This is a genomic window from Cupriavidus sp. IK-TO18, from assembly GCF_015549295.1.
Lineage (GTDB): Bacteria > Pseudomonadota > Gammaproteobacteria > Burkholderiales > Burkholderiaceae > Cupriavidus > Cupriavidus oxalaticus_A.
The window spans coordinates 225,312-280,119 of record NZ_JADGMP010000035.1 but is presented as its reverse complement, the minus strand read 5'-3'; the positions used below and the strand labels follow the sequence as shown (position 1 = coordinate 280,119).

General features: G+C 66.2%; 57 protein-coding genes and 2 pseudogenes (2 of these 59 only partly in view). 33 read left to right on the top strand and 26 right to left on the bottom strand.

The features are described from left to right. The 3 genes from IPF36_RS28345 to IPF36_RS28335 all read right to left on the bottom strand — a co-directional run. Positions 1-1,451, bottom strand: partial view of an ATP-binding protein gene (locus IPF36_RS28345; protein ID WP_195431612.1) — the 5' end (the start) only. Its footprint begins 1,465 nt before the window's first position; the window shows 1,451 of its 2,916 coding nt (coding positions 1-1,451); its start codon is at positions 1,449-1,451; its stop codon lies off the left edge, out of view. Further along, on the bottom strand, positions 1,451-2,101 hold the full coding sequence (locus tag IPF36_RS28340) for a response regulator transcription factor (RefSeq protein ID WP_133095159.1): 651 nt from the start codon (positions 2,099-2,101) through the stop codon (positions 1,451-1,453). The genes IPF36_RS28345 and IPF36_RS28340 overlap by 1 nt, the downstream gene beginning before the upstream one ends. A 132-nt stretch (positions 2,102-2,233) precedes the next feature. Beyond that, positions 2,234-3,160: a LysR substrate-binding domain-containing protein gene (locus tag IPF36_RS28335; RefSeq protein WP_135703826.1), complete on the bottom strand. Its 927-nt coding sequence runs from the start codon at positions 3,158-3,160 to the stop codon at positions 2,234-2,236. 99 nt (positions 3,161-3,259) lie between these two features. Between IPF36_RS28335 and IPF36_RS28330 the strand changes: the two genes are divergently transcribed. The 3 genes from IPF36_RS28330 (at position 3,260) to IPF36_RS28320 (ending at position 6,730) form a co-directional block, all read left to right on the top strand. Then, positions 3,260-4,246 carry a tripartite tricarboxylate transporter substrate binding protein gene (locus IPF36_RS28330; RefSeq protein ID WP_195431610.1) on the top strand — a complete coding sequence of 329 codons (987 nt, stop codon included), beginning with the start codon at positions 3,260-3,262 and terminating at the stop codon, positions 4,244-4,246. A 2-nt stretch (positions 4,247-4,248) separates the two neighbouring features. Next, entirely contained in the window at positions 4,249-5,439 is a 1,191-nt protein-coding gene (locus tag IPF36_RS28325) for a M20 aminoacylase family protein (RefSeq protein WP_195431602.1), read from the top strand. 913 nt (positions 5,440-6,352) lie between these two features. Beyond that, positions 6,353-6,730, top strand: a complete 378-nt coding sequence (locus IPF36_RS28320; protein WP_195431601.1) for a RidA family protein — start codon at positions 6,353-6,355, stop codon at positions 6,728-6,730. On the opposite strand, the gene IPF36_RS28315 is transcribed toward IPF36_RS28320, so the two are convergent. The 3 genes from IPF36_RS28315 to IPF36_RS28305 form a co-directional block, all read right to left on the bottom strand. Continuing rightward, positions 6,727-7,329, bottom strand: coding sequence for an isochorismatase family cysteine hydrolase (locus tag IPF36_RS28315; RefSeq protein WP_195431647.1), 603 nt, complete (start codon positions 7,327-7,329; stop codon positions 6,727-6,729). The two genes, IPF36_RS28320 and IPF36_RS28315, sit on opposite strands and share 4 nt — an antisense overlap. Positions 7,330-7,477: 148 nt before the next feature. Continuing rightward, the gene (locus tag IPF36_RS28310) at positions 7,478-7,975 is read right to left on the bottom strand and encodes a hypothetical protein (RefSeq protein WP_133095163.1); all 498 of its coding nucleotides are present in this window, start codon (positions 7,973-7,975) and stop codon (positions 7,478-7,480) included. Between the two features lie 118 nt (positions 7,976-8,093). Further along, complete coding sequence (locus IPF36_RS28305) at positions 8,094-9,056, bottom strand: AraC family transcriptional regulator (RefSeq protein WP_133095386.1); 963 nt, start codon at positions 9,054-9,056, stop codon at positions 8,094-8,096. A gap of 311 nt (positions 9,057-9,367) precedes the next feature. On the opposite strand from IPF36_RS28305, the gene IPF36_RS28300 reads away from it, so the two are divergent. The 5 genes and pseudogenes from IPF36_RS28300 (at position 9,368) to IPF36_RS28280 (ending at position 13,575) form a co-directional block, all read left to right on the top strand. Beyond that, positions 9,368-9,712, top strand: coding sequence for a hypothetical protein (locus IPF36_RS28300; protein WP_133095387.1), 345 nt, complete (start codon positions 9,368-9,370; stop codon positions 9,710-9,712). Continuing rightward, the gene (locus IPF36_RS28295; protein ID WP_255519923.1) at positions 9,702-10,280 is read left to right on the top strand and encodes a Dabb family protein; all 579 of its coding nucleotides are present in this window, start codon (positions 9,702-9,704) and stop codon (positions 10,278-10,280) included. Before IPF36_RS28300 ends, IPF36_RS28295 begins: the two co-directional genes overlap by 11 nt. Continuing rightward, positions 10,247-11,115: pseudogene (locus tag IPF36_RS28290) on the top strand (SDR family NAD(P)-dependent oxidoreductase). The gene IPF36_RS28295 and the pseudogene IPF36_RS28290 overlap by 34 nt, the downstream one beginning before the upstream one ends. 15 nt (positions 11,116-11,130) lie before the next feature. Beyond that, positions 11,131-12,114: an NADP-dependent oxidoreductase gene (locus tag IPF36_RS28285; RefSeq protein WP_195431600.1), complete on the top strand. Its 984-nt coding sequence runs from the start codon at positions 11,131-11,133 to the stop codon at positions 12,112-12,114. A 78-nt stretch (positions 12,115-12,192) separates the two neighbouring features. Beyond that, entirely contained in the window at positions 12,193-13,575 is a 1,383-nt protein-coding gene (locus IPF36_RS28280) for a DUF1329 domain-containing protein (protein ID WP_135704029.1), read from the top strand. 31 nt (positions 13,576-13,606) lie between these two features. Here the strand turns inward: IPF36_RS28280 and IPF36_RS28275 are convergent, their stop codons facing one another. Beyond that, entirely contained in the window at positions 13,607-14,893 is a 1,287-nt protein-coding gene (locus tag IPF36_RS28275) for an MFS transporter (RefSeq protein WP_135704028.1), read from the bottom strand. Positions 14,894-15,373: 480 nt separating this feature from the next. On the opposite strand from IPF36_RS28275, the gene IPF36_RS28270 reads away from it, so the two are divergent. Beyond that, on the top strand, positions 15,374-15,814 hold the full coding sequence (locus tag IPF36_RS28270; RefSeq protein WP_135703820.1) for a GNAT family N-acetyltransferase: 441 nt from the start codon (positions 15,374-15,376) through the stop codon (positions 15,812-15,814). Between the two features lie 301 nt (positions 15,815-16,115). On the opposite strand, the gene IPF36_RS28265 is transcribed toward IPF36_RS28270, so the two are convergent. Beyond that, positions 16,116-17,309, bottom strand: a complete 1,194-nt coding sequence (locus IPF36_RS28265) for an acyl-CoA dehydrogenase family protein (RefSeq protein ID WP_195431599.1) — start codon at positions 17,307-17,309, stop codon at positions 16,116-16,118. 13 nt (positions 17,310-17,322) lie between these two features. Then, on the bottom strand, positions 17,323-18,075 hold the full coding sequence (locus IPF36_RS28260) for an SDR family NAD(P)-dependent oxidoreductase (protein ID WP_133095169.1): 753 nt from the start codon (positions 18,073-18,075) through the stop codon (positions 17,323-17,325). A 92-nt stretch (positions 18,076-18,167) separates the two neighbouring features. On the opposite strand from IPF36_RS28260, the gene IPF36_RS28255 reads away from it, so the two are divergent. Both IPF36_RS28255 and IPF36_RS28250 read left to right on the top strand, forming a co-directional pair. Continuing rightward, a complete protein-coding gene (locus IPF36_RS28255) occupies positions 18,168-18,854 on the top strand; it encodes a GntR family transcriptional regulator (protein WP_195431598.1) in 687 nt (228 codons plus the stop codon). A gap of 244 nt (positions 18,855-19,098) precedes the next feature. Beyond that, positions 19,099-20,637, top strand: a complete 1,539-nt coding sequence (locus IPF36_RS28250; protein ID WP_195431597.1) for a CYTH and CHAD domain-containing protein — start codon at positions 19,099-19,101, stop codon at positions 20,635-20,637. Between the two features lie 23 nt (positions 20,638-20,660). On the opposite strand, the gene IPF36_RS28245 is transcribed toward IPF36_RS28250, so the two are convergent. Both IPF36_RS28245 and IPF36_RS28240 read right to left on the bottom strand, forming a co-directional pair. Continuing rightward, positions 20,661-20,891, bottom strand: a complete 231-nt coding sequence (locus IPF36_RS28245; protein WP_133095172.1) for a hypothetical protein — start codon at positions 20,889-20,891, stop codon at positions 20,661-20,663. Between the two features lie 165 nt (positions 20,892-21,056). Next, positions 21,057-21,314 carry a hypothetical protein gene (locus IPF36_RS28240; RefSeq protein WP_195431596.1) on the bottom strand — a complete coding sequence of 86 codons (258 nt, stop codon included), beginning with the start codon at positions 21,312-21,314 and terminating at the stop codon, positions 21,057-21,059. Positions 21,315-21,820: 506 nt separating this feature from the next. Here IPF36_RS28240 and IPF36_RS35180 point away from each other — a divergent pair. After that, positions 21,821-21,985: pseudogene (locus IPF36_RS35180) on the top strand (DUF3562 domain-containing protein); the annotation flags it as partial. A 123-nt stretch (positions 21,986-22,108) separates the two neighbouring features. Here IPF36_RS35180 and IPF36_RS28235 read toward each other — a convergent pair. The 5 genes from IPF36_RS28235 to IPF36_RS28215 all read right to left on the bottom strand — a co-directional run bounded on the left by IPF36_RS28235 (position 22,109) and on the right by IPF36_RS28215 (position 28,797). After that, the gene (locus tag IPF36_RS28235; protein WP_135704027.1) at positions 22,109-22,873 is read right to left on the bottom strand and encodes a fumarylacetoacetate hydrolase family protein; all 765 of its coding nucleotides are present in this window, start codon (positions 22,871-22,873) and stop codon (positions 22,109-22,111) included. A gap of 94 nt (positions 22,874-22,967) precedes the next feature. Continuing rightward, positions 22,968-24,416 carry an MFS transporter gene (locus IPF36_RS28230; protein WP_133095175.1) on the bottom strand — a complete coding sequence of 483 codons (1,449 nt, stop codon included), beginning with the start codon at positions 24,414-24,416 and terminating at the stop codon, positions 22,968-22,970. Between the two features lie 114 nt (positions 24,417-24,530). Beyond that, a complete protein-coding gene (locus tag IPF36_RS28225; RefSeq protein WP_195431594.1) occupies positions 24,531-26,057 on the bottom strand; it encodes an amidase family protein in 1,527 nt (508 codons plus the stop codon). A gap of 93 nt (positions 26,058-26,150) precedes the next feature. Further along, complete coding sequence (locus tag IPF36_RS28220) at positions 26,151-27,455, bottom strand: MFS transporter (protein ID WP_133095177.1); 1,305 nt, start codon at positions 27,453-27,455, stop codon at positions 26,151-26,153. Between the two features lie 121 nt (positions 27,456-27,576). Further along, complete coding sequence (locus IPF36_RS28215) at positions 27,577-28,797, bottom strand: alanine--glyoxylate aminotransferase family protein (protein ID WP_195431592.1); 1,221 nt, start codon at positions 28,795-28,797, stop codon at positions 27,577-27,579. Between the two features lie 192 nt (positions 28,798-28,989). Between IPF36_RS28215 and IPF36_RS28210 the strand changes: the two genes are divergently transcribed. Beyond that, the gene (locus tag IPF36_RS28210) at positions 28,990-29,709 is read left to right on the top strand and encodes a GntR family transcriptional regulator (RefSeq protein WP_133095179.1); all 720 of its coding nucleotides are present in this window, start codon (positions 28,990-28,992) and stop codon (positions 29,707-29,709) included. A 108-nt stretch (positions 29,710-29,817) separates the two neighbouring features. Further along, positions 29,818-30,510, top strand: a complete 693-nt coding sequence (locus tag IPF36_RS28205) for an aspartate/glutamate racemase family protein (RefSeq protein WP_133095180.1) — start codon at positions 29,818-29,820, stop codon at positions 30,508-30,510. A gap of 6 nt (positions 30,511-30,516) precedes the next feature. Here IPF36_RS28205 and IPF36_RS28200 read toward each other — a convergent pair whose 3' ends face one another. Further along, positions 30,517-30,798, bottom strand: coding sequence for a hypothetical protein (locus IPF36_RS28200; protein ID WP_133095181.1), 282 nt, complete (start codon positions 30,796-30,798; stop codon positions 30,517-30,519). Positions 30,799-31,088: 290 nt separating this feature from the next. On the opposite strand from IPF36_RS28200, the gene IPF36_RS28195 reads away from it, so the two are divergent. The 3 genes from IPF36_RS28195 to IPF36_RS28185 all read left to right on the top strand — a co-directional run bounded on the left by IPF36_RS28195 (position 31,089) and on the right by IPF36_RS28185 (position 33,382). Continuing rightward, positions 31,089-31,382 carry a hypothetical protein gene (locus tag IPF36_RS28195; protein WP_133095182.1) on the top strand — a complete coding sequence of 98 codons (294 nt, stop codon included), beginning with the start codon at positions 31,089-31,091 and terminating at the stop codon, positions 31,380-31,382. 163 nt (positions 31,383-31,545) lie between these two features. Continuing rightward, positions 31,546-32,454, top strand: a complete 909-nt coding sequence (locus tag IPF36_RS28190) for a 2-hydroxy-3-oxopropionate reductase (protein WP_133095183.1) — start codon at positions 31,546-31,548, stop codon at positions 32,452-32,454. Between the two features lie 43 nt (positions 32,455-32,497). Then, entirely contained in the window at positions 32,498-33,382 is an 885-nt protein-coding gene (locus IPF36_RS28185) for a DMT family transporter (RefSeq protein WP_133095184.1), read from the top strand. 6 nt (positions 33,383-33,388) lie between these two features. Here the strand turns inward: IPF36_RS28185 and IPF36_RS28180 are convergent, their stop codons facing one another. Both IPF36_RS28180 and IPF36_RS28175 read right to left on the bottom strand, forming a co-directional pair. Continuing rightward, positions 33,389-33,982: a flavin reductase family protein gene (locus IPF36_RS28180; protein WP_133095185.1), complete on the bottom strand. Its 594-nt coding sequence runs from the start codon at positions 33,980-33,982 to the stop codon at positions 33,389-33,391. Next, a complete protein-coding gene (locus IPF36_RS28175) occupies positions 33,979-35,157 on the bottom strand; it encodes an acyl-CoA dehydrogenase family protein (RefSeq protein WP_135703813.1) in 1,179 nt (392 codons plus the stop codon). The genes IPF36_RS28180 and IPF36_RS28175 overlap by 4 nt, the downstream gene beginning before the upstream one ends. Before the next feature lie 147 nt (positions 35,158-35,304). Here IPF36_RS28175 and IPF36_RS28170 point away from each other — a divergent pair, with 147 nt between their 5' ends. Next, positions 35,305-36,309, top strand: a complete 1,005-nt coding sequence (locus tag IPF36_RS28170; RefSeq protein ID WP_133095187.1) for an AraC family transcriptional regulator — start codon at positions 35,305-35,307, stop codon at positions 36,307-36,309. 86 nt (positions 36,310-36,395) lie between these two features. Here IPF36_RS28170 and IPF36_RS28165 read toward each other — a convergent pair whose 3' ends face one another. Then, positions 36,396-36,539 (bottom strand): entericidin A/B family lipoprotein, encoded by a 144-nt coding sequence (locus IPF36_RS28165; RefSeq protein ID WP_010809655.1) that lies wholly within the window; start codon positions 36,537-36,539, stop codon positions 36,396-36,398. A 262-nt stretch (positions 36,540-36,801) separates the two neighbouring features. Between IPF36_RS28165 and IPF36_RS28160 the strand changes: the two genes are divergently transcribed. From IPF36_RS28160 to IPF36_RS28145, 4 genes are all read left to right on the top strand, one after another. After that, positions 36,802-37,101 carry a DUF2188 domain-containing protein gene (locus IPF36_RS28160; RefSeq protein ID WP_195431590.1) on the top strand — a complete coding sequence of 100 codons (300 nt, stop codon included), beginning with the start codon at positions 36,802-36,804 and terminating at the stop codon, positions 37,099-37,101. Positions 37,102-37,286: 185 nt separating this feature from the next. Further along, positions 37,287-37,484 carry a hypothetical protein gene (locus IPF36_RS28155; protein WP_133095189.1) on the top strand — a complete coding sequence of 66 codons (198 nt, stop codon included), beginning with the start codon at positions 37,287-37,289 and terminating at the stop codon, positions 37,482-37,484. Between the two features lie 187 nt (positions 37,485-37,671). Next, positions 37,672-37,974 (top strand): hypothetical protein, encoded by a 303-nt coding sequence (locus tag IPF36_RS28150; protein ID WP_133095391.1) that lies wholly within the window; start codon positions 37,672-37,674, stop codon positions 37,972-37,974. Positions 37,975-38,361: 387 nt separating this feature from the next. Next, a complete protein-coding gene (locus IPF36_RS28145; RefSeq protein WP_255519921.1) occupies positions 38,362-40,581 on the top strand; it encodes a VTT domain-containing protein in 2,220 nt (739 codons plus the stop codon). Positions 40,582-40,602: 21 nt separating this feature from the next. On the opposite strand, the gene IPF36_RS28140 is transcribed toward IPF36_RS28145, so the two are convergent. Together IPF36_RS28140 and IPF36_RS28135 are read right to left on the bottom strand one after the other, a co-directional pair. Further along, positions 40,603-41,085 (bottom strand): DUF1579 domain-containing protein, encoded by a 483-nt coding sequence (locus IPF36_RS28140; RefSeq protein WP_195431587.1) that lies wholly within the window; start codon positions 41,083-41,085, stop codon positions 40,603-40,605. Between the two features lie 147 nt (positions 41,086-41,232). Further along, on the bottom strand, positions 41,233-41,607 hold the full coding sequence (locus IPF36_RS28135) for a DUF2880 domain-containing protein (protein WP_133095192.1): 375 nt from the start codon (positions 41,605-41,607) through the stop codon (positions 41,233-41,235). 160 nt (positions 41,608-41,767) lie between these two features. Here IPF36_RS28135 and IPF36_RS28130 point away from each other — a divergent pair, with 160 nt between their 5' ends. The 3 genes from IPF36_RS28130 to IPF36_RS28120 all read left to right on the top strand — a co-directional run bounded on the left by IPF36_RS28130 (position 41,768) and on the right by IPF36_RS28120 (position 43,589). Continuing rightward, positions 41,768-42,259, top strand: coding sequence for a flavodoxin family protein (locus tag IPF36_RS28130; RefSeq protein WP_195431586.1), 492 nt, complete (start codon positions 41,768-41,770; stop codon positions 42,257-42,259). A gap of 56 nt (positions 42,260-42,315) precedes the next feature. Continuing rightward, positions 42,316-42,627 (top strand): hypothetical protein, encoded by a 312-nt coding sequence (locus IPF36_RS28125; RefSeq protein ID WP_255519920.1) that lies wholly within the window; start codon positions 42,316-42,318, stop codon positions 42,625-42,627. Positions 42,628-42,713: 86 nt separating this feature from the next. After that, a complete protein-coding gene (locus tag IPF36_RS28120; RefSeq protein WP_240745771.1) occupies positions 42,714-43,589 on the top strand; it encodes an SDR family oxidoreductase in 876 nt (291 codons plus the stop codon). Positions 43,590-43,658: 69 nt separating this feature from the next. On the opposite strand, the gene IPF36_RS28115 is transcribed toward IPF36_RS28120, so the two are convergent. After that, positions 43,659-44,552 (bottom strand): BON domain-containing protein, encoded by an 894-nt coding sequence (locus tag IPF36_RS28115; RefSeq protein WP_195431585.1) that lies wholly within the window; start codon positions 44,550-44,552, stop codon positions 43,659-43,661. 272 nt (positions 44,553-44,824) lie between these two features. Further along, a complete protein-coding gene (locus tag IPF36_RS28110) occupies positions 44,825-45,037 on the bottom strand; it encodes a hypothetical protein (RefSeq protein WP_135703806.1) in 213 nt (70 codons plus the stop codon). Between the two features lie 198 nt (positions 45,038-45,235). Between IPF36_RS28110 and flhC the strand changes: the two genes are divergently transcribed. The 3 genes from flhC (at position 45,236) to IPF36_RS28095 (ending at position 47,575) form a co-directional block, all read left to right on the top strand. After that, positions 45,236-45,802, top strand: coding sequence for a flagellar transcriptional regulator FlhC (flhC, locus tag IPF36_RS28105; protein WP_133095196.1), 567 nt, complete (start codon positions 45,236-45,238; stop codon positions 45,800-45,802). A 133-nt stretch (positions 45,803-45,935) separates the two neighbouring features. Continuing rightward, the gene (locus IPF36_RS28100; RefSeq protein ID WP_135703805.1) at positions 45,936-46,331 is read left to right on the top strand and encodes a hypothetical protein; all 396 of its coding nucleotides are present in this window, start codon (positions 45,936-45,938) and stop codon (positions 46,329-46,331) included. Between the two features lie 365 nt (positions 46,332-46,696). After that, entirely contained in the window at positions 46,697-47,575 is an 879-nt protein-coding gene (locus tag IPF36_RS28095; protein WP_133095198.1) for a lipid A biosynthesis lauroyl acyltransferase, read from the top strand. A 7-nt stretch (positions 47,576-47,582) separates the two neighbouring features. Here the strand turns inward: IPF36_RS28095 and IPF36_RS28090 are convergent, their stop codons facing one another. Continuing rightward, on the bottom strand, positions 47,583-48,431 hold the full coding sequence (locus tag IPF36_RS28090; RefSeq protein WP_133095199.1) for an IclR family transcriptional regulator: 849 nt from the start codon (positions 48,429-48,431) through the stop codon (positions 47,583-47,585). Positions 48,432-48,544: 113 nt separating this feature from the next. Between IPF36_RS28090 and IPF36_RS28085 the strand changes: the two genes are divergently transcribed. The 4 genes from IPF36_RS28085 (at position 48,545) to IPF36_RS28070 (ending at position 52,771) form a co-directional block, all read left to right on the top strand. Beyond that, positions 48,545-49,315, top strand: coding sequence for an enoyl-CoA hydratase/isomerase family protein (locus IPF36_RS28085; protein ID WP_195431584.1), 771 nt, complete (start codon positions 48,545-48,547; stop codon positions 49,313-49,315). A 10-nt stretch (positions 49,316-49,325) separates the two neighbouring features. After that, a complete protein-coding gene (locus IPF36_RS28080) occupies positions 49,326-50,540 on the top strand; it encodes a CoA transferase (protein ID WP_195431583.1) in 1,215 nt (404 codons plus the stop codon). A 13-nt stretch (positions 50,541-50,553) separates the two neighbouring features. After that, positions 50,554-51,720 carry an acyl-CoA dehydrogenase family protein gene (locus tag IPF36_RS28075; RefSeq protein WP_135703802.1) on the top strand — a complete coding sequence of 389 codons (1,167 nt, stop codon included), beginning with the start codon at positions 50,554-50,556 and terminating at the stop codon, positions 51,718-51,720. Between the two features lie 61 nt (positions 51,721-51,781). Further along, complete coding sequence (locus IPF36_RS28070) at positions 51,782-52,771, top strand: tripartite tricarboxylate transporter substrate binding protein (protein WP_195431582.1); 990 nt, start codon at positions 51,782-51,784, stop codon at positions 52,769-52,771. Between the two features lie 12 nt (positions 52,772-52,783). Here IPF36_RS28070 and IPF36_RS28065 read toward each other — a convergent pair whose 3' ends face one another. Next, entirely contained in the window at positions 52,784-53,668 is an 885-nt protein-coding gene (locus IPF36_RS28065; RefSeq protein ID WP_195431581.1) for a LysR family transcriptional regulator, read from the bottom strand. Between the two features lie 119 nt (positions 53,669-53,787). On the opposite strand from IPF36_RS28065, the gene IPF36_RS28060 reads away from it, so the two are divergent. Next, positions 53,788-54,808, top strand: the 5' portion of a protein-coding gene (locus IPF36_RS28060; RefSeq protein WP_133095205.1) for an AMP-binding protein. Its footprint extends 533 nt past the window's final position; only the first 1,021 of its 1,554 coding nucleotides appear in the window; it begins with the start codon at positions 53,788-53,790; its stop codon lies beyond the right edge, outside the window.

Genomic DNA, 54,808 nt, shown 5'->3' with positions numbered 1-54,808 from the left:
TGCGAGGGAATATTGCTGCCGTACACCGCGTGGAAGCTCAGGCTGCGCTGCGCGGCAAGCGGCGCATGGGCGATCGCGATGCGGCCGAGCAGCTCCGTGACGGATACGGGCTGCACCTCGATGCGCAATGCGCCCACATCGATCCTGGAGAAGTCGAGCACTTCATCGACGATCTGCAGCAGCCCTCCGGCCGACACCTGCATCGCATCCACCCTCCTCCGCTGCTCCGGATCCAGCGGCCCCATCGCCACGAGCTCCATGTTCCCCAGCAGCGAGGCAAGCGGCGTGCGTATCTCGTGGCTCATCGACGCGAAGAACGCCACCCGGGCCCTGGCGGCCGCTTCGGTCGCGAGCCGGGCTTCGTGCAGCAGCCGCTGCGCACGCGCTGCTTCCGCATAGGTGCCGGTCAGGAAGCGATAGTTCCAGTAGCGGTACATCGCGAACAGCAAAGCAAGCAGCACCGCGGTGATGGCGCCGATGACAACCAGGTCCTCCATCATCGCCCGCCCCTGATGGCCGATCGGCAGCGCGAAAATCAGGTGCCCGAAATCCGCCACGAGTGGCGGGCGGCGCAGTGCCCAGCCATAGTCCGGGACCCAATGGAACATCCCGTCCTGCCGCGCTTCCAGCCTGGCATCCAGGCGTTGCGCGTTGGACCGTGCGCCGGCCGCGAGCAGCGGCGTGCCGAGCCTGTCGAACACGATCGGTTCGGGGATCGACAGGTTTGGCCCGGCAGGCCGCAGCAGATCGTATAGCGGGATGCGCGTCAGCACCACCGCGTAGAGCGTGTCGCCCTTTGCCACCAGCGATGCGCCAACCATCTCCGGACCGGCGCCTGCGGCGCTGCCCGGGACGCCGAGCCATTCGACGCGTTTCTCCCTCGCGGCCTGCAGGACGTCGATATCGCGACTCCGGAAGCGCTCCAGGATCATGCTGGTGATGAGCGTCGGCGGCATTGGCGGCGGCAGCGGCCGCGCCCCCGATCCCGACGCATCGGGCGATTCATAGCGATACGTCGCACCGCTGGCGATCGAGATCATTTCGATCGACGGCCGCTGGCTGGCGGCAATCAGCGTGCGGACCGACTGGTCGCAACTCTGGTGCAGAACGTCGTCGGCGGGCGCGGACGGAAACACCTGCGTGCAGAGGCCGCCCCTACGGTCCTGTGAGAGCGGAAGCGTGCCATTGGCACGCAACTCCAGGAGCAGGTTGCTGGCGGCCAGGGTGCTCCGGCGTTCGAGGACGGCATCGACGACACCCTGCTCATACAGGCGGGCCACCTGCTCCTGGGCGCGCAGCGAGCCATTGAGCCGGACCCACGCGCCCGTGGCGGCGATCGCGACGGCGACCAGCCCCAGCAACGCAATCACCATCGAGAAAACCCGGCGTTCCCGCTTCAGGTTCCGTTCAACGGTGCGCAGGTCGGGCGACGGCTCGAACGTGCCCGCCATCAGGTCAGGCCGTTGTCGCGCGCGTACGCGACAAGATCCGCGTTGCTGGTGATGTTCAGCTTGCGCATGGCCGAGCGCTTCTGTGTCGCCACGGTTGCCAGCGTGCGGCGCAGGTATCCGGCGATTTCGGTGACGGTGCTGCCCGCGGCGAACATCCGCACGACTTCGATCTCTTTCGGAGACAGCGCGCTCGCGCTTGCGCCGGCCAGCGCGCCGGCGCTCGACATCCTGGCCGATACTCCCGGCGACAGGCGCAGGCCCTGACCGGAGACCGCATCCATGCAGATCTGCCGCAGGATGCGTGGATCCTCGTTCTTCCCCACGATGCCGGCGATACCTGTCTCCTGGATACGCGTGAGCAGGCCGCCGTTGGTCAGCATCGTGAAGACGACGATCGGCGTACAGGGGCTGGCCTGCCTGAGTCGCTGGAGCAGGCGAAGGCCGTCATCGCTCTCTTCGGAATGTCCCATTGTGAAATCCGTAACAATGAGATCCGGCCGGTGCGCCTCCAGCGCAGCGAAAAGCTCCCGTCCGGAAGAACACATTGCGGATACGTGGACATTCGGGATCTCGCTCAGGGTGGTCTTGACGGCGAGTTGAATCACCGGGTGATCGTCCGCGATCACGGCGGAGAGGGTACGTGGTGGCATGCGAGACCGGGCTGCATAGGGCTCGCGATTGTACCAACCGGCCCTCACGTCCGTTTTGCAGATCGGGACAGTTGCTTGGCTGATCGTCCCACGGCCCGCACGGGGCAAACAACCAACGAAGGCGCCGCGGCGTCAGCGCCGCTGCCCCGGTACGACGGCGTCAGCCGGCTCGATGCGATGCGCCTCGGCCAGGATCCAGTCCAGAAATGCGTTCTGTGCCGCGCTGCGCGGCCGCTGTGCGTCCACGCAGATGAAATAGCCGCGCCCGGTGTCTACCGGCATGTCAAAAGGTTTCACCAGTTCACCGGCTGCCAGTTCGCGCTCGATCAGGCAGGATTGCGTCAGCGCGATACCCAGTCCGGCCTTGGCCGCGAAGATCAGGTTGATGCTCAGGTCATAGCCAGGGCCCAGCTTCGGCGCGGCCCTGAGTCCGGCCGCCTTGGCCCAGAGCGCCCAGTTCTCCGGGAAGTTCGTATGGTGCAGCAGCACCTCTTTGAGCAAGTCGCCGGGGCGTTTCAGGCGCGGCAGCAGCGATGGCGCGCAGGCGGGAACGAGCTCGCGGCCGAGCAGGTATTGCACCTGCATCCTGGCCGGCCAACGTCGCTTGGGTCGCTTCACCTCGATCCAGATGTCTACGTCGTCGCGGCTGAAGTCCTCGTCATGGCGAAACTGCCGCATCTCGACGTCCACTTCAGGATGCGTCGTCCTGAAGCGCGCGAGGCGTGGAAGCAGCCATTGGGTACCAAGCGTAGGAATCACACTCAGCCGTAGTTTCCCGTCGGCGCGCGGCCCCTGCAGCCGGTTCGCGGCCGCCTCCAGTGCCAGCACATGGCGCTCCGTCAACTTGCGCAACTGGCGGCCTTGCTCGGTCAGTGCCACGCCTTGCGAGGACCGTTCGAACAACAGGCAATCGCCCAGGTGCTGCTCGAGGCGTTGCACCGCCCGGCTGACAGCAGCCTGGGTGACGCAGAGTTCCTCGGCCGCCAGGCGGAAGCTGCGCAGCCGACAAACCGCCAGGAAGGCGTGCAGTTCCACCAGTGAAGGAGAGCGAATCTTCATGCTCAATTACATTTTGTTATCGTGATCAATGGTTTTGTCGTTTGCCTGCGGGTCTGCGTCTGCTTAACCTTGGGACATACTCTAACTCGCACGCCGGCAATGACCATCAATCGTCGCACCTTTCTCAAAGCAGCCGCCCTCAGCAGCCTGAGCGGGCTGGAGCTGCCCGCCTTCGCCGCTGACAAGTATCCTGCCCGTCCAATCTCGCTGGTGGTGCCGTTTCCCCCGGGCGGCTCGGTTGACGTGTCCGGCCGCCTGATCGCCGAGAGGTTGGGCAAGGCGCTTGGCCAGCCCGTGGTGGTCGACAACCGGCCCGGCGCCGGGGGCGCTATCGGCTCGACATACGTATCGAAAGCACAGCCCGACGGCTACACCCTCATTGTCACCTCGCAGAGCACGCATGTCGTGAATCCCGCGATGAACCCCAAGCTGCCCTATGACGCGGTGAAGGGCTTCTCGAATATCACGCTCATCAGCCGGCTGTCAAACGTGCTGCTGTGCAATGCATCGCTGCCGGTTCGCAACTTCGCCGAGCTGGTCAAGTATGCGCGCGCCCATCCGACCGCCCTGAATTATGCAAGTGCCGGAACGGGTTCGGTGTCACACGTCAGCATGGAACTTCTCAAGAACCAGGCGGGTATCCCGATGACGCATGTTCCCTATCGGGGCGCCGGGGCGGCGCTGACCGACCTGCTGGGCGGACAGGTGCACCTGACCTGGAATAACCTGTCCTCCAACCTGGACCACATCCTCCAGGGCAAGCTGCGTGCGCTGGCGGTAGCCGCACCCGCGCGCGTGCCGCAACTGCCGGATGTGCCGACCTTTGCCGAACTCAAGCTGCCTGACCTGAATGAGACTTCATGGAACGGCCTTGCCGCCCCGGCCGGGACACCGCATGCGATCGTGCAGCAACTCTATCTGGCGGTACGCAAGATTCTCGCGGAACCTTCGACCCGCTCGACCTGGGTCGCGAAGGGCATGATCGTGCCGGAAGACATTACGCCAGAGGCCTATACCAGGGAAACGGAGCAGCGTATCAGGTTCTACCAGCGCATCGCCAAAGACAATCGCATTACCCTGGACTGACGATGACCATCGATTCCAAGGCTGGTACAGCGCTTCCCGACCTGCTCCCGCTACACGACGAACTTGCTGCCCTGCGGCAGCATATCCACCGGCACCCGGAACTGGCTTTCGAGGAGCACGACACCGCGGATCTGGTTGCCGGCAAGTTGCAGGAATGGGGCTACCAGGTGACCCGCGGCATCGGAAAGACGGGGCTGGTCGGCCAGTTGCGCGTAGGAAAGGGGGACAAGCGGCTTGGCCTGCGCGCCGACATGGATGCCCTGCCCATCCAGGAAGAGACCGGGCTTCCATACGCCAGCAGCCGGCCCGGCCTCATGCATGCCTGCGGGCACGACGGCCATACTGCCATGCTCCTTGGCGCGGCAAAGCACCTCGCGGCCACGCGCAACTTCTCCGGCACGCTGAACCTGGTTTTTCAGCCAGCGGAGGAGCGCGGGTTCGACAGCGGCGCCAAGTCCATGGTGGCGGACGGCCTGTTCGAGCGCTTTCCTTGCGACATGGTATTTGCCATGCACAACCATCCCGGTGCCCCCCAGGGCCGGTTCCTGATGCGTCCGGGACCGTTTCTCGCCGCGGGCGACCGGGTGTTTATCAAGGTCGTGGGCCTGGGCGGCCACGCCGCGCGCCCTCACCTGGCGGTTGACCCGCTTGTGGCAGCGGCTGCCATCGTGATGGCGCTGCAGACCGTGGTCTCGCGCAACGTCCCCCCCAACGAGTCGGCAGTGCTCACTGTTGGCCGGCTACGGTCCGGGGACGCACTGAACGTCATTCCGGCCGATGCCGAAATCGGCATCAGCGTGCGCTCGTTCAGTCCGGAAGTGCGCGCACTACTGAAGGACCGCATCACAACGCTGGTCCACATGACCGCCGAATCGTACGCCGCGAAAGCGGAAATCCGCTATGTGGAGGGCTACCCGGTCGTCGATAACGCCGCCGACGCGGTAGCCCTGGCGGCCGAAGTTGCCACGGAGCTTGTTGGCCAGGAGGACGTAGACCGCGACTATCCCAGGATGATGGGCAGCGAAGACTTCGCGTACATGCTGCAGGAATGCCCGGGCGCCCTCGTCCGTATCGGCAACGGCCCGTCGGACGGTGGGCGTGGCTTGCATAACCCCCGCTACGACTTCGATGACAGGAACCTGGCCTTGGGAGCAGCGTTCTGGTGCCGGCTGGCGGAGACATTCCTGGTCTGATGCCTGCGCGCGAGGGATCGCTTTGCGGCGATGCCATCCCGTAAGAAGAAGCATTCAGAATTGGAGCATTGCGCCGTTCTCGTCAGTGGACGATGCGGGGAGACGTTTTGGTATTTCTGAACTGATGTCTCACAGCACGAAAACGGCAAGCGCCCATCCAACCAAGGCCATTCCGGCAAGGCAAGCGGCAAGCGCCACGGGATCTAAAGCCGGATGGTAGTGCATGTAAAGGAGCCTCTTCAATTGATCTGGTAATCATCAGCAAGGCGCCGCATCTTTATTCCGTGCCTGCAGCGCGTCCCTGATGTCGATTTTCGTTCGGATTGACGTCGCGAACTCATAATCAAGGTAGGCCACCGGAGGCTGGCACGCTTTGCCTGGTCCGCCGACGGCTTTGCAGTTCATGCCATGTGCGAGGGGAGTCCTCTGCTGGATGTCGCTGCGGCCCCTAACCATCAGGCCTTGATCGGCGCGTACCATAGTCGTTCGCTTCGGCCCGCGCGGGCGTCACATCGCTGGTTGGCGGCGTATAGTGCCTACCGGAAGCCCCGCTTGCGCCGGGCTATGCCCAGACCTGCCATGGAGCGCCTTGCAATATGCGCCTCAGATCCGTGCAAGTCCTCGCCGCCCTGGTCCTGCTGGGCGCCTGCGCCGCGAACGACGGCAGGCAGCCCGGCAAGACGGCCGCGGGCGAGCGGCCTGGCATGCCAGCCGGCCCCCCGCGCGACTGCCAGGCAGAGGCCGACGCGCTTCTCGGGGCCGCGCCTCTGTCCGTTGTGCGGGCCGCGTTCTATTCCTGCATGACGGGAAACCAGGGGAGCGAGCCGGGAAAGTGAGGCCGTGGCGTATTCGCCCCGAAAACGCGCGCATGATGGAGCAAGGACGGGACAGTGGAATCCGGGAGGTGACCCAAATGACGATCGAGCAGTTTGCAGAGAGCAATCCGGGTACAAGAACCTTGCCACGCTCCATGGCGGTGAAGGCTGGCGACTTTGTCTTTGTGTCCGGTCAGGTAGCCAGGAATGAAGACGGCAGCATCGTCATTGGCGGGATAGAAGCTCACACACGCCAGACGCTGAAGAACGTCGCCAATGTACTCGCTCTCGCGGGTTGTACCCTCGAGGACGTCGTGAAGACAACAGTCTGGCTTGAAGACGCAGGCGACTTCGATGCATTCAATCGCATTTACGAAGAGTTCTTCCGCGCAAACAAGCCATCACGGTCGACGTTGCAGGGGAAGAATATGGCAGGCACCAAAGTGGAAATCGAGGCCGTTGCTTATAAGCCTTAGGCAAGCAACTGCAAGGCATCGGCGAGCGACAGCACCGTTGTGCGCGAATCGAACGCCGTTGAAAAGAGATGATCGTGCACGACCTGATCCGGGTCGTAGCAGCAATCCTTGACCGCAAATAAACGGAAGTCCGCATCGCTCGCGTACGCAACCGACGACAGCACCACGCCGGTCGACGCAATGCCCACCATGACCAGGGTATCGATACCCTGCGCGGACAGCCGCACCTGCAGGTCGGTACCAAAGAACACGCTGGCGCGATGCGCGATGATGAGCGGTTCAGTGGCCTGCTGCCCAAGCTCGGGCGAGATCTTGTCGTCGACGAAAAGGCCGAGTTGCTTGATGCCCTGCCCGTTCCTGTTCAACGGACTGACTTCCGGATAGCCTGGGCGAAAGTGGATCTTGGCGAAATAGACACTGATGCCCTTGGCTCGCGCAGCATCGCACAGCTTGCGGGTATTGGAGAGCAAAGTGGGCGCAACCGATGGAAATAACTCCAGTATGTCGGTCTGATAATGCATGACCACTAAAGCGGTTTGCGCCGGAACAATTGCCGGAACCTGCACGGTCAGACTTTGCGCATCCCCCGGGCTTTCCATGCCCTGTTGGCGGTATGCTGGATCGACGGACCCACGTTCAACGGGTGGCGACATAGGGCTATGCGACAAAGAATGATGATCGACTCTACCACGAACAATCGGATGGGCGCTCTGGGCTCGGGTGCCCTTGTCTCTATCGCGTGCGACGTCAGCGGATCTTGCAAAAGCCATCAGCCGCCCAGCGGGCGGCGCTATCCCGCGTCAGGCGAAAATCTGGCGGCACCTTGACGGTCGCGATCACGTCCCCGAAGGGATCCACTGCCGTAAGCGTGCCGAAAGGCTCGAACTCATCCGGCGTAACAACGAGCTTGACGGTCACGGTTCCGGATTCGGTCTCGAAGCTGGTCTGCTTGTTGAGTTGGGCGTGCAGTTGCTGCTCATGCCGCCGAATGACTTCGGCGGCGGTCTTGACCAGCGTCTGGTGAGCCGTGGCATCGAGCGGCTTCGGATCGACCTTGTTGCGCCCCATGGTCCAGGGACCGACAAGCGCCGGCTCTGCGCTGCCATCCCGGATCATTTCGACGGCCCAGCCGTCGCCATCCTCGTTCTTGATCACTCGGGCAGTCCAGCCCTTGTCTCGCCACAGTCGGGGTTCGTGGATGGCTGCCGGTTCTTGCTCCGAAAGTGATTCGTCGGTGCGGTGCATATTCTCTTGTACTGATCGCAAAACCAACATTCTATGCCTCGGGGGCCATGTTCTGAGGCCTCGGGCACCGGGGCCGGCTTTTTGCGGCGCCTCCCGGAGCGCTGCCCCCCCCAGCGCCTCACCTTCTCCCCTCGCGCCTGAACCACGTCGGCGCATGCCCGGTCCAGCGCTGAAACGCCCGGCGAAACGCCTCCTCGCTGGCAAAGCCAAGCTGCTCCGCAATCCTGCCGATCGGCCAGTTGGTCGTGCACAGGCATTGTTCGGCGTACTCCTGCAGGTTGTGCTCGCGCAGTATCCGGTAACTGCTGCCGTCGGCTGCGAGGCGGCGGCGCAGCGTCGGCTCGCTCACATCGAAGCGCACGGCAAGTTCAGCGAGCGTGGGCAGTCGCGCGCCATGTACCAGCGCTGCATGCAGGATGCCACGCACCTGCTGGCTCAGTGATACGACCTCGACCGGCGCACCGATCAGCCGGTAAGGAAAGTCTTCCAGGAAGGCATCGAGCTCCGCTGCCTGGCGCACGACCGGCCGGTCGAGCAAGGCTTCATCGAACTCGAATCCGTAGGTCTGGGCGCCTGAGGTCACAGCGGCATGGAACAGGCCAAGGAACGGCATGGCGTCCTCACGCCGGGGATGCGCCAGGTAAACGTGGGTCGGACGTATCGGCTGGCCGATCAGCCAGCCGAACAGGAGCATGTAGAAGAAGAGCCCGGTCAGGTCCACCAGGCAAGCCGCAGAGCTTTTTGCGCGCCGCAGTGAATCCATGCGGAACACCGCCTGGCCCGCGCTTTGCCCGAGGCTGAGTGAACCGGCGCGCGGGTACAGCATCACGCAGAAGTCGGCCGCGCAGCGGATCGCTTCCCTTAGCGTCTGGCTGCTCAACACGCAACGGCACAGCAAGTCCACTTCCTGCTTGCGCATCGGAGGGTGGCCGTTGCCTTTGGCGACCAGGGCTTCCAGCTGCTCGATCGCGGCGCGATAGAGCGCGGTGAACTGCGCGGGCGGCGCATGCGCCGATGCGCCGGCGGCAGGCGGCACCTCGACGCCCTGCCGCTTCAACTCGTCCAGCAAGCGCAGCACCATGCCATCCGGAACAGGTACGGGATTCCCCGGTATGTAGGCATTCATGGTTGCTTGTCCTGATTGCTTCGGTAGCGGTTGTTGATCGTCCGGGTAGGGATCCCGTGCGGCGGGGCCTTCCATAATCATCCCGGCACTTCCACCCGCGCGACAGGTTGCGCACGGCCATGGGCCATGGAGGTTGCCACGCCATGAACGCCATGCCCATACGGGACAACCCACGGGAAACCCATGACCGCGCATTCCGCCCGCAAGTCACCGGCGCCGACATCGCAGCCTCGCTGCACCCTGCCTGCGCCGCGCGAGACACAACCATGATCCACATACTCGATGAAATCGTGCTCGCGCCCCGGCACCTGGCCACTGTGCTGAGCCTGCTGGAGAGCCAGTACCTGCCCGGCAGCGCCGCCAGGGGCCTGGCGCTGCTGCAGCGCTGGGTTTCGCCACCGGTGGCGCTGGAAGATGCACCCAATACGCTGTGGCTGCTGTGGCAAGTGGCTGATGCGCCAGCCTATTACGCCATGCGCGCCAGCATCGACGCTCCGGCCCTCGCCTTCTGGTCAACAGTCAGCACGCTGTGCGATACCCGCCGCCGCCATGTGATGGCCGATGCGGCATGTGGCCTGCCCCAGCGCAAGGAGCCATGCGATGCGGCATGAGACAGCGCAGATAAGAATTCACCCCGGCATCTGCACCGGGGCGAATACACAGGAGCAGGCACTGCTTGCCAGGATCGAAACCCTGCCAGGCCTGCGCCAGGTTGCGATTGGCCGGAACCTGGCGGGAAGCTGGGGCGCTGGCGACTACACGCTCGACCTGCAGTTCGACCCGGTGGCGTCCTGCCCGCCCGGCCACGACCCCGGCCTGGCTGCCGCGCTGGACGGCCTGGCAGAGGTGGATCGCGTGGCCTACAGCCCGATCTCGGACGGACTGCGGGCGCCCCTGTTGCGCCAGGGGATCTGGCGCACGCTGATGTTCCGGGTCAGGCCCGAAGCACCTGACTGGCAGGTCCGCGGCCTTGAGCAGGACCTGCTGCGCATGCCTGGGTACATGCCCGGCATCCTCAACTGGCGGCTTGCCCGCGTCCTGTCGCCCGGCACATGGACCCACGTCTGGCAGCAGGAGTTCGCCAGCGCAGAGGACCTCCTGGGCGAATACCTGATGCACCCCTTCCATTGGGGCCGCGTCGACCGGTGGTTCGACCCCGAGTTTCCCGGGCGCTGGTGACCGGCGCCAGCCGCGGCATCGGCCGCGCCATCGCGCAGCGCTTCGCGGCGAGGGCGCGCTGGTAGTTGCCACGGCCCGCCGCGCAGGCCAGTCAGAGGACGAAACCGATACGCTGGCCGAGACAGTTGGCCGGATCAGGCAGCAAGGGGGCCGTGCCATGGCACTGGCGGCAGACCTGGAGGACCCCGAGCAGCGCGACAACCTCGTGGCACGAGCAGCAAGCGCGGCGGGCGGCCTCGATATCCTGGTCAACAATGCTGGCATGGCGGAATACAGCCGCGTCGAAGCTATGCCGCTGGAAGTATTCGACAAGACGGTTGAGCACTACCTGCGCATTCCCTTCATGCTCAGCCGTGCAGCGATCCCGCTGATGCGCACGCGCGGCGCCGGTTGGATCCTCAACCTCGGCTCGGTCACCGCCCTGTCGCCCTCACGCCCGTATTCAGACTTTGACCGCGCCGGCGGCGTAACGGTGTACGCCGCGGTCAAGGCCGCCATCAACCGGTTCACCGGGGGCCTTGCCGCGGAACTGGAGGGCGAGAATATCGCCGTCCACGCCGTAGCCCCAAGCACGGCGATCCGCACGCCTGGCAGCGCGCGCTATATCCCGGACGGCTATCCAACCGAGCCGGTGGAGTACCTGGCGGAAACAGCGCTTGCACTCTGCAGCGTTCCAGCCCGCCTGCGCACCGGCCACATCGCCCATAGCCTGCACTTTCCCCTGGCGCACGGGTTGAACGTTCGCACGCTTGATGGCCAGGGCACGCTGCCACCGCCCGTGATCCCGCCGTGGGCACACCCTGGTTTGAACCACGAAGACCTGTCCGCAAGATAAGCGATGGAGAAAAGCATGCGCGCTGTCGTCATTGACCGTACCGGCGGACCCGACGTACTCAGGTTTGCAGACGTCCCGAGGCCGGAACCCGCTGCCGGCGAAATCCTGATCCGCGTCGCTTGCGCCGGCGTGAATCCAGCCGACTGGAAATGCCGTGAAGGCTATCTGAGCCGCTTCATGCCATACCGCTTCCCGTTCGTGCTCGGCTTCGATGCCAGCGGCGTCGTGGCGGCCGCGGGAACAGGCGTCAAGGATTTCGTCCCGGGCCAGCGCGTGTTCGCGCAAACGGAGGTTGGCGCAGGCAAATGGGGCTCCTATGCAGAGTACGTTTCGGTCTCTCGGGATTGCGTGGTCCCGATCCCCGACAACCTGGGATTTGCCGAAGCCGCCGCCGTCCCGACACCGGCGCTGGCGGCCTGGACGGGACTCTTCGACGAAGGCGGACTCAAGCCAGGCCAGACGGTGCTGGTGCATGGCGGTGCCGGTGCGGTCGGCACGTTTGCTGTGCAACTGGCAACCGCAGCCGGTGCCACTGCCGCTGCCACCTGCAGTGCGGCTCGCCGCGACGAACTGAGAGCGCTCGGCTGCGACCTGGCGATCGACTATCGCGGCGACATCGCTGCCGCCATGCAGGCATGGGCGCCCGCTGGTGTCGACCTGGTTCTGGACACCGTTGGCTGCGGCACCCTGCCGAACGGCATGGACTTGCTCAGGCCCGGCGGCATCCTTGTCGCCATCCTGACACTGGTCAATGGCGACAACGGCCCGGATCCGGCCGACGCCGCTCGGCGCGGCATGCGCACCGCAGTGGCCTACAGCAAGATGCCAAGCGGCGCGCGGCTGCGCGAGATCGCGTCGCTGATCTCAAGCGAGCGCTTGCGGCCGCCTCGCATCGCATGCCTGCCGCTGGGACAGGCGGGACGCGCACTCGACCTGGTCCAGTCGGGCAAGGCGCCAGGCAAGCTGGTGCTGCGTATCGCCGAGCTGAGCAATGCCTGATCGCAGGCCGTCCCGCGCCAGCCCGTCAGCCCGATGCCGGCGCACGACCATCACGCCATTGAAATCGGAGGAGAGATAATGAAAAGCAAGACCTTAGTGCTGTGCACGATAGCCGGTGCGGTGCTAGCGGCCTCACAGTTGAACGCACCTTCCCTTGCCGCGATGACGCCCGACGAAGTCAGGCGCCTGGACGGCCCGCTCACGCCGATGGGTGCCGAACGGTCCGCCAACAAGGACGGCAGCATCCCCGCGTGGAGCGGAAAATGGCAGGCCGCGCCCGCGGGCCTGACTTTCCGGCCAGGCGACACCTACCCTGACCCCTACGCGTCGGAACAACCGCTGGCGGTGATCACGGCCCAGAACGTGGAGCAATACCGTGCTCACCTGAGCGACGGGCAGCTCGCCATGTTCAGGCTGTACCCGACGACATTCAGGATGGCGATCTACCCCAGCCATCGTGACTTCCGCTATGGCGATGCCGTCTACAAGGCGATCCAGCACCACGCCGCCAGGACGCAGCTGACGACGGACGCGAACGGCCTCAAGGACTATCCGCCCACCGCGCCGTTTCCTGTGCCCAAGAGCGGGCTGGAGCTGATGTGGAATCTCCGCTTCTCTTCCGCCATTGCCGAAGAATCAGCCGTCTACGACCAGGCAGTGGTGTATCGCGACGGCAAGATCGCATGGGGCAAGTGGAAATATGACATCTGGTCACCCGTCAACGGCGCCGCGTTTGAAAAAGGCTCGCCGCTGATCAACCGGACCTTCGCCCGCGTGGAAACCGAACTGCCTTTGCGCGAGCGCGGCAATATCATCGTCTCCCACAACTTCTGGGATCGCGAAGGCTCGGATACGGCCAGGACCTGGCAATACAATCCCGGCACGCGCCGGGTGCGGCAGGCACCCGAGTTCGGCTTTGACCAGCCGCTGGGGCCGGGCGGCTTCCGTACGGTGGACGACGATCGCCTGTTCAACGGCTCCGGCGAGCGCTATGAGTGGAAGATTATCGGCAAGCGGGAAATCTATATTCCGTACCACAACTACAAGCTGGTCGATCCTGGCGTCAGGTACGCCGAACTGCTGGGCCCCAACCATGCGACCCCGGAACTGGTCCGCTACGAACTGCACCGTGTCTGGGTGCTCGAAGCCAGACTGAAGCCAGGCTTCCGGCATCAGTATGCAAAGCGTGTGCTGTACCTGGATGAAGACACCTGGATGGCAGTGCTTGCCGACAACTACGATGCCCGCGGCCAGCTGTGGCGAACCAATATGCAATCGTCGCTTTACGCCTACGATGCGCGGCGCTACTACCCGGCGGTGGCGTTCTACCATGACCTTACGGCCGGCTCCTATCTGGCGGATCGGCTGACCAATGAAGGGAAGCCGGTACGCCTGAACAGCAGCCCGCAGTTTGGCGAAGCGTATTTTTCCCCGGATTCGATCCGGGGGGCGGGACACTGACGCCCCGGTCAGAAAGCCCTGCCGGTTGCGGCTAGCCATTGGCGTCGGCCGCAGCCTCCGGATTGGCTTCGCCGTCCCGGGTAGCGATCAATGCCTTCGGCGCCAGCGGGATCAAGGGGAGGATCAGTGCGTACACGACCGTAGTCGCGATCACGCACCACGTAAAGCCGTGCGCTGCGCCGGTGTTATAGATCCATGAGCCCAACAGGTCGCCGGCGCGCGCCGAGAGCGCGAGAACACCATCGACCAGCATCATCAGGGTCCCTTGCAGGCCCGGTGGACACGACCGCATCGCAAGATCGAAGTATGCCGCCGTGGCTAGCCCGCCCATCAGCCCTATTGGTGCCGCCAATACCAGCGCGAGATCGGCTGACCGAATAAATGCCAACGGAATCATCTGCGGCACCGCGACGATCGTCCCCCACCACAGCAGCTTGTTCAGCGATACCTTCTTGCATAGCACGCCATACAGCAGGAATGTCGGGATAAACGCGGCAGCGAAGATCCCGTTGTAGTACGAGTAGACGGAATCCGATGCATGCAGTTCATTGGCCAGGTAGAACTGCAGCGGTGTGGCCGCCCCTGGCGCGAAGTTCCACAGAAAGCAGATAAGCAGCGCCGGATAGACGGCCTTATGCTTCACCAGCCGCCTGACATTCCCGACGAAATCCGCGCGCCTGGCTTGCGGCTTGTCGTACGTATTACCGAAGACGGTGGCGGGATTCCAGAGCCCGAACACCGCAATCAGCAAAGTGACCATCGCCACCAGCAAGAAGGCCTCTTGCGGCGCAAGATGATCGGACACGTACCCGGAAGCGAACGCACCCGCCACGACGGGAACGGAGCTGACCACGTTCGACAGCGCACTCAGGCGCCCGGACATGAGCTTTTCCTGGCCCACCAGCGCGATCAACCCCTGGTAGGCGGCGGCGGTAAACCGGGACGACAGCATTGCCAGCAGCATCCCGACGAGCAGTCCAGTGTATGAGATGCCCGCAAACGCCATCCAGACGAATGCCGCCGCGGTGATGGGAGCGAAAATCAGGAAGAAGCCACGGTCGCGCAAACCCAGCGGATTCCAGTGATCGCGCGCGAGGCCAAAGGCAAATGCGATGTACACGGGGATTCCGGTAACCAGCCGGAATGTCGAGATCTCCGTCGCCGTCGCGTGCAACTCATTCTTGAGCAGGTACGACGCCTGGATATCAATCAGGTAGCCGGCCGGCGTTGCCAGATGGACAATCAACGTCAGCCAGCCGAAGTACAGCAGGGTCCGGCTATTGTCCTCGGGGCCATCGTGATCGGAAGCGGCCGGCATCATCGGAGCGCAGCGAAAGACTGGAAATTCGATCCTTGCCGGATTGCCGGCGAGAACTGCCCGCAAAGCCACATCTTTAGTCCGGCGTCGGCCGGGTCCTCGCCATCAGCGTGGACAACAGCTCCCGGCCAATAGCTCCCGGATCTGGGGTGGCGTCGTCCTTGCAAGGATAGTGCGCTAGCCAGGCCCGAACGCCCGACGCTGCGCGACCTAATCGCCACCGAGCGCGGCCTTCCGCACACCACGGCCGATGGTGTGCTTATTTCGACTCCAAAGTCGGAGGTGCCACGGGCTTGCCAACAAGGCTTCGAGAGGCGAACAAATCGCCTTAAATGTATCCCTTTTAGGGAATTACCCTCGCTTTCTTGTTTGCGAATTTCGGACACGTAGGCAAAACAGCTACGCGACGGTATTGTGGAACCGATGTCTATTAAGTAAGCGCATTACGAAGAAAACGCTTCGACGGGCGCTGGTGCAGCAATGATTAGAGCCTTACAGATCCGATCCGCCACCACTGCGGACCTGCCTGGAATTACCACGGTGCTAGACAAATGTGGATTGACGCAGAACGCATCGTGGTCTCCGGATATGTTCCACATTGCGTTAATGGACGGGCGCATTGTCGCCTGCGCCGGAGCGGAGCGGCACGCGAAAGTCATAGTCGTCTGTTCAGTTGCGGTACTGCCCGGATATAGGGATCGCGGTATTGCCAAGCACCTGGTGTCTGCCGTTCTGGTGCGGGCACGTGCAGAGGGCTGCGAACGCGCAGTCCTTGCTACCGCAAAGTGCCCCGGCTTCTTTTCTCGTTACGGCTTTTCCCTCGTCGCTACGACCTCCCTGCCCGTCAGTGTACGGAATTCGCATACCCTGACGTCGCCGGGGATGCCAGCGGGAGTCTGCATGCAATGCGAATTGAAATAGACTTGCGCGCAGGCAGATCAATTGTCCCGGCCCTGTTCCGGATTTCCAGTGTCGCGGTTCGCGACAGGCCGGCGAACATAATCGGCGACACTCCCCGCCTGGCCGCCTCAGGTTGCTGCGTTGGCCAAACGAATGGCACATTTCTCGCTCTCTTTCGCAGCATCCCACTGCGGGAAAAAGGTGATGGCACCTCATTGAAGGATTTTTTCGGCTCGGCCGGCGCGCTACGGGATATCGCGCTACCAGGGCGTCGATTGCCTGGGTCGACGACTACCGCATCGCGCGCCGCCGGCGTAGCCGGTCAGCCAGCTTGCGACGCACCCAGGGTTTCGCGTTTGATCTTCCTGGCCAGCGACCATTTGTGGACTTCGGTCGGGCCGTCGTAGATCCGGAACCCTCGTACTTCGCGGAAGATCTGCTCGACGATAGTGTCGCGTGACACGCCCACCCCCCCCAGGATCTGCACGCAACGGTCCGCCACACGGAACAGCGCTTCCGAGACGGCCACCTTGGCCATCGAGCTTTCCGCGGTCCCCGACGAACCGCCGTCGAGCACGCCCGCGCACCAGTCGATCATCAGGGCGGCCTGCTGAAGGTCGATCAGGTTATCGGCCAGCATGAAGCCGACGCCTTCATGGTCGATCAGCAGCTTGCCGAAAGCCTTGCGTGTGGTCGCGTACGCGCGTGCGATCTCGTCCGCCCGCGCGGCGCCGCCGAACCAGCGCATGCAATGCGAAAGCCGCGCCGGCGACAGGCGAACCTGCGCATAGCGGAAGCCCTCGTTCGCCTGGCCCAGCACCTGGCTGTGCGGCACGCGCAGGTCATCGATCATGACCAGCGCATGTCCGCCGGGCATGGAACTATCGATGGTGTCGATCAGGCGCTCGATGCGGATGGCCGGGTGTGGCAGATCGACCAGGAACATCGTGGCCTGCGCACGCTCGCCATCTCCCGTACGCGCCATCACGATGCCCACGGCTGCGCCTTCGGCACCGGTGATGAATTTCTTGCGGCCGCGAATCACCCATTCGTCGCCATCCCTCACCGCCGTGGTCTGCAGCATCGACGGGTCCGAACCGGCGCCGCCGTCCTCCGCGGGCTCGGTCATGAAGAACGCGGAACGCGCCTCGCCGCTGACCAGCGGCGCCAGGAATCGTTGCTGCTGCGCCGGGGTGGCCACCTTTCCCAGCAAGAACATGTTGCCTTCGTCGGGCGCCATCGTATTGACGGCAACCGGCCCGAGCGGCGACAAGCCCGAGCGCATGAGCACCGCGGCGGTCTCCCGCTGGCTCAGGTGCGAGCCGTCGGGGAGGATATGCGGCGTCATGACGCCGGCGGCGCGCGCCTTGTCACGCAGTTCGGCAACCAGTTCCGGCGATGGGCCATGGGATTCACAACGCGGGTCACGCTCGTAGGGCACGACCACATCGCGGACAAAGCGCTCGACGCGCTCGCCGATGCTGCGGCTTCTTTCGGTGGGATAGTCGGTGAGCAAGATGTCGGTCTCCTTACAGCGTATTGACCAGATGGCCGCCGTCGACGGCGATCACGGTGCCCGTCATGTACCGGGACGCATCCGAGGCCAGCAGCAGCAACGGCCCGTCGAGGTCCTCCTGTTGCCCGAGCCGGCGCTGCGGGATGCGCAGGATCAGCGCCTTGCCGGCATCGGTCTGCCAGAAGTCCCGGTTGATGTCGGTGTCGATATAGCCGGGGGCCAGGGCATTCACGCGGATGCCGTAGCGCGCCCATTCCAGCGCAAGCGTCTTGGTGAGCTGCACCACGCCGGCCTTGGAGACAGCATAGGACACTACGCCGCCCGCCTGTCGCAGCCCCAGGATCGAGGCGATATTGACGATGCTGCCACCGCCGCGTTCGCGCATGCCGGGGACCAGCGCCTGCGCGAGAAAGAACATCCCCTTGAGATTGGTGTCCATCACCACATCCCAATCGTCCTCGGCGTGCCCGAGCGCCGCGCCCTCGCGCACCAGGCCGGCATTGTTGATCAGGATGTCAACGGGCTCGATATCGCGCACGAGTGCCGCGCGCGAAGCGCCGTCGGTGACGTCGAGCGCCACGCACTGCAGGCGCGCATCCGTTCCGATCTTTTCCGCGACGGCTTTCAGCGCGTCAGTACGGCGCGCGGCAAGCACCACCTCGGCACCGCGCGATGCCAGGACCTGCGCACAATGCGCGCCCAATCCGCCCGACGCGCCTGTCACCAGCGCGCGCTTGCCCCGAAGATCCAGCAATGTGTCCTGCACGGTTGTCTCCCGATCCATTGGATATGAGGATCAGATTGTAGGATGATTTCATCCCATGTCAACGTCCGACAGCTTGCTGTTAGAATGCCCGCGTGACGCCTGCGACATCTTTCCCTCCTTCTTCCCCGCCTGCCGACACCGGCGAGCCTGACCGGAGCGCCTCCGCCACCGTCTTTTTCGGCATCATTGGCGGGCTGGAGCTCGGCAGCTTCGTGCCCGGCCAACGGCTGGTCGAAACCGATCTGGTGACGCAATTCGGCGTTGGCCGCAATTCCGTGCGGGAAGCCTTGCAGCGGCTTGCCGCCGAGGGCATCGTCGAATTGCCCCGCCATCGCGGCGCGGTCATCCGGCGGCTGACCATGCAGGACACCCTGGATGTTCTCGACGTGGCGGAGCGCATGATGGGACTGCTGGCACGCGCGGCAACCCGCGGTTGCACCGATCGCAACCATGCCCAGGCTCTGCGCGCCACGGTTCAGCAGTTGGCTGCCGCGGAAAAAGCGCACGCTACCGCGGCATTTGCGGGCGCGAGGCGGCAGTTCTACCGGACGCTGCTGGAAATGGGCGGCAACCGCGAGCTGATTCGCCTGTTTCCCACCATCCAGATGCCGATCGTCCACGCCCAGCATCGGCTCGCGTCGCTCCAGCAGATGCGGCTGGCGGACTACCGGCGCATCGCGACGGCCGTGCTGGCAGGCGAGCCGGACGAGGCCGAAGCCACCGGGGTGGCGCATGTCAGGAACGTGCGGCAGGCGATACTGGCCGAACTTTCCGCGTAGCCGGGCATCCGCCAATCGCCCGCCGGATTCCCGCTTACTTGCCGTAGTTCGTCCTGGTTCGCTGCGAAGCGCCGCGTGCCGCCTGACGGCACGATTTTTGCGCCGACCAACTGATCACAGTACGGCCATGAGGCCAAGGGAACCGGCATTTCGCGGACAAGAACGCGCAGATCGGGCAATCCGATGCAGGACCCGGACGGCCGCCCACTCAGTAATGGAAGCGTCCTGTACAAGGAGCAATACCATGGAGAAGGAACTGAAATTCGAACTGGCGGCAAATCAGGGCGCTGCCATGCGCGAATTACCTGCGCTCCTGGATGTGGAACCGGATTCGCAACAGGAACAGGCTCTGGAGAGCGAATACTTCGACACTCCGGACTTCCTCCTGCGGCGAAACGGAGCCGATCTGCGTGTCCGCCGCAATGGCGACCAGCTCACGCAGACCCTCAAGTCGTCCGGCGAGCGGCGCGGCGGATTCTTCGAGCGCGAAGAGTACGAGTCCGCGCTGAAAGAGACGAAGCCCGATCTCAAGGCCTTGCGGGCTGCAGTGCCGAAGTCTTCAGCACTCTCTCATCTCTTAAAGAACGGCTCGCTGCCGGATCAGCTGGTTCCGATTTTCCGAAGCACGGTCACACGGAAGTTGTGGACGCTGAAGCTGGAAAGCGGCGAGGAGATAGAACTCGCGCTGGACAGCGGGAAAATCACAGCGGCGGCGCAGGCCCGCACCTTCTCCGAGCTTGAACTGGAACTCAAGCAGGGCGAGCCCCGGCGCCTTAGCGAACTCGGGCTGCGACTCATCGACAAGCTACCGATGAGCCTGAGCATGCAGAGCAAGAGCGACCGCGGCTACGACTTGCTGGTATCTGGCGACCGCTCGGCGGTCAAGGCACGGCCGATCGCACTGAAAAGGAATGACACGGTAGAGGAGGCCATCTGCAAGATACTGCAGAGCTGTCTGGACCAGGTACATGCCAATGCCCCGCTGGTAGCCACGGGACATTCACCCGAAGGCGTGCATCAGATGCGGGTGGGACTGCGCCGCTTCCGTTCCGCGCTCGACATGTTCGACGATGTGATCACGCTGCCGGCAGCGCTCGCCGATGAAGTGAAGTGGATTGCCGACGAACTCGGTGAATCCCGGGATTGGTATGTGCTGGCGCATTCGACGCTGCCGCAGGTTGACGCAGGCAAGGACAAGCGCGAGCAGATGGCGGAAACCAAAGCGGCGGCGGCCGAGATCGCGAAGGCCCGCCATGCCAAGGCGACAGCCGCGGTACAGTCGCCGCGCTACGCACGGGTCGCCCTTGCGCTCGATCACTGGATCACGGCGACCCCATGGCGCGATGCGTCCGACGACACACGCAAACAGCTTGGCAGGCCGGCTGCCGTGCTCGCCGATCGCGTCCTGCGCAAGCGTCATCGCAAGCTCGTGCGCCGGGGTCGAGGCCTTCACAAGCTCGATGCCCATCGCCGCCACCGCGCGAGGATCGCGGCAAAGAAGCTGCGCTACGCTGCCGAATTCTTCGCCGACCTCTTCAGGCAAAAGCGCCTGAATCCGTATCGGCGCGTGCTGGCGAAGCTGCAGGATGACCTGGGATGGGGCAACGATATGGCGGTGGCAGATGGCCTGTTAGGCCATCTGCAGCAGCACCATCGCAAGGCCTCCGCCGGCGCGAGCTACGCGCGCGGTTTCCTGGCGGCACGCGTGGCCGACGATCGGGACAATCAGCGAAAGCTGTGGAAGCGCTTCCGGAGCACAGGCCGACCAGTCGGACGACATTGACGGTTTCACGGCCGGCATTCCGCCTACGCGAGTTTTTCCGAACTCTCAAACTTGGCGAACACACGGGCCTGGACTGCGTCCATGACTGCCAGGACCTGCGGATCGGCAGGGCCACTGGCCGTGACGCCCGTGGCCTTCTTGGGCTTCGCGCCCAGTGGATAAAAGACGAAAACCGTGTCGAACCTGCCTGCCGACTCCTTTTTCAGGCGCCGGTTGAGCGCTTTCAGATACCGCTTCTTGATGGTCTTGGACATAGGCTTCACGGCTCCCTGTCATTTGTCCTGGCTTACGACGGCTCTATTCACATTCATCCGGGAACGTCGCATCAGGCAAGAATTTGTGCCGGGCGTGTACCTCGTTGCACTGGCTCCTTGCGCAATTTGTGCATTGCACCGCGAAGCGCTCGATGGCTGCGTTCGTCAGCCAGGTGGAACCAGCATTGCTTTTGGCAGCCGGCCACTGCCGATCAGGACGATAAGATCGTCCACGCGGGCTTCGGCCAGGGCAAAGGCATCCGCTTCCGCCATCGACGGCCGTCCCGCACGAAAGACTGACTGCTGCATTCCCACCATCGTGTGTTGACGGACAAGCACGAATCCCTGGTGCTTGCCGTTGCTTAGTGGCTGGGTATAAGCCTTGAACTCATAGTAGCCAGCGCGCCTGTGGCTTTCCATCATGACTTGTCCTGCTGGCGCAAATAGAGTCCGCCAGCACGCGGGGCGGACTCCGGCTCAGCATTGATTCCTTGAACGGATCGATAACCTGGGGGAGCCGCCCGAACAGGCATGCGCGACCAGAGCGGTCGCTGCCCGTTGCCCCCTGCGGCTATCGCATGGTTTAACGTTAGCATATTGTGGCCTGGCGGGAGCCACTCCCGAAGAAGTAAGGTGCGGCGCGGCTCGTGCTCGTACAGCTGTTCGCGCAAGTTGCCTGGCCCAGGGACGAATGTCAGGTGGACAGTTGTTCTGGCCGAACCTAATATTTCGTCCAGGCAAGTCGGGTCCCCGATGCTGCCTTGCCAGAAGGGTGTCATCGGCCTCGGGCCGCCCGCTCACTGTTGTTGGAACGGTGCTGCACTGCAACGACCGGGTAGAGTCACGAGGCGCTCCGCCAGGCGGACGCCCACACGGGCCGGGTCAAGCGCTAGCCGCGTGAGCAAGTGTCACGAGGCTGAGGGGGCACTATGAGGGCAGAGGACGACGATCAGGTTGTCGCGAGCATTTCACTCAAGACGGGCTTCCCTGTTGAAGTTGTGAAGAAGTGCTACCTCGCGGCACTGCTGGAACTCAGGGCGGATGCGCGAGTTCATATCTACCTGTCGCTATTTGCGGCAAAGCGCGCAGTTGCTTTGCTTCGTCAGGCAGATTCCGAGCGGGAGAGCCAAGGCTCGCCCGAGCGAGAGCCTGCCCGCACGCAGAGGCCGCCAGGCAGTCTGTTGCCGCCCGGAGGCGCATTCCACAGCCAGTCCTCTTCAGAGTCGGACCGAAGCGTATCCGATGCCCTCGAACTCGGCGGTCACGAGGTCGCCCTCGGACGCCGGAAGGATGCCGACCCACGTGCCGGTGGTGACAACCGTACCAGCCTCCACGCGCCGCCCCTCTCGCGTGGCATGGCGCAGCCACGCCAGCAGTCCGTAAGCCGGATCGCCCATTGAATGGGTGCCGCGGCGCTCGATCGCTTCGGCGCCGATGTTTACCCGGCAACGCTGCGTTGCCCAGTCCCGGTCTGCATAGGCTTGCCACTCCCCGAGCACGAGTGCGCCATGGGACTGCAAGTCGGCAAGCTTCAGCAGGGCCGGCGCCGCGAGGCCTTGCTGCCAGCGCGAATCGACCACCTCGATGGACACCGCCATTGCGTCAACCAGCGCCGCCGCGCCGGCGTAGTCAAGACCGGCAGCTTGCGCCGCGTCGACACTGGCCCCGAGCCGCAGCGCGATTTCGGCCTCGATGCCGCGCCATGTGAATGGCCAGTCGCCGGACTGCGCGGGACTGGCCCAGACGCCGGCTGGCGGGAGCCGCGCATGCGTCAGCGTGGCGTCACGCGAGGCGCCTCCGGATTTCCAGTACGCGGTGCCGGCGTCTTCCCAGGCCAGCGTTCGCGCCACGATCGCCTGAACGGCATAGGCCTGGTCCGCATTTTCAAGCGCGGTGGCGATAAGCTCCGCGTCGGCGCAACGGCCCTCGCGTCGCGCGGAGAGCAGCGCCTGCGCAACCCGGTCAATGTTGGATGAATTCATGCCTTCTAGGGTCTCATTGAGAATGATAAACATCGGACGAGGAGCCGCTCGCCCCAGCGTGCCCACAGCGCACGCTGGAGGGAACGGACCGCCCTTACAACCTGCTTGCACTGGCTGCGCTCTCGCCGACTGCCGTGCCGGTTTCATCATCGGCGGCCGTCTCGCCCATCGCACGCCCGAAAGTCTCAGGCGCGAATTGCACGCTCAGCGCGAACACCGCATACATCGCAGCGAGCATGCTGAACATGCCGCCAACGCCGTAGCTTTCAAACACGCGGCCGCTGATCAGCGGCGTCAGCGCTCCCGCCAGCGTGCCGAGGGCCAGGATCAGTGAAGTGCCGAATGCACGCACGTGGGTCGGATACTGCTCCGGCGCAAAAATCCAGATCGAGGTATTCAGCAACACCACGCAGAACGTAAAGGCAGCACCGAACAGCAGCACCAGCGCTACGTTATACGTCAGGAAGCCGAAGCACAGCCCCGCCGCGCAGGCCAGCCCTGCGCCGAACGTCAGCACACGCTTGCGCGGAAAATGGTAGCCACAGTATGACGCCGCCAGCGCCCCGAACAGGCTGCCGCTCTGCATCACCATCGTAAAGAGAAAGCTCTTCGAGATGGTGTAGCCCTGCGACATCAGGATGGTCGGCATCAGCGTCAGCACCGAGATCTGCGCGCCATAGGTCATCGATACCGCGATGCCCAGTGCGATCGTGCGGCGCCCCAGCCGGCCCTTGAAGATATCGCTCAGGCCCACCCTGGTGCGCGGGGCGTCATCGTGCACCGCAGCCTTGATATAGGATGTCGGCTCGCCGCGCAGCTTGCCCAGGCGGCCGGATGCGAGGACGGAGAGCACCCGGTTAGCTTCGTCCACGCGCCCCTTGGACAGCAGGAAGCGTGGCGTTTCCGGGATAAAACGCCGGTAGAACACGACGAAGAACGCCGGCAGCACCAGGCAGGCAAACAGCCAGCGCCAGCTGTCCGGCCCCGGGAACATGGCGAATACGGCCAGGCCGAACGCCGGTGCGAGCATATTGCCCAGCCCGCCGCTGCCAACGCTGACCATGCCCACCGCGGTGCCGCGGAATCGCGTCGAGCACAGTTCGGCCAGCATGGTCACGGCAATGGATATCTCGCCGCCCAGGCCGATGCCGACAATAAAGCGGCCCGCTGCCAGCACGCCATAGTTCGGTGCCAGCGCGCAGATGATGGCGCCCAGCGTGAACAGAAGCAGGTTGGCGCTGAGCATGGTGCGCCTGCCGTAGCGGTCCGCGATATAGCCGGAGCCGATGCGTCCGAGCGCGGCAGCACTGAAGGTCAGGGTATTCAGGAAGCCGATTTCGGCGACCGATATGCCCCACTGCTCTCGCAACATGGGCCCGATCAGGCCGACGGCGTTCTGTTCAAACACGTCGAACATCACCCCCAGCATGATCAGGAAAATGATCTTCTTGTGCGACGCCGTTACGCCGATGCCGTCCATGGCCCGGTCGAGTTCGTGCTGCTGTGGGGAATTCGGCGATTGAACTACGGTTTCTGCGCCCATCTTTGTCTCCTCCTCGTATCGAGGTAGTCGTCGCGGTGTGCCCGCGACCTGGTCGACGCCATGTCTGGCCGGCGTTTGCAGAGCAGCGATAAAACTTCGTTCCGACGCGTGCCGCTATTCCAGGGCGGGTGTCGATTGCGGCGGCCGGCGGGCGCGCAAGGCCTGCTCCGCGGCATAGGCGAGCCGTATCAGCACGGGTTCCGTGTAGGGGCGGCCAAAGAATTCCAGCCCGACCGGCACCCCCTGGGGTGCATTGCCGTCCGGCGGCGAATACCCGGCCGGAATGACAATGGCCGGAAATCCGGTGGCCGACGCGAGCACGCCATTGCGCTCTGCCTGGGTCTCGCCAACCGGCACGACCAGGCGGCGCTGGTGCGGAAACACCAGCGCGTCAAGCCGATGACGCGCCATCAGGTCCAGCAGTCTCTCCCGCAATGCCTGCTGGCGCTGCAGGCGCTCGCGGTACTCCCCTTCCCGCCCGCTTAGCGCGGCAGCGGTATCCAGCGTGCCCGCCACGCTCGGATGGACATTGCCCGCGGCGATAATGTCCTTCATGGAACGAACCGGCACTCTTGATGAAATGCGCTGCAGGTAAGCGTCGAGATCGCGCTCCATTTCGTAGTGGTGCACCAGCGTGGTGGCCAGCAACTCGTCCGGGCTGATGGCGTCTTCGATTGCGACCAGCCCGGCCCCCTGGGCAGCGATAACGGCAAGCGCCGCCTGCATGACTGCGTTGACAGGACGGTGCACCGCCTGGTCGCCAAAGAAGTGGCGCAATACGCCGATCCGCGCGCCTTTGAGTCCGTCGCGGTCAAGGCTGGCGGCATAGCTCGCCGGAATGTGGGGCGCGCCGGCACTGGTGACAGGGTCGGCCGGGTCATGGCCGGCAATGACATCGAGCAGCCGCGCCGTGTCGGCGACGGTGCGGGTGATCGGGCCAATGGTGTCCTGCGTCAGCCCGCACGGGACCAGCCCCGCCCTGCTGATCAGTCCCATGGTCGGACGCAGGCCGACAAGGCCATTTGCCGACGCCGGCGAGCGGATCGAGTTGACGCCGTCGGTGCCGATGCCGAGCAAGCCGAAGCTGGCGGCAATGCCGGCGGCGGTGCCTCCGCTGGAGCCGCCGGGCGTGCGTGTCAGGTCATAGGGGTTCAGGGTCTGGCCGGACAAGGTGCTGACGGTCTCGCCACCGGACGCCAACTCGTGCAGGTTGGTCTTGCACAGTACGATCGCGCCCGCTTCGCGCAGGCGGCGGATGACAAAGGCATCGTCGGTAGAGAAATTGTCGCGCAGGCAGGCGGCACCGGCAGTGGTTGCCATGCCGGCACACTCGATGTTGTCCTTCACCAGCACCGGGATGCCGTGCAGCGGCGCCAGCGCCTGCGCCGGATTGCGCCCGGCCTGGGCGTCGATCCGTCCGGCCTCGTCCAGCGCGTGCGGATTGCATTGCAGGATGCTGCGCAGGGCGGGACCGTGCTGGTCATAGGCCGCGATGCGGTCCAGGCATGCGCTGGCCAGCTGGCGCGCCGTCAGCCTGCCGTCGCGCATCGCGGCATGCGCATCGGCAACGGTGGCTTCCACCACGCTGAACGGCGCGTGCTGGCCCGGCCCGTCCGGCACCGGTTCATATGAATTTGTCATGAGGGGATCCATGCGCCGGCAAGGGCGCGAAAGGTTGGCGAAGTGAGCGAGAGGGGGGGCTGCGGCACGGTGCCGGCGCCCCGCTTTTCCTGGCTATCGGTTGACCAGCCGGGCGGGTATTGTCCAGATGCAGAAGGCGCCCAGCAGCAGCATCCCGGCGATCATGTAGTACGCGCTGTTGCCGCTCTGGGTCACGTCGCGCAGGTAGCCGATCATGTAGCCGCTGGTAAAGCCGGCGAGGTTGCCGATCGAGTTGCTCATGGCGATGGCCGTGGCTGCCGCCGCGCCGCTGAGGAAGGCCGTCGGCAGCGACCAGAACAGCGGCGTGCAGGTCAGGATGCCGGCTGCCGCGATCGACAGGAACACCAGCGACAGCGCGGTGTTGTGCATCACCCAGGGCAAGGCCAGGAAGCCGATCGCACCCATCATGCACGGGATGATCAGGTGCCAGCGGCGCTCGCGATGCTTGTCGGCACTGCGCCCGAAGAAATACATCGAGACGATCGCCGCCATGTAAGGAATCGCGCTCAGCAAGCCGATATGGAACGGGTCGCTGACCCCGGTGGACTTGATGAAGGTGGGCAACCAGAGCGTGATGCCATACTGCCCCGTGACATAGCAGAAGCAGATCAGGCTGATCAGCCAGACGCGCGGATCGGTGAAGACCTTGCCGACGCGTGCCTGCGGGTCCGCCGCCTTGACATCCTCGGTCTTGGCCAGCTCGAGGACCTGCTTCTCCTCGCCGGTCAGCCACTTGGCCTTGGCAATGGAGTTGTCCAGGTAGTAGAAGCAGAAGCATCCCAGCAACACCGCCGGCACCGCCTCGATAAAGAACATCCATTGCCAGCCGCCCCAGCCGGCCACGCCGGCCATGCTTCCCATCAGGTAGCCGGAGAGCGGGTTGCCGATGATGCCTGACAGCGGCGATCCCATGCAGTAGATGGCCATGATCTTGGCGCGCCGGTGCGACGGGTACCAGCAGGACAGGTAGTACACGATGCCTGGCGTGAAGCCCGCTTCGGCCAACCCCAGCAGGAATCGCAGCGTGTAGAACTGGGCTGGCGTCTGCACGAAGGCGAAACACGCGGAAAGGATCCCCCACGTGATCATGATCCGGCCGATCCAAACCTTGGCGCCGAACTTGTGCAGGGCCAGGTTGCTGGGCACCTCGAACAGGAAGTAGCCGATAAAGAAGATACCGGCGCCCAGCCCGTAGATGGTTTCGCTGAAGCCCAGCTGCTGCGACATCTGGAGCTTGGCAAAACCTACGTTGACACGATCGAGATAAGCGATCAGGAAGCAGACCATCAGGAATGGCACCAGCCGCCAGCTCACCTTGCGATAGGTCGCGTCCTCGAACGACCTGATCCTTTCTCCTGCCTGCAGGGTTGTATCCACAGCGTCTCCTCTCTTTTTTTGTCAGGTACGGCAGTGCTGTGCTGATCCGTTGCGATCAGCCTGGCGGGGGGGCGCTGCGCATGCGCTGCGCCCGCCCCCGCCCCGGATGGAGGTGGCTGCGTCAGGCAGCAGCCTGGAGCGACAGCGGCGTGGTGTGCGCGGCGAGATAGTCCATGGCGGCAGCCGTGCCGCTAGCGACAACCGGCACACCAGAGATCTTCAGGCCCATTTCGCAGCCGGCCAGTGTCGCCATCAGCGTCAGGTCGTTGCAGTCGCCCAGATGGCCGATGCGGAACATGCGGCCCTTGACCTTGCCCAGGCCGGCGCCGAGCGACATGTTGAAGCGCTCGTAGATGTTCCTGCGCACCACGTCGGCATCGATGCCGTCGGGCATCATCACGCCGGTCAGCACCGGGCTGTAGACGGCGGGGTCCGCGCACTGGATCTGCAGGCCCCAAGCCTTGACTGCGCGGCGGCAGGCTTCGCCCAGGCGCTGATGGCGGGCAAAGACGTTGTCCAGCCCCTCTTCCAGGATCATGTCGAGGGCTTCGGACAGGCCATAGAGCAGGTTCGTGCTGGGCGTATAGGGCCAGTAGCCGGTGCGGTTCATCTCGATGATCTCGTCCCAGCCCCAGAAGCTGCGCGGCAGCCGGGCCGTGCGAGACGCTTCGATGGCCTTGGGCGACACCGCATTGAAGCTGATGCCCGGCGGCAGCATCAGGCCCTTCTGCGAGCCCGATACGGTCACGTCCACGCCCCACTCGTCATGGCGGTAGTCGGCCGACGCGAGCCCCGAGATGGTGTCGACCAGCAGCAGCGCGGGATGTCCGGCAGCGTCGATGGCGCGGCGCACGGCGGCGATATCCGACGTCACGCCGGTCGAGGTTTCGTTGTGCACCACGCACACGGCCTTGATCGCATGCGCGCTATCGGCGCGCAGCCGGGCTTCGATCATGTCGGCCTGCACCCCATGGCGCCAGCCCTCCACGCCTGGCAAGCCAAGGAACTCGGGCCGGATGCCGAGGTTCTCGGCCATCTTCTTCCACAGCGTGGCGAAATGGCCGGTCTCGAACATCAACACGGTGTCGCCGGGGCTCAGGGTGTTAGACAACGCCGCTTCCCAGGCCCCGGTGCCCGAAGCCGGATAGATCACCACCGGATGTTCGGTCTTGAAGATCTTCTTGATGCCATCCAGCACCTTCAGGCCTAGCGCGCCGAATTCCGGCCCACGATGATCGATGGTCGGGTAGCTGATGGCGCGCAGGATGCGATCGGGCACCGGGCTCGGCCCAGGGATCTGCAGGAAGTGGCGGCCAGCGGCATGGAAGTTGAGATTGAGCATTTGACTCCTCCGATTGAGTTTTGAATGCAAAATACTTTAGCAGAGGAAATCGTGAGAAATCGGCCTGTCCGAGCTAGCGTTTACCCGCCACAAACCCGGTATTACAAGGGTTTACGCGGGAATTACCCGGATTTTTGAGTTTCCGTGATGTGTCTGCTAGAATCGCATGCAAACGCGCGTAAGGAATTTTGAATGCCAAAAGAAGACGCCCGCGGCCTGGATTCGCCAGCCCCGGTCCTGCCCAAGCTCGAACGCCAGCGCCTTCATGACATGGTGGTGGCGCACCTGCGGACATTTATCGTCGAGGGGGTGCTGGAGCCAGGCCGCAAGCTCAATGAACGGGAATTGTGCGAGACCCTCGGCATCTCGCGCACGCCGCTCAGAGAGGCACTGAAGGTGCTCGCCGCCGAAGGGCTGATCGATATCTCTCCCAATCGCGGCGCGACCGTATCCCGGCTGTCGACGGACGAAATACTGGATACCTTCGAGCTGATGAGCGGGTTGGAAGCCTTGTCGGGCGAACTGGCCTGCGCGCGCATCACCGCTGTCGAACTGGCGGAAATCAAGGCGCTTCACTACGCGATGCTGGCGTGCAGGGCAAACGAAGACCTGCCCGGCTACTACAACCTGAATCACCAGATCCACGACCGCATCAACCTTGCGGCACGCAATATGGCACTGCGCCAGACCTATCTGTCAGTGAACCGGAAGCTGCAGGCACTGCGCTTCCGTTCAAACTACCAGAAGCCGAAATGGGACAGCGCCATCCATGACCACGAAGAGATGCTGGTGGCCCTGGAAGCCCGCGATGGCAAGCGGCTTGCCGCAATCCTGCGCCAGCACCTGCTAGACAAGCGCGATGCCGTGCTGCTGATCCAGGCGGGCGCGGCCAGCGGCATGCCGCAGGCCTAGTACCAAGGCGAAGATCAGGCGCCGTCGTTTGGCGGCTCGCCTCCTCTCCCACGAGACACAGCATTGAACTTGCCGGCATCATCGACGGCTACTGACAAGTCCAGGCCCATGCGTATCGCCCTCCTGAATCCCAATTCCAGCCAGCACATCACCGACCGCATGCTTGCAGAAGCCAGGCGGGCCACCGGCGACGCGTGCGAGATTTTCGGCCTGACCAACGCCGCAGGTCCCGCGGTTATCCGGTCGCGCGTGGACAATGCCGCTGCAATCGATGGCTTGCTGAAAATGGCCCGGACGCTGGATGCCAATGTCGAGGCCGTGATTCTGGGGGTTTCGATGGACACTGCCCTTCATGCATTGCGGCAGATGCTTGAGGTCCCTGTTGTCGGAACGACCGAAGCGGCCCTGGCAACGGCAAGCATGATGGGCGGCAGGATCGGACTGTTGACCGTCGGCCGCGCCTTGACGCCGTTGTACGGAGAACTTGCGGCCTCATACGGCTATGCCGGGCGCGTGGCCGGTATCCGCGGCATCGAAACGGCAGCGCCATACGGCGCCGGACTTGCGCAAGAAGTCGGCGCAATGATGCGCGATGCCATCACTTCGCTCAGCCGGGACGACGGCGCGGACGTGGTCGTCACCGTGGCTGCAGCATTGTGCGGCTATGTCCCGGCGGTTGCCGCGCAGGCAGACGTGCCGCTCCTGGACGGCATCGCTTGTGCCGCCGTGCAGGCAGAGGCGCTCGCAAAATTAAGGCCACGCAAGGCCACCTACGGCAGTTTTGCCGCGCCCGGCCACTGAATCAAATCAGGATGCCGCCGTCTGCACAAGCTCGTCGACGCCAGGCTGTTCTTTCGTCCGGCTCTGACTGGTCTTGTTGACGCTGCCCTCCGGAGCGCACTCGCTCGGCATAACGCCTTGGTTGCGAAGGTGGGCGGCGACCGTCTCGCACCAATTGAGCAACTGGTGCTTGTCGAGATCCGCGACTACGTCTTCACCGAAGAGATTCGAAAGCTCAAGCGCGACTCCTGAAAATTCGGCGCCGTCGTCCCGAATGGTCAATACCCCGTCGCCATCCTGGTCGCACATCTCTATCCTTGTGGCAGACATATCCGATACCTCCCGGAGCTTCGTAACCGTCACTTGACTGGTGGCCGCTACTTCAGGCAGTTGCTCGCCTGGCCGGCGTATCAATGCTAGAGGATCGGCTTCCCTGCGACCAAGGGGAGTAACGGGCCTCGCGGTATTCCGCATGCCCGGGGTGGCTTGGCCGCAAGGATCGCCGGCGCGGCGCTAAATCGACGCAGACTTTTCTTGCATCCGTCCGGATACTGTATATATTTACAGTAACTGTATGGATGAACAGTAGGAGTCTGGCCATGGAACACCTGATCCGCGTGCAAAACGACTACGACCGCCAGGTGCTCGCCTGGCTGCGCGGGCGCATCGGCGATGCCGCGCTGCAGACCGTGGCGCTGCGCCTGGGCCGCGAGCGCAAGCCCTACCTGTCGACGGTCTGCCGCAGCCTGGGCATCCGACCGCCCGGCCGGCGCCAGTTCGCCGCCGAGGCCGCGCGCATGCACCGGACCGTTGGCGACCAGTACCTGGCCCGCATCCGCGAGATCCTGGGCCAGCGTCCGGGCGATTCGGCCAGGGATGCCGCTTGCCGCTAAGTCTCGCCGGCGCGCGACCAGCCCCGCTGCCAATGTGGCGCGGGGCTTATTCTTTTGGTCCGGCCAGCGCACTATCCGCAGCCTTGCCGGCGTGCGACTGACTATGATCAGAGTTATGCGACCGCCCTTGCGCGGCGCTCCGACACAACCACCGGACACTGTCATGAGCAAGATCGGCTTTATCGGGCTTGGCGTGATGGGCAAGCCCATGGCGCAGCACATCGTCGACGGCGGGCATACCGTGTTCGCCCATACCCGCAGCGGCGTGCCGCAGGACCTGCTGGATGCTGGCGTGCAGGCCTGCAGCAGCGCCGAGGAGCTGGCGCGGCAATCGGACACCATCATCCTGATGCTGCCCGACACGCCGGATGTGGAGCAGGTGCTGTTCGGCAAGGAAGGCGTGGCCGACGGCCTTGCCGAGACCGCGGGCGGCGTCACGGTGATCGACATGAGCTCGATCTCGCCGATCGCCACGCGCGAGTTCGCGCGCTGCATCGAGGCGCTGGGCGTTGACTATGTCGATGCGCCGGTGTCCGGCGGCGAGGTCGGCGCCAAGGCCGGCACGCTGTCGATCATGGCTGGCGGCAAGCAGGAAGTGTTCGACCGCGTGCTGCCGCTGCTGCAGCTGATGGGCAAGAACATCGTGCGCGTAGGCGAAGTCGGCGCGGGCCAGGTGGCCAAGGTGGCCAACCAGGTGATCGTGGCCCTGACCATCGAGGCCGTCGGCGAGGCGCTGGTGCTGGCCGCGCGCGCCGGCGCCGATCCCGCGCGCGTGCGCGAGGCACTGATGGGTGGCTTTGCCAGTTCGCGCATCCTCGAGGTCCATGGCGAACGCATGATCAAGCGGACCTTCGACCCGGGCTTCCGCATCGCCTTGCACCAGAAGGACCTGGAACTGGCGCTGTCCACCGCACGCCAGCTGGGCGTGGGACTGCCGAACACTGCCTCGTGCCAGCAGCTGTTCAATGTCTGCGGCGGCCTGGGCGGTAGCGGCTGGGACCATTCCGCGCTAGTGCGGGCGATCGAGCACCTGTCGTCGTTCGCCATCGGCGACACGCCGCCCGCGGCCTAAGCCCAAGCCGCTCTGTCTAGCGTGCATACACCCCCTGGCCCGCATGCCGAGTGCGAACACCATCCTGCTGACCACCCTGGCCATGCTGGCCTTCGCCGGCAATTCCCTGCTATGCCGGGTGGCGCTGGAAGGCACCACCATCGACGCGGCCAGCTTTACGCTGGCGCGCGTCGCCGCAGCGGCAGCGGTGCTGTGGGTCATCGTGGTGGTGCAGCACCGCGTGCTGCGAGCGGACACGGCAGCAAGGTTTCCGCCGCTGGCCGGCAACTGGGTCTCGGCGCTGGCGCTGTTCTGCTACGCCGCGGCGTTTTCGTTTGCCTACCTGCGCCTGGGCGCCGGCACCGGCGCGCTGCTGCTGTTCGCTGCCGTGCAGGCCACCATGACGGGCTACGGGCTGGCGGCCGGCGAGCCGCTGCGCATGCAGCAATGGATCGGCCTGGCGCTCGCGCTTGCCGGGCTGGTATGGCTGCTGCTGCCGGGACTGGCCACGCCGCCGCTGTTGTCGTCGCTGCAGATGATCCTGGCTGGCGTCGCGTGGGGCATCTATTCGCTGCACGGCAGGCGCAATGCCGATCCGGTAACGACCACGGCCGGCAATTTCCTGCGCGCGGTACCGCTGGCGCTGGCGCTGTCCGCGGTGATGCAGGCGCAGCGTTCGCTGGATCGTGCGGGCCTGGTGTACGCGCTGCTGTCCGGCGCAGTAACGTCCGGGCTTGGCTACGTGGTCTGGTATGCGGTGGTGCCGCGCCTGCGCGCGGCCACCGCCGCGACGGTGCAGCTGAGCGTGCCGGTCATCGCCGCGGCGGGCGGCATCGTGCTGCTGGGTGAAAGGCTGACGCTGCGGCTCGCCGTCAGCGCGGTAGCCGTGCTCGGCGGCATTGCGCTGGTGATCGCCGGCAAGGCCCGCGGAGCACGGGTGCTGCGCTAGGCCGCGCTAGGCCGCGCCGGCGTCGATGCGCGCCACCCCTTCGCCGAAACCACCGCCATGGAACACCAGCGGCGCACCTGGCGCTGTGCCATAGGCCACCACCTCGACCACGAACACCACGTGGTCGCCGAGCGAGCGTACCGAGCGGTGCCGGCAGATGAACGTCGCCAGCGCGCCGGCGAGCAGTACCGTGCCGCACGGCCCGGGGCGGCAGTCGACGCCGGCAAAGCGGTCGACATCACGGTCCGCAAAGCGCCGGCACAAGGCCAGTTGCCCGCTGCCGAGCACGTTGATCGCATGGCAGGGCGCGGCGCGCAGCGCCGGCAGGCTGCCGGAAGCGCGCGCCAGGCACCACAGCAGCAGCGGCGGCGCGAGCGATACGGAAGTGAAGGCGTTGATCGTCACGCCCACCGGCAGGCCCTGCGCATCCGCGGCGGTCACCACCGTCACGCCGGTGGCGAACTGCCCGAGCGCGTCGCGCAGCGCGCGCCGTGCCCGGACGTCGTGGCCCATGCCGCCGGAGGCCCCGCCCAGGTCATCGCAGCCGCTGTCGTTGCAGGCCTCGGTGGCAAACGGCAGCGGGGCTGGTGCGGGCATCATTGCGCGGCCTGCCGCACCTCGCCGGGAGGCGCATCGATATCCAGGCCCAGCGCCATGCGCCCCGCATACTCCTGCTGGGCACCGGCCTGCAACGGATGGAAGCGCGCGCCCTGCGCATCGCGGAAGCGGCGCTCCAGCCCGGCGTCGCGATAGAAGCCGGCACCGCCGGCCAGGTCCATGGCCGCTTCCACTGTCGCCAGCACCGCGCGCGCCGCCAGCGTACGCCCGCACATGATGCGGTTGGTGGTCACCGCACCCGGCGCCTGGCCCGCCGCGGCGTCGAACATCGTATCCAGCGCCATGCGCGCGGCTTCCGCTTCGTTGCAAAGGCGGCCGGCCGCTTCCACCGCATGCGCGTTCAGGCGCCGCTGCCGCGCCAGTTGCAGCGCAATGTCGCGCGCTGCCTCGGCAATGCCGACGTAGACCGCATAGATCAGCGGCAACGCGATCATCGAGACCGTATGCATCATCGGATGCCAAACACCTTGCGGGCGGCGCGCGGCGATGGCGGTGTCGGGCACCAGCACGCCTTCGAGCATCACATCGTGCGAGCCGGTGCCGCGCATGCCGAGCGTGTGCCAGTTCGACATCACGCTCACACCGGGGGTCTTCATGGGCAATGCGAAATGCAGCACGGTTGGGCCGGATTCGGGATCGTCATACACCGCGCAGGTCATGAACAGGTCAGCTACCGGCGCGCCGCTGGCGAAGATCTTGCGCCCGTCCACGCGGAAGCCGCCATCGACGCGCGTGGCCTTGCCGCTGCCCTGCAGCCAGTCCGAGCCACCGCTGCCCAGCAGCACCATCTGCTCGCCCGCCACGCGCTTGAGCAGTCCTTCCACCGGCGCCTTCTGGTTGCGCCAGCGCCATGCCGCGGTGGCTACCGGGTGCGTGTGCATGGCAAAAGCCAGCGCGGTCGATCCGCAGTACTTGCCCAGCTCGCGCAGCACGCTGCCCAGCTCCTGGTGCGACAGGCCGGCACCGCCCAGTTCCTGCGGCACGGCGGCGGCAAAGAACCGGTGCGCGCGCAGGTCGTCGTAGTTCGCGCTGACGAACTGCCCGCTCGCGTCGATCTCGGGGGCGCGGGTGTCGAAGGTGCGGCCCAGCGCCGCGGCAAGTGCGAGCCAGTCGGCCTGCGCACCTGCGCTGGCATCGGGGGCGGTAACTGTTTCCATGGTGTTGTCTCCGGCTTGTCTGATCCGTGCCCGGCTGCCGTTGTCCGGCCCGTAGCACGGTGCTAGTATCGGAGCCTGGTCCCCTTGCCCGTATGATCGGGCGTCCGGCTTTCTTGCGCGAAACACCGGATCTGGAGGAAAGTGACCATGGATGCCTTGTCCGACCTGCTGCGCGCCGTGCAACTGAGCGGCGCGGTCTTCCTCAACGGCGAATTCAAGTCGCCGTGGTGCCTGGTGTCTGAAGCGGATGCTGAATTGCGCGCCGCCTTCCTGCCCGGCACCGATCGCGTCGTCTCCTACCACCTGATTACCGAAGGCGTCTGCTGGGCCCGTCTGGTCGGAAGCACGGGGCCGGGCGTGCGCGTCGAGAGCGGCGAACTGCTGGTGGTGCCGCAGGGCGAGCCGCACGTGCTGGGCAGCGACCTGCACCTGCAGCCGGTGCAGTCCGCGCCGCTGGTCGCGGACATGCTGCGCAACAGCCCGGGCGAAGTCATGCGCGTGTCGTACGGCGGCGGTGGCGAGACCACGCGCATGGTGTGCGGCTTCCTCGGATTCGACGACACCATGGGCAACCCGCTGCTGACCTCGCTGCCGCGCCTGTTCAAAGTGGGGCTCGACAACGGCATCGAATCGGCATGGCTTGCCACCGCGCTGGCCTTCGCCACCTCGGAAGCCGCCGAGCCGCGAGCGGGCACCGCCACGGTGCTGGCCAAGCTGTCGGAACTGCTGTTCGTGCAAGCGGTACGGCGCTGCATCGACACGCTACCGGACAACGAAAGCGGCTGGCTCGCCGCGCTGCGCGACCGCTACGTGGGGCGTGCGCTGTCGCGCATGCATGCGCGCCCGGCCTACCCGTGGACAGTGGACGAACTGGCCGGCAACGTCGGCCTGTCTCGCTCGGCGCTGGCGCAGCGCTTTACCGACCTGCTCGGACAGCCGCCGATGCAGTACCTGGCGCACTGGCGCCTGCGCACCGCAGCGGCGGAACTGCGCAGCGGCAACCGCTCGATCGGCGAGATCGCCGGCGCGGTCGGCTATGACTCCGAGGCGGCTTTCAGCCGCGCCTTCAAGCGCGAGTTCGGCCTGCCGCCGGCAAGCTGGCGCCGCAGCCGCACCGACGAAGAACGCGTGGCGGTCACGGCCGCGCACTAGATCCGCGCTCGGAAATTCCCGCGAACGAAAACGGCCCGTGCCTGGAGCACGGGCCGTTGTCCTCTGCGCCTGCGATCGGCAGGCGATTACATTTTCTGCTTGGTGCTTTCCGCCGCGCCTTGCACCTTCTCGCCGCCGCGTTCGATATCCTTGCCTGCACCGGCCATGGTGTTGCAGCCCGTAACCAGCATCACGCCAGCGAGGGCAAACAGTGCGAACAGCTTTCTCATGACGATCTCCTTGCTTCGTGTGGAAGCGGCATGCGCCGCCAGGATGGAATAGCTCGGGATGGCTTGACCGGGCAGCTTCATGCCCAACCGGCAATTGGATCGTAGCAACCGCCAACCGCGCGAAAAGTCGGCTTTCGTCCTACCCCGATGTCAGCCGACGGCGCGACATGTCCACGCGGTGTAGGACAGCGACCGATACCCGCGCGCCGCGGCTTCGCTTAGAAATGTAGGTCCACACCTGTCCACTTCCCGGGAGACCGCCATGACGTCACGCAGCATCCACGTGCTTCCTGCCGCAACCGACAATGACGACAATGACAATGCCGCCCGCGACGGCGAATGGGCCCTGACCATTGAAGGCATGGATGGCATGGATGGCATGGGCGCTGACGAGGAAGCCACGGCGCTGCATTTTCCGACCCAGGAAGCCGCCATCGCCGCGGGCTGGATGCGGGCGCGCCAGGAGGGCGTGTCGCTGTGCATCCATGGGCGCGACGGCCTGGTGCGCGAGCGCAAGATCTACTGCCGCGACCCCAGGGCCATCTCCCGCCTGGGGCATTGAATCCGGTACGGTGGGGCTGGAAACGCCCAGCCCGCTCCCGGCATTCGCTCCCGGCATTTCTCGCCATCGCCGGCAATAGTTCATTGCGCGGTCAACATTGAATTAGATCAACGGCGCAGAAATTGCAGCATGCAATTGACGGGTTCAGTGCCAATACTAAGACCAGGCACTTACAGAGACCCGTCATGTCCCGAATCCTCAGGTTCCGCCCGCTCGACATCTATCCCGACCCGCTCGAGGCCAGGATCGCCGAATTACACGAAATGGCTACCGATGTGCATGCCAGGCAGGCCCGCCGATGGCGCCGCCAGAACGCGGCCGCCGGGGTGGCCGGCGGCGCGGAACACCGGCTTCCATATGGCAATCCGCAAACCCGGCACTGAAGGCCTCCCCATGCTTTGAAAGCCTTCCCTGGACACGCCACAGAATGTGAACAAGTGTCATATCGGGTTGGCAAAGCTATGACCCTTGCGGAAGAATGGATTCCCGCATCCTTATGGCCCCAACGGGTCAGGCGGATGCCCAATCCTCTGACGCAGCGACATGGATCGAACCACCCGGGAATGCGTGCTGGCGCTGATGAACAGCCTGCGTGCCAAGGGGCCCATGCCCCGGCACCGGCTTGCCGCCGCCAGCCGCCTGAGTGCCGCGGAACTGACCCGCGCCCTGAAATCGGCCCGCCAGATGGGCGTCGTCGCTTATGCGGGGGAGCCGGACATGGCCGCGCAGGCCGACAGCTTGCTGGTACTGACCGGCAGGCCGCTGCCGCCGCCGCGCAAGGTCACGCCGGCCGCACGCGACAACTCGCCGCACTTCCAGCCGCTGCTTGACGCCTGGGGCATTGCCCGCCCGGGGCGCCGCCAGGCACCGTAAGAATTGCCTGCGCCCCATGCGCCGGCAGTGCGCTTCTTACAAAAGCAGGTAAAGCGGACACCTGCGGCCAAGCGTTGAACAATCGGCGCACACATGTCGCGGATGCATCGTCCACGCAGCGCGCCCGCCTCACCGTCATTCCCGTAGCGGTGTGCGCCGTTTTCCATCGCGGCAACGCTCCCCGGTCCCCCGGCCCACCCTCCGGTATGGAACTTGCGCGACGCTTGAGGCTTATCCCCCTGAGCGTTCGAAATGTCGCCACCGAATCCGCCTGGCACGGCCACGCAGCCACCGCCGGACACTTCGCATGCATTGCAGGAACCACCCCCGTTCAAGCTGGAACCGGGACGCAACTGCTGGTGCGTCGAACCTTGCCGGCGCTTTGCCATGCTCGTCGACGGGGATGCCTATTTCCGCGCGCTGCGCGAAGCGTTGCCGCGCGCCGAGCACACCATCTTCATCCTCGGCTGGGACATCGACAGCCGCATGGAACTCGTGCCCGAAGGCGCGCAGGACGGCCTGCCCGACGGGCTGCGCGACTTCCTCTGCGCGCTGGCCGACCGCCGTCCCGAACTGCGCATCTACATCCTGAGCTGGGACTACGCCATGGTGATGGCGATGGAGCGCGAATGGCTGCCGTCGGCCAGCGCGCACTGGCAGGCGCACCGGCACCTGTCGTTCCGCCTCGACGGCAACCATCCCCCGGGCGCGTCGCACCACCAGAAGGTAGTGGTGATCGACAGCAAGGTCGCCTTCGTCGGCGGGCTGGACCTGACGCTGCGCCGCTGGGACGACAACAGCCACGCGCCAGGCGCGCCGCTGCGCGTTGCCGAAGGCAAGCCCTATCCGCCCTTCCACGACGTCCAGTGCGCGCTCGATGGCCAGGCCGCCGCCGCGCTCGCCATGCTGTGCGCGGCGCGCTGGCTGCGCGCGACGGGCCGCAGGCCGCGCCCGCCGGCGGCAACCTCCTCGGACCCCTGGCCGCCGAGCCTGGCGCCGGAACTGACGGATGTGCGCGTCGGCATCGCCCGCACCATGCCGGTGTGCGAGGACGAGCCAGGCGTGAGCGAGATCCGCATGCTGATGCGCGATGCCATCGCCTCGGCCCGGCACAGCATCTACATGGAGAACCAGTACTTCAGCTCTGGCGAGATCGCCAAGACGCTGGCCGGACGGCTGGGGCGCGAGGACGGCCCGGATATCGTGCTGGTGTCGCGGCGCAACGAAAGCGGCTGGCTGGAGGCGCACAGCATGGGCGTGCTGCGCGCGCGCCTGTACCGGCGCCTGCGCGCGGCGGACAGCTGGGACCGCTTCCACCTGTACTGCCCGACGATCCCCGGGCTGCTGCCGGAATGCGTCAACATCCACAGCAAGGTCACGGTGATCGACGATGATTTCCTGACCATCGGCTCGTCCAACCTCAGCAACCGTTCGCTGGGACTGGACACCGAGTGCAATGTGGTGGTGACCTCGGGCGGCGACCCGCGCGTGCGCGAGGCCATCGCGGCGATGCGGGCGCGGCTGCTGGGCGAGCACCTGGACGTCACGCCCGAGGCATTCCAGGCCAAGGTGGCCGAAACGCGCAGCCTGCTGGCGGCCATCCGCGCGCTGCAGCAAAAAGATGGCCGCACGCTCGAGGACTATGCGCCGCCGCTGCCGGACGACCTCGATGCCGCGTCGCCGGCCGACCACCTGCTCGACCCGATCGAGCCCATCGACAGCGACCAGGTGCTGGCGGAGTTCGTCAGCCACGAAGCGCGCCCGCGCGTGATGGGCCGGGTCGGCGTGATGGTGGCGCTGGCGCTGGTGCTGGCGGGACTCGCCTTCGCCTGGCGCTATACGCCGCTGCGCGAATGGGCGGATTTCCGCGCGCTGCTGGCCGTGGTCGAGCGCCTGGACGATATGCCCATGGCGCCGCTGGCGATGATGGGGATATACGTCGCCGGTGCCGTGACCATGCTGCCGGTGACGCTGCTGATCCTCGTGACCGTGGTGGTGTTCGGGCCGCTCTACGGCGCCGCGCTGGCGCTGGGCGGCACCATGCTGAGCACCGGCGCGGGCTACCTGGCGGGCCGCCTGCTCGGCCGCAATACCGTGCGGCGCTTCGGCGGCCGGCGGCTGAACCGGGTCAGCCACCAGTTGGGCAGGCATGGCGTGCTGGCGATGGTGGTGCTGCGGCTGGTGCCGATCGCACCGTTCTCGCTGGTCAACCTGGTGGTCGGCGCCTCGCGCATCGGCCTGCGCGACTGCCTGGTGGGCACGGCGCTGGGGATGCTGCCGGGCATCGTGATCTCGGCCTTCCTGGTCGACCGCGTTGCCGCCGCGGCGCGCAACCCGGGGCTGGCGACTTTTGCCCTGCTGGCGCTGGTGCTGTTGCTGCCGGCATCGCTGCTGCTGGTGCTGCGGCGCCGGCGGCGGCGCAATGCCGAACGCAACAAGGCGGAACGGCACCGGCCAGTGAATCAGCAGGACAGCCAACCGGGCAACCAGCAGAACAGCCAGCAGGACGGCGATCAGGACAGCCAGCATGACGACCAGCATCGCGGGCCAGGCGGTCCCGGGCGCCGGATGGCGCGCGTCGCCCACGCCGCGGGCGAGCGCACCTGAGCGTCAGGAGCGGGCGCCGCGCTAGCGCTTGCGACGGTAAGTGGCCTTCATGATCTCGGTCCACTCGCCGTTCTCGCCCTGCATGAACGACGTCAGCGTCCGTTCGTTGTCATCCTTGAAGGCAATTACATCGCGGTACTGGACCGTGCGGCCATTGCCCGAGCAGTCCGGTCCCTCGGCACGCAGCGTCAGTTGCTGGCTGCCCGCATCGAGGTCGCCCTCGTAGACCCAAAGGTGGGTCATCATCGAGCCGATAAAGGTGCCGACGAAATGCTTGCGGGCCGGATCGTAGCCCAGCGTCATCACGGTAGTGGCGGGGCCGCAGCCCGGCATGTCGCCCTGCGCCGTGCCCTGCACCCAAAGCTCGCCGATACCGGTCACGCTCTCGGGGATCTGCCACTTCTGCGCAGGCAGGTCCGGTTCCATCACGGCCTCGCCTTCGGCCATCCATTCGCCCGCCAGCCGTTGCAGCCAGCGGTGTTCCTTCTGTGCTTCGGTCTTCATTCAGGGTCTCCTAGCGTTTGCGGCCACCATCCCCGGCACGGGCATTTGTGGATGCCGTACACATAGACTAGCAAAGGAAATGGACAGCATCCACATTTCTTTGCGGCACGCCGCGAAAGGCGGCACTGCCTGGGCTGTCGGCCGGATTTACTGCGGCAGCCGCACCTTGGGCACCACAAACTGGTTGCCCGGCGCGCGCATGACGTCGCACTGGACCTTGGCCTTGCGCACCGCGCCGTCCTGCGCGAGGTACTCGACGTCGCCCACTACGCTGTACGCGTCTTCCGCGACCTTGCGGGTCTTGGCGCCGACCCACTTGAAGCTGCCGGGGTTGGGCAGCGCGGCCTTGACGGCCTTCATGCAGGCGATCGGGGCTTCGGGGGCCTCGTCGCGCCCGCGCGGCTTTGGCGCTTCATCCCCAGCCTGCGCGGCCTGCACGGTTGCCGCGCAGCCAAGCGACAGCACCAGCACGAGCGCGGCGGACAGGGAACGCGGGGAAAGCGACGAGCGCGGCGAAAGCATCTTGGAGACTCCTGGACCGGGGGGCAAAAACTGCACGGGCGCCACATTTTAACGCCGGCACCCATGCCGGTCAGTCCGCCGGCGCGTTGTAAAAGTTCCCAGGTCGCCACTGGTGCCCGGCGTGCTACAGTGATCCGCGCACCCCGACCTGCCCGCAAGCATGAAAACGCTGTTGATCGTCTATCACACCATGACCGGCGGCACCCGCCAGATGGCCGAGGCCGCCGCCGCGGCCGCGCGCACGCAGGAAGGCGTCGCCGTGGTGCTCAAGCGTGCGGCCGAAGCCGGCCCGGACGATGTGCTGGCCGCCGACGGCTACCTGTTCGCCACGCCGGAAAACCTCGCCGCCATCGCGGGGATGATGAAGGACTTCTTCGACCGCTGTTATTACCCCGCGCTGGACCGCATCAACGGCCGCCCCTACGCCACCATGATCTGCGCCGGCAGCGATGGCCAGAACGCACTGCGCCAGGTCGAGCGCATTGCCACCGGCTGGCGCCTCAACGCCGTGGCGCCGGGCCTGATCGTCTGCACGCACGCGCAGACGCCGGAGCGCATCCTGGCCCCCAAGCAGATCGAAGCGGACGACCTGGCGCGCTGCGCGGCGCTGGGCGAGAGCCTGGCGGCAGGGGTGGCGCTGGGCGTGTTCTGACCGGCCTGGAGCCTGGGCCAGCGTGACTCCCGTCCGGGAACGGGATTTGCACCGCCATGTCATCCGCCCCCTGGGGCGCACCTGCGCGCAGCGCCATGGAAGATCCCGAAGTCACTGCGGCCGAAGCCCGCCGCGATCCCCTGGACAGCACCGCCCGCGGCCCCATGCGCGTGGTCGAGGCGCTGACGCAGACCGCCCTGGTATTGATGGCCGCCACGCTCGCCTGGGTGCTGTGGCGGCGTACCGATGCCTTTGCCTGGTTCGGCTCGCTCGCCCCGGCGGCATGCGCGGCGCTGGCGCTGCTGGCGACGATCGTGGCACTGCTGGGCGTCTGGTTCGGCATACATGCCTGGCGGCGCGTGGGCTGAGGCAACTGCGGGCTGGCGCCACGTGTGGCTAAACCTTACAACGCGGCGGTAAGAATGCCCTCCGCTGCCCGTCCCCGGAGGCCATCGTGGCTGATACTCCCTCTAATTCCCCATCCCCGGCCCGCGCCGGCCTGCTTGCCGTGGTCACCGGTGCCTCGTCAGGCATCGGCTACGAACTGGCGCGCTGCTGCGTGCAGCACGGCTATGACCTCGTCATCGCCGCCGATGAGCCGCAAATCGAAGTGGCCGCCGCGCAACTGCGCGACGAGGGTGCCCAGGTGGAGGCGCTGGTGGCGGACCTCTCCACGCCGGCGGGCGTGGAGCAGCTGTGCGCGGCCGTCGATAACCGCCGGGTCGACGTGCTCTGCGCCAATGCCGGCCGCGGCCTCGGCCACGCGTTCCTGGACCAGGACTTTGCCGACATCCAGCGCGTGCTGGAAACCAATGTGACGGGCACGGTCCACCTGTTGCACCGCATGGGCCAGCGCATGCGCGAGCAGCGCAGCGGACGCATCCTGATCACGGGATCGATCGCCGGCTTCACGCCCGGCACCTACCAGGCGGTGTACAACGCCACCAAGGCGTTCCTGGATTCGTTTTCATACGCGCTGCGGCACGAATTGCAGGGCAGCGGCGTAACCGTGACCTGCCTGATGCCCGGCGCGACCGAGACCGAGTTCTTCGAGCGGGCCGACCTGCTCGACACCAGGATCGCCCAGCAGAAGAAGGCCGACCCGGCCGATGTGGCACGCAGCGGCTTCGATGCGATGATGCGCGGCGAAGGCGAGGTCATCACCGGGTGGCAGAACAAGCTGCGTGCGGCGATTGCCATGGTCACGCCGGCCGACGTGCTGGCCGAGCGGCATCGCCGCATGGCGCAGCCGCGCAGCGAGGCAGACGATCGCTTGCCGCCGGAGGAACCACTTAAAGGAGCAGCAGGAGGAGCGCGCCGCGACGCTTGAGCCAGACGGCAGAGGGGCCGCGCCAGCGGCGCGCCCCTTCTCATCGCATATCGCAGATAACGTGGCAGATCAGATGCGCGTCGTGCCGCCGGTGCTGTCCCGGCCGGCACCCGGGCCGCCGCTGCCCGCCTCCATGCCGCCGCCATAGCTGCTGGCGCTCGACCCGGTCGCGCTGCCCGAACTGCTGACGCCGCTGACATGGCCGCGCCCGCCTGCGGCGGATCCGGTGCGGCGCATATCCCCTGCAGCCTCCCTGACACCCTCGGAAATCCCCGAGACGCCGAACGGCCCGGCCGCGCCCATCCGGATCCCGTTATGGACCTCGCGCACGCCGAATACGTCGTCGGCGATGTCTTCGATGCAGTATTTCTGGTGGCGATCGCGGACATTCCCGCTCAACCGCACCACGCCGCCATCCACGTTGACCTCGACGTCCTGCACGTCGACATGGCGCGCATGGGCCAGCCGTTCGCAGATTTCTTCACGAATACGCTCGTCGCTGCGCTGGTAGCCCTTCGGGCCGACGCGGTCGCGCCCACGCAACGGCTGGCCAGATCTGCCTTCGCCCCGGTCATACTCGCTTAGGTGCGAGGCCATGCCGCCCTGGCGCCCGGTCATGGCCTGGCCGCCGCGGCGGCTTTCGCCCCACTCGTCGCGCACGTTTCCGCCCTGGTCCGGGCCGCTGGCGCGCCACGCTTCATCTTCGTCCCACGGCGCGCGCTGGCCGGAACGCTGCCAGTCTTCGCGGCCACCCTGGCGGCTGCCGTAATAGCCCTGCCCACGCACATCGTCGCCATGGCGCTGGCGGCCTTCGTAGCGCCCTTCGCCATAGTCGCGGGCCGGCCCGCCAGACTGCCCGTAGCGGCCTTCGCCATAGCCGCGCGGGTCGTCCGCGCCTGCGCGGTGCGGCGCCTCATCGTCGCGCCACCAAGAGCTGCTGCCTTGATTCCGGAATGGATGCATGGTTCGTCTCCTGCCGATCGGAACTGCGGAATGGAAACTGCGGCGCCGGCATGCAGCGGCGCCGCACCGCTTGCCTGAGGGCGCAAGTTCCGTTCCACTGCGGCAGGCATGTCGCGCGGCCGCGCGCGGCTTGCAGTTCACGCCGGCGCAAGCCAACGCAAAGGCGGGCGCCCTGTAAAAAGCGCCCGCCTTTGTAAGGCATCCTTGCGATGCCGGAGAAACCCCGGATGTTCCTGCAAGGGACCCGGCCTGGATCCCGATGATGCATCGCCTCAGGCGGCGAGTGACTCCGCAAAGTCCAGCGCGGATCCGCTGCCGTCCTGGTCTTCCTGCATGATCAGCCCGACGCCACGCCGCTTTGCCGCGGCTTTGCCGATATTGACGGCGACGTCCCGATCCTCGCAATGAACCAGGCCCTTGCGTGCACTTTCGACCGTCAGTTCCCAGCCTTGGGGCGTCTGCCTGATGAGGAAGTTCGCAGCCATGGGTCGCTCCCGAGTCGTTTACGTGTTCTTGAAGGGTAGCGCATGGGTGCCACGGCAAAATCGGCGTCCGTCCTATAGCGTGTGGGCACTCCTCCTACACGCCCGGCATGAAAGCGCCTCTTGATTCATATCAGAGTCATAACTAAACGGAGGTCCATAAAATCCATCGCAATTCAGCGAAAACAAACCCGGGAGACGATGGATTTGCGCACTGCCACAACCCCGCCGTCCGCCGCCAGGAGCGTGCTGCATGACGTGGAGCAGACCCAGTTGGCCATCGAACTGATCGGGCTGGGCGCGCGCCTGCAGGTGCTGGAATCGGCGCTGTCGTTGCCGCGCGGGCGGCTGGTCCGGTTGTACAGGGAATTGCGCGGGACATCGCCGCCAAAGGGCATGCTGCCCTTTTCGACCGACTGGTTCGTGACGTGGCGGCCCAATGCGCATGCGTCGATGCTGCTCAATGCCTACCGCTTCATGCGCGACGCCGGCGGGCTGGCGGGTATCCGCGCGCTACTGTCGGGCTACCGCGTCTACCGGGAGCAGCTCTCCGTCACCGGGGAAACCGCGGAACTCAGCTTCACGCGCGCCTGGACGCTGGTGCGCTTCCACGAGAACGGCATGCTGCAGCTGGCACGCTGCCGGCGCTGCGCAGGCGACTACGTGGTCCAGGCGAATGGCCCGCGCCGGCACTACGTTTGCGGCATGTGCATGCCGCCCGCGCGGGCCGGCAAGGGCCGCAAGGCGGCCGCGAGCACGGTGGCCTGAGCGCGCCGGTGGCAGGCATTGTCTCCTGCCGCACTGTCAGCGCCGCCGCGCCCTCCCAAGATAGGCAAGCCAGCCAGACCGGCCAGCCGCGCGCATGCACGCGGTCTTCACGATTGCCTCGGGAGCCCCGCCGATGTTCAGGATCAACCTGCTGTCCCGCATACTCGGCGCCGCTGCGCCCTCCCAGGCCGCCAACGATGCCCACAACCTGGCGCCAGCGCCTGCCGTGCCGCCCGCGCCTGCCGTCACCGCGCCCGCGGCGCCGGCCAACCCGGACCTGCTGGCCACCAACCTCAAGACCCAGGGCGATGCCATGGTGCAGTATGGCGCGCGCCTGCTGGTGATACGGGAACTGCTCGCCGCCCTGGCCGCCGGGCTGCCGCCGGCAGCCCAGGCCGGGGTGGAACGGCGCTTCCGCGTGCGCGTCGACCAGTTGCTGGCGCTGACCGACGACCGGGGCCTGCCGGCGGAATTCCACGACACCCTGCTGGCTGAAATCAACTACTACCTGGGCGAACTGAAGCACTGAGGGCGCAGCGCTTCAGCGGTGCGACAACGCAGCCGCCAAGACTATGCCCCGCCACCGGTGCGTGGCGGACACTTTGTCGACGTTGTAACACCTCGGTACAAGCCAGCTTGGCGCAACGTGCTACAGTGCGCCCTTCGCACCGGGCCAGCGCAACTGTGCGCCTTTGTCCCCGTTCCGACATTTCCGGCGCGCACACCGTGCGCGCCAGGCGTTGCCCAATCGACGTGCCGGGCCGCCAGCCATTCGCTCTTGCCGACCGCGCGCGCCCCGCCCGCCCTCGTCCGCCACCTGCCGTGGCGCCCAATCATCGCTGTGCAGCCGCGCGCCGGAACGCCGCGCTGCCGCCATCGCTCCACAGGATCCTCATGACCCATCGGCTCCGGGCCGCACTTGTCGTCGCTGTCTTCAAATTCTTTGCCGCGCTGCCTTACGGCGTGACCGCGCGCCTGGGAGACGGCATCGGCAAGCTGCTGTACCAGATCCCCAGCCGCCGGCGCCGGATCGTGCTGACCAACCTGGCGCTGTGTTTCCCGGACATGGATGAAGCCGCCCGGCATCGGCTGGCACGGCGTCATTTCGGCCATGTCATGCGCAGCTACCTGGAGCGCGGCGTGCAATGGTTCGGCGATGCGCAGCAGCTGGACAAGCTGATCGAACTGGACAGCCGCATCGACCTGGCCACCTGCACCGGGCAACCGACCATCTTCCTGGGTTTCCACTTCGTCGGCATCGAAGCCGGCTGCATGTTCTATTCGATCCGCCACCCGGTCGCATCGCTGTACACCAGGATGTCGAGCCCGATGCTGGAAGAGATCGCGCGCGCGCAGCGCGGGCGCTTTGGCGCCGAGATGATTCCGCGCAGCGGCAGCGGCAAGCAGGTGGTGCGCACGCTGCGTGCCGGCTGCCCGGTGATGCTGGCGGCTGACATGGACTTCGGCCTGACCGATTCGGTGTTCGTACCGTTCTTTGGCGTGCCGGCCTGCACGCTGACGTCGGCCTCGCGGCTGGCCAGCATGACGGGCGCGCGCGTGGTCCCGTTCACTACCGAAGTGCTGCCCGACTACCGCGGCTATCGCCTGCGCGTGTTCGACCCGCTGGAGGGCTTTCCGTCCGGCTCCGTGGAGGAGGATTCGCGCCGCATGAATGCCTTCCTGGAAAAGCAGATCGCGACCATGCCCGAGCAGTACTACTGGGTCCACCGCCGTTTCAAGAACCGGCCCGCCGGCATGGCGCCGGTGTACTGAGCCGGCGCTAGCCGCCGCCGGCGCGCTGCCACGCGGACTGGATATCGTCCATCAGCCGCGCCAGCTTTGCCGCATAGCGGGCGTTGTCGCGCCTGCGCTCGCTGGCTGAATACGGGAAGCTGATGTTCAGGCCATAGAGCTGCTGGTCGGGGCCGCGGAACGCCGCGCCCACCGCCAGCAAATGCCCCTGCTGGTAGGCGGCGGTGCAAAAGCCGCGTTGCTGCGACTGCCCGATCGCCCGCAGCACGCGCGCCCGCATGGCCGGCCAGGCCTCGCCCTGCCGCGCCGCGATGCCTTCAAGCATGTCCTCGCGCACGCCGTCCGGCTGTGCCCCCAGCCATGCCAGCCCGATCGATGTCAGCTCCATCGGCACGCGCGTGCCCGGCACCACGCGCCGCGTGCGCGAAACGCTGTCCAGGCTATGCCGGATCGAGGCCAGGTACACCATGTCGAGCTTGTCGCCCACCGCCAGTCCCACGTTGACCTTGTCGGCCTCGGCCACCTTGCGCATCAGCGGCAGCGCGATTTCCGCGGCGCGGTTCGCATGGCGGAAGGCATCGGCCAGGCTCAGCACCACCGGCGCGAGCCGGTAGGCGCGTTCGTTGACGTCGTAGCGCAGGAAGCTGGCGTCCACCAGCGAGCGCGTCAGCCGGCTGACGGTCGGCCGCGGCAGGCCGGTGCGCGCCGCCAGTTCCGCATTGGTCAGGCTGGTGGTCCCGACGCGGAAAGCGCGCAGCAGCACCAGCCCCCGTTCCAGTGACTGGCTGCCGGCGGTATCGCGGGTAAAGCGGCCGGTCTGGTGGGTCACGCGGCGCGTCGACACCGCTTCGGGGGCTTCGGGTGCTGTCCGGGCCATCTCCGCATAATTTCAGTAAGCGAAATCCGAGTATAGCGGCGACGCGCCGCAGCGCGAATACTGTGGGCTCCGCCGGCTCTTGCACCGGCCCACAACACAGAGGAGCGCCCCGCATGTCATCCGCCGCCGATATCCAGCTCAGCCGCGACGGCCACGTCGCCCGCATCGTTCTGTCCCGTCCGCCGCACAATTTTGTCGATGCCGACGTGATGCACCGGCTCGCGGACACGCTGCTGGCACTGGACGACGACGCCAGTTGCCGCGCCATCGTGCTGGCCTCCGGCGTCAGCGCCTTCTGCGCGGGCGCCGACTTCAGCGGCGCCGGCCAGGGCGAGATCGCCAACGACCCGGCCGGCTTCTATGTACAAGCGATGAAGCTCTACCGCAACCGCAAGCCCATCGTCGCCGCGGTGGAAGGCGCCGCCGTCGGCGCCGGCCTGGGCCTGGCACTGGTGGCCGACTTCCGCGTAACCTGCGCCGAGGCACGCTTCAGCGCCAATTTCAACCGGCTGGGCTTCCATCCCGGCTTCGGCCTCAGCGTGACGCTGCCGCGGCTGGTCGGCGAGCAGCAGGCCGCGCTGCTGTTCTACACCGGCCGCCGCATCTCCGGCACCCACGCCGTCGCCATCGGCCTGGCCGACGAACTGGTGGCCAAGGCCGAAGTCAACGACCGCGCCATGGCGCTGGCGCAGGAAATCGCCGCCTCGGCGCCGCTGGCGGTGGAAACCACGCGCGCCACGCTGCGCGAGGGCCTGGCCGACCGCATCGCCGAGGTCAACCAGCGCGAACTGGCCGTCCAGCGCGGGCAGTTCCGCAGCGAGGATTTCCGCGAAGGCGTGGCCGCGATGGCCGAGCGCCGCACGCCGGTGTTCCACCGCCGCTAAGGAGCCAACCGTGCCTGGACAACACACCCCTGCCACGCCCGCCGGCCCGCTCGACGGCATCCGCGTGCTGGACCTGACCGCGGTCGTGCTCGGTCCGCTGGCCACGCAGGTGCTGGCCGACTTTGGCGCCGACGTGATCAAGATCGAAGGGCCGGAAGGCGACCTGATGCGCGCCAACGGCGTGTCGCAGCACGCCGGCATGAGTTCGATCTACCTGGCGCTGAACCGCAACAAGCGCTCGGTCGTGCTCGACCTGAAGACCCCCGAGGGCGCCGAAGCGCTGCGCGCGCTGATCGCCGGTGCCGACGTGCTGGTGCACAACATGCGCGTGGCGGCGATCGAGCGGCTGGGCTTTGGCTACGAGGCAGTCGCCCGCATCAACCCGCGCATCGTGTACTGCGTCGCAACCGGCTTCGGCCAGGACGGCCCGCACCGCGACAAGCCCGCCTTCGACGACATCATCCAGGCCGGCTGCGGACTCGTGGCGCTGGGCGCGGGCAATGGCGAGCGTCCGGAATACGTGCCCAGCCTGATCGCCGACAAGACCACCGGGCTGGCGCTGGCCAACGCGGTGCTGGCCGCGCTGCTGCACCGCGAGCGCCATGGCGTGGGCCAGTCGGTCGAAGTGCCGATGCTGGAGACCATGGCCGCCTTCGTGATGACCGAGCACCTGGGCGGCCTGACCTTCGAGCCCGCTCCCGCCGGCGCGGGCTATGCGCGGCTGCTGCAAGGCGGCCGCCGCCCCGCGCCGACGCGCGACGGCTGGATCTGCGCGCTGCCCTATACCGAACGCCACTGGCAAGCCTTCTTCCGTGCGGTCGGCCGCAACGATCTTGCCGACCGCTACGAAGTCGGCGACCGCGCGCAGCGCAATGCCAATATCCGCGCGCTGTATGGCCACCTGGCCGAACTGACGCCCGAGCGCAGCACCGACGAATGGATGGCGCTGTTCGAGTCGCTCGACATCCCCGCCACGCCGATCTACGGGCTCGATGCGCTGGTCGACCATCCGCACCTGCAAGCCGTGGGCCTGTTCCAGGCCACGCAGCACCCAACCGAAGGCGCGTTGCGCGAAGTGCGCCCGGCCGCGCGCTTCTCGGCCACGCCGCTGTCGTTGCGCCGGCATGCGCCGGCACTGGGCGAACACACCGCCGAGGTCTTGCAGGAAGCCGGCATCACCCTACCCGCCGCGCATGCCGGCACACCCGCCGGCGCTCAGGAATAACAAGGAGACACGCATGAATTTCCAGCTCGACGAAGAACACCGCATGCTCAAGGACCTGGTCGCGCGCTTTGTGCGCGAGCAGCTAATCCCGCTGGAGCCGGCGGTGCTGGCCCGCGAGGCCGGGGGCGGGCAGCACGCTCTGCTGCCGGAAGAACAGGCGCGGCTCGATGGCCTGTCGCGCGAGCTGGGCCTGTGGGGACTGGACGCGCCCGCCGAGATGGGCGGCGCCGACCTGCCCGTGGTAGCGATGGTCGGCGTCAACGAGGAACTCGGCAAGACCATCACGCCCTATGACCTGCCGCCGGATTCGCCCAACCTGCGCATGCTGATGCTGACCGCGAACGACGCCCAGCGCGAGCGCTACCTGGACCCGTATGCGCGCGGCGAAACGGTATCGGCCATCGCCATTTCCGAGCCCGGCGCCGGCGGCGACCCGGCCATGATGACCACACGCGCCGAACGCGACGGCGACCACTGGGTGCTGAACGGCCGCAAGATCTGGATCAGCCGCGCGGCGCGCGCCGACTGGACCATCGTGATGGCCGTGACCGACAAGGCCTCGGGCGCGCGCGGCGGCATTTCGGCCTTCATCGTCGAGCGCGGCACGCCCGGCCTGCGCGTGGAGCGCCGCATCCCGATGATCGGCGGCCATTCCACCTATGAAGTCGTTCTGGAAGACTGCCGCGTCCCCGCCACGCAGCTGCTTGGCACCGAAGGCCAGGGCTTTGCGCCGATGCAGGCACGCCTGTCCACGCGCCGCGTGCAGATGGCCGCATGGTGCATCGGCCGGGCGCAGCGCGCCCTCGACATGATCTGCGAATACGCGCCGCAGCGGCAGACGTTCGGCGCGCCGCTGGCACAGCGCCAGGCGATCCAGTGGTGGGTGGCGGACGCCGCCACGCGCATCCACGCCTGCCGCCTGATGACCTACGAAGCCGCCAGCCGCATCGACGCCGGCGAAGAGGCGCGCACGCAGGTCTCGATGATCAAGGTCTTCGCCACCGAAATGGCGTGGGAAGTGATCGACCAGGCGATGCAGACCTTTGGCGCGATGGGCATGACCAAGGAGCTGCCGCTGCAGCAGATGGCCAACGAGACCCGGCTGATGCGGATCTACGAAGGGCCCAGCGAAGTGCACCGCTGGGTGATCGCGCGCGACCTGCTCGGCCTGCGCCGCTGATCTACTGACCACTTTGCACCGGCGGGAACACGCCGGGCTTTTTCGACCGAAAGGAGACACCATGCAACAGCCTTACCGTTCGCGCCGCCGCTTCCTGGGCCTCGTCGCCGCAGCGCTGGCAGGCATCGCACCGCTGCCGGCGTTTGCTGCCGACGATGCCTTTCCCTCGCGCGCGATGCGCTTTATCGTGCCGTTCCCGGCGGGCAGCGGCACCGACACCACCGCGCGCCTGTTCGCCAGGAAGATCGGCGAGCTGACCGGACAGGGCGTGGTGGTCGAGAACAAGCCCGGCGGCAACGGCTTTATCGGCGTGCAGACCGCGCTGAACGCGCCGGCGGACGGCTACACGGTGTTCATCGGCAGCAATTCCACGCTGTCGACCAATGCCGCCACGTTCCGCAAGCTGCCGTATGACCCGCTGACGGATTTCGCGCCGATCACGCTGCTGTCGCGCGGGCCGTGCGTGGTCATCGTGCCGGCCGGTTCCCCCTACCGCACGCTGGCGGAACTGCTGGAAGACGCGCGCAAGCGGCCCGGCGCGCTCAACTACGGCACGGGCTCGATCTCGTACACGCTGTACAGCGAATGGCTCAACGAGCTGGCCAGGATCAAGACCACGCCGGTGCCGTACAAGGGCGCTGGCGATGCGATCAACGGCGTGATGGCGGCCAACGTGGACTTTGCCGTGGTCGATGCCACCGGCGCGATCGAACTGGTGCGCGGCGGCAAGATCCGGGCGCTGGCCTATACCGCGCCGCAGCGCTCGCCGCTGTTGCCGGACGTGCCGTCGATCGTCGAGGCCGGCCTGCCCGATTTCCTGGCCTACAACTGGGTGGCCGCCGCGATTTCCGCCAAAACCCCGCCGGCGGTGGTGAAGCGCCTGCAGGACCTGTTCACGCAGGCCGGCAACGCGCCCGACGTGCGCGAGTACTACACGCGCCAGTCGACCAGGCTGATCCTGTCTTCGCCGGCGGAAATGCTGCAGTACCAGAAGGATGAGATCGTGCGCTGGAAGCGGCTGGCGACGGTGGCCAAGATTCCGCTGCAATAACCTTCAGGGCGCTCAGCAGCTGTGCTCGCGCAGCAGCGTCGTCAGGCGCTGCGCCAGCGGCGACAGGTACGCGCCGGCGCGGGTCAGCACGCCGATTTGCCGGCGCAGGTCCAGCTCTTCGACTTCCAGCGGCAGCGGGCGCAGGCCGTGCTGCATGGCGTCGCCGCCCTCGTTGGCGATGCTCAGCATCTGCGTGCCCTGCATCAGCGCGAACAGCGAGGGGCTGCCGAAATCGATCTCGACGCGCGGCTGCGGCGCCGGCAGGCCGCGCTGGCGGAAGGCGGCGTCGACCTGCTGCCGCAGCGTGATATGCCCCTCCGGCAGCAGCCATTCCTGGTCGGCCAGGTCCGCCAGCCGCAGCTTGCGCCGGCGCAACAACGCGTGGCCCTGGTCCGCTACCACTACCAGCCGGTCGTCGAACAGCGGCTCCACCGCAAAGTCCGTTGACGCCTGCACCGGCGCCACCGCGAGATCGAGCTCGCCCGCGGCCAGCAGGTCCAGCACGTCCCGCGCCAGCCGGCGCCGCAAGCGCAGCCGCGCGACCGGGCGCTCGCGCATCAGCTGCTGGCACGCGCCCAGGATCACGCCGCCCGGAATCGACGGCGAATAGCCCACCCGCAGCACGCCCTGCTCGCCGGTGCGGATGCCGAGCATTTCCTTGATGCCGTCCTCGTATTCCAGCCGGATGCGCTGCGCCCGCTCCAGGAAACGCGCGCCGGCGTAAGTGGCGGTCATGCCGTTGGCGGTCCGCTCGAACAGTGGCAGCCCGGCCTGCGCCTCCACCCGCTGCACCGCCTTGGTCAGGGCCGGCTGGCTGATCCCGAGGGCCTCCGCCGCCCTGCCGATGCCGCCGTGCGTGGCCACGGCGAGGATGTATTCCAGGTCCCGCGTCTCCATTGCCTCACATTCCTGATGGTTATGGCTTTATATCCAGCGCCGCATTGTGGTGATGGGCGTCATCTTACAGACTTAGGCGCAGAGCCGTAGCACAACACCATTCGCATCACGGAGACAGCATGAGTTTCGCGTACTTCCTGCGCCGCGCCGCGCGCTATTGGGGCGACCAGCCCGCCATCCTCTACCAGGACCAGGTGGTGACCTACCGCCAGCTGGAAGAGCGCTCCAGCCGCCTGGCCAACGCGCTGCTGGCGCTCGGGCTGCAGCGCGGCGACCGCGTCGCGGTGCAGGCGCGCAACCGGCCCGAGCTGGTGGAACTGGAGTGCGCGCTGTACAAAGCCGGCCTGGTCAAGGCGGCGCTGAATCCGCGCTTTACCGCCACGGAAGCCAGTGATGTGGTCGAAAACTGCACGCCGCGCGTGCTGATCGCCGGCCCCGGCTACACCGGCTACTCGCGCGCCACGCCGGGTTTTGGCAGCGTGGAGACGTTTATCGCCATCGGTGAAGCACCAGCAGGCTATGTCGGCTACGAATCACTGCTGGCCAACGCCGGCACCACGCCGCCGGACATCGCGCCCGCTGCCAGCGATCTCGCGGTGCTGCACTTCTCGTCCGGCTCCACCGGCAAAATCAAGGCGGCGATGCAGACCTACGGCAACCGCATGGCGGCGCTACGCAAGATGGTGGCCGGCATGGACCGCCCCGCTCGCCCCGGCGACCGGCTGGCGCTGATCGGCCCGGTCACGCACGCCTCCGGCATGCTGATGCAGCCCTACCTGTACCTGGGCGCGACGCTGGTGCTGTTCGACAAGTTCGAGCCCGCGCACTTCCTGGCAGAAGTGGCGCGGCTGCGCATCACGCACGTGTTCATGGTGCCGGCGATGATCAACATGCTGATGGCCGAGCCCTCGCTGGCGCAGGCCGACCTGTCCAGCCTGAAGACGCTGGCCTACGGCGCCGCGCCCATGGCGCCGGCGCGTATCCGCGAGGCGTGGGAGCGCATTGGCCCGGTCCTGTCGCAAGGCTATGGCGCCAGCGAATCGACCTCCGGCGTCACGCGCCTGTCGACCGCCGACCACGCCGACGCGATCGCGAACCACCCCGAGCGCCTGGCCTCGTGTGGCCGCGCGCTGGGCGAGA

Excerpts from the sequence above, each read along its gene's own strand:
- IPF36_RS28180 (WP_133095185.1), bottom strand. The coding sequence starts at position 33,982 with ATGATGCCCGCACCAGCCCCGCTGCCGTTTGCCACCGAGGCCTGCAAC.
- IPF36_RS28330 (WP_195431610.1), top strand. The coding sequence starts at position 3,260 with ATGACCATCAATCGTCGCACCTTTCTCAAAGCAGCCGCCCTCAGCAGC.
- IPF36_RS28310 (WP_133095163.1), bottom strand. The coding sequence starts at position 7,975 with ATGCACCGCACCGACGAATCACTTTCGGAGCAAGAACCGGCAGCCATC.
- flhC (WP_133095196.1), top strand. The coding sequence starts at position 45,236 with ATGGATTTGCGCACTGCCACAACCCCGCCGTCCGCCGCCAGGAGCGTG.
- IPF36_RS28300 (WP_133095387.1), top strand. The coding sequence starts at position 9,368 with ATGATCCACATACTCGATGAAATCGTGCTCGCGCCCCGGCACCTGGCC.
- IPF36_RS28240 (WP_195431596.1), bottom strand. The coding sequence starts at position 21,314 with ATGATGGAAAGCCACAGGCGCGCTGGCTACTATGAGTTCAAGGCTTAT.
- IPF36_RS28065 (WP_195431581.1), bottom strand. The coding sequence starts at position 53,668 with ATGGAGACGCGGGACCTGGAATACATCCTCGCCGTGGCCACGCACGGC.
- IPF36_RS28070 (WP_195431582.1), top strand. The coding sequence starts at position 51,782 with ATGCAACAGCCTTACCGTTCGCGCCGCCGCTTCCTGGGCCTCGTCGCC.
- IPF36_RS28110 (WP_135703806.1), bottom strand. The coding sequence starts at position 45,037 with ATGGCTGCGAACTTCCTCATCAGGCAGACGCCCCAAGGCTGGGAACTG.
- IPF36_RS28165 (WP_010809655.1), bottom strand. The coding sequence starts at position 36,539 with ATGAGAAAGCTGTTCGCACTGTTTGCCCTCGCTGGCGTGATGCTGGTT.
- IPF36_RS28185 (WP_133095184.1), top strand. The coding sequence starts at position 32,498 with ATGCCGAGTGCGAACACCATCCTGCTGACCACCCTGGCCATGCTGGCC.
- IPF36_RS28155 (WP_133095189.1), top strand. The coding sequence starts at position 37,287 with ATGTCCCGAATCCTCAGGTTCCGCCCGCTCGACATCTATCCCGACCCG.
- IPF36_RS28315 (WP_195431647.1), bottom strand. The coding sequence starts at position 7,329 with ATGGAAAGCCCGGGGGATGCGCAAAGTCTGACCGTGCAGGTTCCGGCA.
- IPF36_RS28230 (WP_133095175.1), bottom strand. The coding sequence starts at position 24,416 with ATGGGCGCAGAAACCGTAGTTCAATCGCCGAATTCCCCACAGCAGCAC.
- IPF36_RS28095 (WP_133095198.1), top strand. The coding sequence starts at position 46,697 with ATGACCCATCGGCTCCGGGCCGCACTTGTCGTCGCTGTCTTCAAATTC.
- IPF36_RS28335 (WP_135703826.1), bottom strand. The coding sequence starts at position 3,160 with ATGAAGATTCGCTCTCCTTCACTGGTGGAACTGCACGCCTTCCTGGCG.
- IPF36_RS28085 (WP_195431584.1), top strand. The coding sequence starts at position 48,545 with ATGTCATCCGCCGCCGATATCCAGCTCAGCCGCGACGGCCACGTCGCC.
- IPF36_RS28275 (WP_135704028.1), bottom strand. The coding sequence starts at position 14,893 with ATGCCGGCCGCTTCCGATCACGATGGCCCCGAGGACAATAGCCGGACC.
- IPF36_RS28140 (WP_195431587.1), bottom strand. The coding sequence starts at position 41,085 with ATGAAGACCGAAGCACAGAAGGAACACCGCTGGCTGCAACGGCTGGCG.
- IPF36_RS28280 (WP_135704029.1), top strand. The coding sequence starts at position 12,193 with ATGAAAAGCAAGACCTTAGTGCTGTGCACGATAGCCGGTGCGGTGCTA.
- IPF36_RS28170 (WP_133095187.1), top strand. The coding sequence starts at position 35,305 with ATGGATGCCTTGTCCGACCTGCTGCGCGCCGTGCAACTGAGCGGCGCG.
- IPF36_RS28340 (WP_133095159.1), bottom strand. The coding sequence starts at position 2,101 with ATGCCACCACGTACCCTCTCCGCCGTGATCGCGGACGATCACCCGGTG.
- IPF36_RS28245 (WP_133095172.1), bottom strand. The coding sequence starts at position 20,891 with ATGTCCAAGACCATCAAGAAGCGGTATCTGAAAGCGCTCAACCGGCGC.
- IPF36_RS28130 (WP_195431586.1), top strand. The coding sequence starts at position 41,768 with ATGAAAACGCTGTTGATCGTCTATCACACCATGACCGGCGGCACCCGC.
- IPF36_RS28200 (WP_133095181.1), bottom strand. The coding sequence starts at position 30,798 with ATGTGCGACCAGGATGGCGACGGGGTATTGACCATTCGGGACGACGGC.
- IPF36_RS28285 (WP_195431600.1), top strand. The coding sequence starts at position 11,131 with ATGCGCGCTGTCGTCATTGACCGTACCGGCGGACCCGACGTACTCAGG.
- IPF36_RS28190 (WP_133095183.1), top strand. The coding sequence starts at position 31,546 with ATGAGCAAGATCGGCTTTATCGGGCTTGGCGTGATGGGCAAGCCCATG.
- IPF36_RS28145 (WP_255519921.1), top strand. The coding sequence starts at position 38,362 with ATGCTCGTCGACGGGGATGCCTATTTCCGCGCGCTGCGCGAAGCGTTG.
- IPF36_RS28125 (WP_255519920.1), top strand. The coding sequence starts at position 42,316 with ATGTCATCCGCCCCCTGGGGCGCACCTGCGCGCAGCGCCATGGAAGAT.
- IPF36_RS28100 (WP_135703805.1), top strand. The coding sequence starts at position 45,936 with ATGTTCAGGATCAACCTGCTGTCCCGCATACTCGGCGCCGCTGCGCCC.
- IPF36_RS28090 (WP_133095199.1), bottom strand. The coding sequence starts at position 48,431 with ATGGCCCGGACAGCACCCGAAGCCCCCGAAGCGGTGTCGACGCGCCGC.
- IPF36_RS28205 (WP_133095180.1), top strand. The coding sequence starts at position 29,818 with ATGCGTATCGCCCTCCTGAATCCCAATTCCAGCCAGCACATCACCGAC.
- IPF36_RS28305 (WP_133095386.1), bottom strand. The coding sequence starts at position 9,056 with ATGGTGCTGCGCTTGCTGGACGAGTTGAAGCGGCAGGGCGTCGAGGTG.
- IPF36_RS28325 (WP_195431602.1), top strand. The coding sequence starts at position 4,249 with ATGACCATCGATTCCAAGGCTGGTACAGCGCTTCCCGACCTGCTCCCG.
- IPF36_RS28175 (WP_135703813.1), bottom strand. The coding sequence starts at position 35,157 with ATGGAAACAGTTACCGCCCCCGATGCCAGCGCAGGTGCGCAGGCCGAC.
- IPF36_RS28075 (WP_135703802.1), top strand. The coding sequence starts at position 50,554 with ATGAATTTCCAGCTCGACGAAGAACACCGCATGCTCAAGGACCTGGTC.
- IPF36_RS28135 (WP_133095192.1), bottom strand. The coding sequence starts at position 41,607 with ATGCTTTCGCCGCGCTCGTCGCTTTCCCCGCGTTCCCTGTCCGCCGCG.
- IPF36_RS28210 (WP_133095179.1), top strand. The coding sequence starts at position 28,990 with ATGCCAAAAGAAGACGCCCGCGGCCTGGATTCGCCAGCCCCGGTCCTG.
- IPF36_RS28295 (WP_255519923.1), top strand. The coding sequence starts at position 9,702 with ATGCGGCATGAGACAGCGCAGATAAGAATTCACCCCGGCATCTGCACC.
- IPF36_RS28270 (WP_135703820.1), top strand. The coding sequence starts at position 15,374 with ATGATTAGAGCCTTACAGATCCGATCCGCCACCACTGCGGACCTGCCT.
- IPF36_RS28320 (WP_195431601.1), top strand. The coding sequence starts at position 6,353 with ATGACGATCGAGCAGTTTGCAGAGAGCAATCCGGGTACAAGAACCTTG.
- IPF36_RS28160 (WP_195431590.1), top strand. The coding sequence starts at position 36,802 with ATGACGTCACGCAGCATCCACGTGCTTCCTGCCGCAACCGACAATGAC.
- IPF36_RS28215 (WP_195431592.1), bottom strand. The coding sequence starts at position 28,797 with ATGCTCAATCTCAACTTCCATGCCGCTGGCCGCCACTTCCTGCAGATC.
- IPF36_RS28225 (WP_195431594.1), bottom strand. The coding sequence starts at position 26,057 with ATGACAAATTCATATGAACCGGTGCCGGACGGGCCGGGCCAGCACGCG.
- IPF36_RS28250 (WP_195431597.1), top strand. The coding sequence starts at position 19,099 with ATGGAGAAGGAACTGAAATTCGAACTGGCGGCAAATCAGGGCGCTGCC.
- IPF36_RS28195 (WP_133095182.1), top strand. The coding sequence starts at position 31,089 with ATGGAACACCTGATCCGCGTGCAAAACGACTACGACCGCCAGGTGCTC.
- IPF36_RS28235 (WP_135704027.1), bottom strand. The coding sequence starts at position 22,873 with ATGAATTCATCCAACATTGACCGGGTTGCGCAGGCGCTGCTCTCCGCG.
- IPF36_RS28115 (WP_195431585.1), bottom strand. The coding sequence starts at position 44,552 with ATGCATCCATTCCGGAATCAAGGCAGCAGCTCTTGGTGGCGCGACGAT.